A 57,671-nucleotide genomic window follows, 5' to 3' on the forward strand; every position below is an offset into this window, starting at 1 on the left:
CTAATCCCGTTTCTAATGTTTTAGAAACCACATTACACAATACTAAGCGGCTATCACGTACGCTTGGCTCTACACCGTCTTTAAGTACTGGGCACGCTTCGTAGAATGTCATGTATAAGCTAGCTAGTTCGTACAAGTAACTACACAATACGTGTGGTGTTGCCTCTGCTATCATTAAATCGAGAACTTCTTCTAGCTGAAGTAGTTTTAGCGCTAGCGCTTTTTCTTGTGGTTCATCTATTTTTACATTTACCCCAAGTAAAATAAGCGCCTCAGCACTTAAATCTGATTTACGAAAGATACTACGCACTCGCGTATAAGCATATTGTAAATAAGGAGCCGTTGCGCCTTCAAAGCTTAACATGCTGTCCCAGTTAAAGATGTAATCGCTGGTACGGTGCTTAGAAAGGTCGGCATACTTAACAGCTCCAATACCTACTTTACGGGCAATTTCGCTTCGTTCTTGCTCTGACAGCTCTGATTCACGCTCTGCTAATTTTGTTGCTGCACGGCTAATTGACTCTTCTAATAAATCTGCAAGCTTAACAGTGCCACCAGTACGTGTTTTAAATGGCTTACCATCCGCGCCCATCATGGTGCCAAATGGACAGAATTCGTAACTTGTTTCTTCACGTAATAAACCGGCTTTACGTGCGGTAAGTTCAACTTGGTTAAAGTGAAGGCTTTGACGTGCATCAACAAATATTAAAATACGTTCTGCGCCTAATTTGTTTGAGCGATAATCACATGCGGCTAAATCGGTCGTCGCATATAAAAATCCACCTCCCGACTTTTGCACGATAAAGGCCGATGGCTCACCCTCTTTATTGGCAAGTTCATCTAAAAAGACCACTTGTGCGCCTTGTGATTCTACCGCAATGTTTTTATCTTTTAATAAGCTAATAATATCGTTAAGTTCTGCGTTGTATGCACTTTCAGCCATAATGTCAGCTTGCGTTAGTGTTACATTTAAACGCTTGTATACTTCTTCTGAATGTTTAACCGAAGTGGCAATAAACAGCTTCCAAAGCTTTTCACAGTGCGCATCACCGCCTTGTAATTTTACAACGTAATCACGCGCTTTATCGGCAAAGCCTTCTTCATCATCGAAACGTTTTTTCGCATCACGGTAAAAGGTTTCTAAATCGGCAAGCGCTACTGATTCTAAATCAACGCCTTGACTAATTTGATCCTCTAAATGAGCAATCAGCATCCCAAACTGTGTGCCCCAATCGCCCATATGATTTTGGCGAATCACCTTGTCGCCTCTAAATTCTAGAGCGCGTACAATCGCATCACCAATAATAGTTGAACGTAAATGACCTACGTGCATTTCTTTTGCAAGGTTTGGCGATGAGTAATCGACAACAACGGTTTGTGCTTTAGCGTGCTCATTTACAGCAAGCTTCGCATCGCTATTTGCTGTTGCTACATTTTTGGCTAAAAATGCAGGCTTTAAATGAATATTAATAAAGCCAGGGCCTGCAATTTCAGTTTTTTCTGCAATGTCACTTACATCCAGGTTATCAATAATTTTTTGAGCGAGCTCTCGAGGGTTGCTTTTCATTTTTTTAGCCGCCCCCATTGCACCATTAATTTGATAATCACCAAATTGTGGACGCGTACTTTGCGTAACCGCTGGGTTAGTATCTTCAGGCAAGCCCGCTGCTGTCATCGCCGCAATGGCTTTTTCTATCAAAATAGTACGAATGTTCATTATTTTTACCTTTATAAGCCGGTTTAAACAGGCTTTGTATTAATTCAAGTCGGTTATTTTTAGTTTTCGCGTGTGTGGTTAAAAGTGACCTCAGGGTAACGCTCTATTGATAAGTTAAGATTTACACGGCTCGGTGCGATGTAAGTTAAGTTATCGCCACCATCAAGTGCTAGGTTGCTTTCGCACTTACGTTTAAACTCTTCAAACTTTTTAACATCATCGCTGCTTACCCAGCGCGCGGTATTAACATTAACACCTTCGTAAATAGCATCGACGTTGTACTCAGCCTTTAAACGCGCTACAACAACATCAAACTGTAGAACACCTACAGCACCTACAATGAGGTCGTTATTAATAAGCGGTCTGAATACTTGCACAGCCCCTTCTTCAGAAAGCTGTACTAACCCTTTTAGTAATTGCTTTTGCTTAAGTGGATCTTTTAAACGAATACGACGAAATAGCTCTGGCGCAAAGTTTGGAATACCACTAAATTTAAGCTTTTCACCTTGGGTAAATGTATCGCCTATTTGAATCGTACCGTGGTTATGTAAACCAATAATATCGCCTGCAAATGCATCCGCAGCACGTTCACGATCACCCGCCATAAAGGTTACTGCATCCGATATACTAATTTGTTTACCAAGACGTACATGATTCATCTTCATGCCTTGGCTGTATTTACCCGATACAATACGCATAAATGCAATACGGTCACGGTGTTTTGGATCCATATTTGCCTGAATTTTAAACACAAAACCACTAAAATTTTCTTCGTTGGCAAGGACTTGACGATCTTCAGTTTCGCGTGGAAGAGGAGTCGGTGCCCACTGTGTTAAACCATCTAATACATGGTCTACACCAAAGTTACCCAATGCAGTACCAAAATATACCGGAGAAAGCTCACCGGCTAAAAAAAGTTCTAAATCAAATTCGTTTGACGCACCAATAACCAGCTCTAACTCTTCGCGTAATTGCTCTGCGAGTTCTTCGCCAATTGCAATATCTAGCTCTGGATTATCTAATCCCTTTACCGTGCGTACTTCTTGAATAGTATGACCTTGACCCGTTTTGTATAAAACAGCTTCGTCATTATGAATATGATAAACACCTTTAAACTCTTTACCACAGCCAATTGGCCATGAAATAGGAGCACATGCAATGTTTAGCTCTGTTTCTACTTCATCAAGTAATTCCATTGGATCACGAATATCACGGTCACATTTATTCATAAATGTCACAATGGGCGTAGTGCGCAAACGTGTCACTTCCATTAGTTTACGTGTACGTTCTTCTACACCTTTAGCTGCATCAATCACCATTAAGCACGAATCGACAGCCGTTAAAGTACGATAAGTATCTTCTGAGAAGTCTTCGTGTCCTGGGGTATCAAGTAAGTTAACTAACGCATTGTTATAAGGAAACTGCATAACCGAGGTCGTGACTGAGATACCACGCTCTTTTTCCATTTCCATCCAGTCAGACTTAGCATGCTGGTTAGAGCCACGACCCTTTACAGTCCCCGCTTTTTGAATTGCTTGTCCGAACAACAATACTTTTTCGGTAATTGTTGTTTTACCAGCATCCGGGTGAGAGATGATAGCGAAGGTGCGTCGTTTATTAATTTCGCCCAGGAGATTTTGATCTGCCATTAAATAAATCTTTTTAATTGAATACGGAAAGCAAGGTATTTAAAGTATGCTGAAATTTTAGGGCTTAATTAAAAGCAAAAACCCTTAAAGCTCAACACACCCATACCAAAAACAAAAATGTTTTTAGTCAGCATCCCGAAAAGTTAATCGTAATTAAAGACTATTTTCGCTGATCTTGGCGTTATAAACAATCAATGCTTAGTGATTTAAGGCACTTTTTAGCTTAAATGTTTTTACTCTGCGGTTTTTTATTCATTAAAGGGCGCTATCCTCCTAAAAACAACACTTATATTACGATATTTATTTAAGTACTTGAGAAAAAATGACTTAAACAATAGTATTGAACTCTTATGTGGAGGTAAGCTGTTTGTCAGAAAAAACAAGTAAGTTAAGTGTTCGCCTACTTTGGTACATAACACCATTGGTGATATTGCCGTTAGTATTTTTAGGTGGGTTTACCCTCACTAACGTTACTCACTCAACTGAAAAACAAGCAAACCTTATAATGAGCCGCTTTGTAGAGCAGCAACAGCAAAAGGTATTTAACTACATCGACTCATTTCAGGCCGTGACTAAACTGCTTGCAAAATCCCCTGTACTAAATGATTTTTTAAAAACAACCCATTCAGATATTGATAATTCAACAACCAATCGGTTAATTGCATTAATGGATGTATTTGCCAGCTACAGTGAAGCTTACCCCGATATAATGAGTATTAATTTAATATCGGACAACGCAGTTAGCCACGCTTATTACTCTAATAAACTAAATTCAGCCCCCGGATATTATGCTTTTCTTGATAAGGCAATACACAGCCCACTCAACGAACAACAATTTATGTTACAAAAGGAAAGTGGCAGCACACAGTTGTATTTTGTAAAGCGTATATATAGCGATGATTTTTATGTTACAGGCGCAAAAGAAGTCGCCTTTTTAGTACTTACTATTAACCCATCAATCATTAATAGCAGCATATTAGAGTCTTCATACGATAATACGTTAAATTTACTGATGAACGAAGAAGGGAAAATACTATTTAGCTCTCAACCTAAGTTGCGAGGCCAATATTTAAGTGTGCATGAATTTAGCAAAATAGAAGCTCTAGCTAATTTTGATTCTTTATCAACAATTGAACTTTCAAGTATTGATAAGCTAGAACGTTTGGTCGTTACAGAAAAAGTGAGTGGCCACTATTATTATGTATCAACCATCCCAAAAGACATTTTATACCAATCAGGTAAAGCTATTAGCTTAATAACCAGCTTTATTGTAATTATCTCTGTGATCATATTACCTTTACTGATTTTTATTGTTGTACGTAATTTATTACTTAACCCAATAGAGCAACTTGGTGTCGCGAGTAAGCGTGCGGGTGATGGTGACTTATCTGTCCGCTTAACCATTGAAGCGCAAGATGAAATGGGCTCATTATTTAATGAATTTAACTATATGATTCAACAAATAAAGCACTATCAAGAAGAGCTTGAACAATATAAATATCACTTAGAAGAGAAAGTAGAAAGTAGAACTCAAGCACTCAAAAGTATGAACAAAAAACTAGAGCTTGCAATCACTCAAGCAGAGCAAGCAAATCAGTTAAAAAGTCGTTTTTTGGCTAACATGAGTCACGAAATACGCACCCCGCTAACCGCTATTATGGGGTTTACTGAACAACTCTTTAATCACAAAGAAAATAGCAGTAATAAACAACATTTAAGTACAATTTTAAGAAACTCAAAGCATTTGCTAGAGCTGATTAATAATATACTCGACTTATCTAAAATTGAGGCCGAAAAACTGGTTGTAGAATCAGCTAAAATAAATGTTGCCGATTTAATACATGATATAGAATCAATCATTACTCCATTAGCCAATGAAAAACAGTTAAACTTTAATATCGAATATGCATTTCCACTACCACATTTTATTTATAACGACGTCACACGTTTAAAACAAATTTTAATTAACATCGTTAGTAATGCCGTAAAATTTACTGAGCAAGGGACTATCACCTTATGTGTACATTATCGAATCGATAGCCAGCAAATTGAGTTTGTGGTTATTGATACCGGTATAGGCATGAGCCGTCAGCAAATAAACCAGGTGTTCAAACCTTTTACTCAAGCAGATGCTACAACGACACGGCAATTTGGTGGTACTGGATTAGGGTTAAGTATTTCTAAAAAGCTAACCTTGCTGCTCGGTGGCGATATAAATGTAAGAAGTGAATTAGGAGCAGGGTCTCGCTTTTCTATTACTATTGCGTGCCATCTATATGATGAGCACTTTACACCGGTTATGATCAATGAAATATCTCAATTAACACCGCAAATAGACCCTCTATTATCCTTTGCTAATCAAAGTTTTGATGCAAAGATTTTAGTTGCAGAAGATAATCCCGATAATCAACTACTCATAAAACTGTTATTACAAACATGGGGTCTTGAACCCGACATTGTGAGTAATGGCGCCCAAGCAGTAGAAATGGCACTGGTAAACGACTATCAATTAATAATTATGGATATGCAAATGCCTGTCATGGGTGGTTTAGAAGCGACAGAGCTATTACGTCACTCAGCTTACGAAGGGCCCATTATTGCTTTAACAGCTAATGTAATGAACCACGATATTGAAACCTACCTTAATGCCGGTTGTAATGCTTCATTAGCTAAACCAATAGATAAAATCGCACTAGAAAAAGCGTTGGTTAACTACCTAAAAATTGAAAAGCATAATCAAAGTAAATGGGATGAGTTACTACACAGTGATAATTATAAAACAATCAATGCAGGCTATGTAGCTAGTTTACCTGATTATATAGAGCAGATTAATGAATTAAAACACGATAAAGCAGCTTTAAAAAGCCTTGCTCATAATATTAAAGGTAGCGCTGGTTGTTTTAATTTTAACGAAATATATCAGTGTGCAAGCAAACTTGAACAGGCATTACAAAACAATATAAACACACCTGTTAACTCATTAATTAACGACTTAATTGACGCATTAAATAATGCAATTCCCATTAATGTTTAACAGTCTTTAAACCCTAAACTAAGTGCCATTCCCATTAAAATAGCATCTTCGTAGCCATTTTTTGTAAGCTCATTACTCGGGTAATAGTTTTTACGAACTGACATCGTTATAAAGCCCATATGTTCGTATAAGGCTATAGCGCGCTGATTAGACTCTCTTACTTCTAAAAATATATTTTCAGCTTGTTCTGAATGAGCATAATCAATAAACTGATTTAATAGTTTTGTTGCAATTCCCTGACCTTGCTCTTGCGGTCGAACGCAAATATCCATTAACGTCAAATCAGGTCCGGCTTTTTCGCCAATATAAAAACCAACCATTGTGCCTTTATTAAATGCGGCTAAATTAAAATAACGCCCACCAATACACGAACTCATTGTTTTGGTTGTCCAAGGATGCGTATGACATACGGTTTCAATGGCCATTAATTGCGTTATTTCGCTGGTGTCTACGGGTTTAAATATTATCAAGGTATTGGCTCATTACTGTCCACAATGCACGTTTATCATCACTGCTTAAATGCTCACTCGGGAGTGTTAATTGCTGCTCGCTAAGCGTAATTTCGCTAGCCTGTAACCATTTAGTTATAACCATGGGATGCAAAGCACGGTCAATATCATCACGTAGCTGCTTATTAACAGATAAAGACTTTACGTCATCTATTGGGAGATCATTCGTTGGGGAACGAAAATGTTGATTTAATACAAGGTTTTCAATACCAAATACAGCTGCGTAACGTGAATTCATAACAACTCAATGAAGTTAGTAGGTAAAGTAATATAAGAAGTATTAAAAATGATGTAAAGAAGAAATGGCAGGGGCGGAGAGATTCGAACTCCCAACCGTCGGTTTTGGAGACCGCTGTTCTACCAATTGGAACTACGCCCCTGCAATGTCGACGAATTATAGAGACCTTTGAGCAAAGGTAAAGTAAAAAATCACTTTTTTGGTTCAACTGCTTTTAAAATAAACAAAACGACGAATTAGCAGGCTAATTCGTCGTTTAAATAAGGTAAAAACATCAAAACCTATTAAAGGTTAATTGTTATTCCCATTCAATTGTTGCTGGTGGTTTACCCGAAATATCGTAAACAACACGAGAAATGCCGTCAATCTCGTTGATGATACGGTTTGAAACCACCCCTAAGAACTCATAAGGTAAATGCGACCAACGCGCCGTCATAAAGTCAATAGTTTCAACACAACGAAGTGATACAACCCAATCGTATTTACGCGCATCACCCATTACTCCTACCGATTTAACCGGTAAGAACACGGTAAACGCTTGGCTTACTTTATGATACAAGTCTGCTTTGTGCAGCTCTTCAATAAAGATAGCATCAGCTCGGCGTAGTAAATCACAATACTCTTTTTTGATTTCACCAAGTACACGTACACCTAAACCAGGACCAGGGAATGGGTGGCGGTATAGCATGTCGTAAGGTAAACCAAGCTCTAAGCCTATTTTACGTACTTCATCTTTAAATAACTCACGTAGCGGCTCAACTAAGCCCATCTTCATGTCATCAGGCAATCCACCCACATTATGATGCGATTTAATAACATGTGCTTTACCTGTCGCCGATGCAGCCGATTCGATAACATCTGGATAAATCGTACCTTGGCCTAACCATTTGGCATTTTTAAGCTTTTTAGATTGCTCATCAAATACGTTGATAAACGTATGGCCGATTGCTTTGCGCTTGTCTTCTGGATCAGATTTACCAGCAAGATCAGCTAAAAATTGATCTTCTGCATCGACTTTAACAATGTTTAAGCCAAACTTATTACCAAACATATCCATAACTTGTTGGCCTTCGTTTAAACGAAGTAATCCGTTATCAACAAACACACACGTTAATCTATCACCAATAGCGCGATGGATAAGCATAGCAACAACAGACGAATCAACACCGCCCGATAAACCTAAAATAACTTCGTCATCACCAACGGTGTCTTTAATGCGTTCAATAGCATCGTCGATGATTTTTGCTGGAGTCCATAATTTTTCACAACCACAAATATCAATTGCAAAACGCTCTAATAAACGTTGGCCTTGGTGGGTATGTGTCACTTCTGGATGAAATTGTACACCATAAAAACGCTTTTCTTCGTTAGACATTGCCGCATGAGGACATGTTGATGTTTTTGCTGTTGTATTAAAACCAGCAGGTACAGACATCACTTTATCGCCATGACTCATCCACACATCTAAAATACCGTTGCCAGCATCACTTAGGCTGTCTTCAATAGCGTCAAATAAAGCACAATTACCCACTTTCTCTACTTGTGCGTAACCAAACTCTTTATGCTCAGAGCTATGTACGTTACCACCTAGTTGCATTGCCATGGTTTGCATACCGTAACAAATGCCTAATACAGGAACTCCTGCATTAAATACATATTCAGGTGCACGTGGGCTGTTATCAAGGGTTGTTGACTCAGGGCCACCCGATAAAATAATACCTTGAGGGTTAAATTCGCGAATTTGTTCCTCAGTTACATCCCATGCCCACAGCTCACAGTAAACGCCTATTTCGCGTATACGTCGTGCTATAAGTTGAGTGTACTGCGAACCAAAATCTAAAATTAGAATTCGTGAATCGTGAATATCTTTGCTCATGGAGTGTCTCGTAATGTCTGATACAAAATTCCACTAATTTGCTTAGTGGCTATTAAAGAGGGCTGGTAATGCCAGCCCCGTAATATTAAATTGTTGTTTAACCTAAGCGGTAGTTAGGCGCTTCTTTGGTAATTTGCACGTCGTGCACATGCGACTCACCCATACCCGCTGAGGTAACACGTACAAACTGAGGTTTAGTGTTCAGCTCATCAATAGTGGCACAACCGGTTAAGCCCATTGCACTGCGCAGGCCACCTACTTGCTGATGAATAATAGTCGCAATTGGACCCTTATAAGCCACTCGGCCTTCAATTCCTTCTGGCACTAATTTGTCAGCTTGGTTTGATTTTTGGAAGTAGCGATCTGAAGAACCTTCTTTTTGGTTCATCGCACCTAAGCTACCCATACCACGATATGATTTGTAGTAACGCCCTTGATATAGCTCAACTTCACCTGGCGCTTCTTCTGTACCAGCTAGCATTGAACCAACCATCACACATGAAGCACCCGCAACAAGTGCTTTAACAATATCACCAGAAAAACGAATACCACCATCGGCAATCACTGGAATATCACGGCCTTTTAAGCCTTCAACAGCATCTGAAATAGCAGTAATTTGCGGAACACCACAACCTGTAACGATACGTGTTGTACAAATAGAGCCTGGGCCAATCCCCACTTTTACCGCATCAACACCGGCATCAGCTAAAGCAATTGCACCTTCTGCGGTCGCAACGTTACCTGCAACAATTTGTAAATCAGGAAATGCTTGGCGTGTTGCCGCTACACGGTCGATAACGCCTTGCGAGTGACCGTGTGAAGTATCAATTAATAATACATCAACACCCGCTTCAACTAATGCAGCAATACGCTCATCAGTTCCAGCGCCAACACCAACAGCAGCACCAACACGTAAACGACCTTGCTCATCTTTACATGCATCAGGTTTATCTTGGGCTTTTTGGTAATCTTTAACGGTGATCATGCCCTTTAATTTAAATGCATCATCAACCACTAAGATTTTTTCAATGCGATATTCATGCATTAAACCTAAGATTTCTTCACGTGGTGCACCTTCTTTTACTGTTACTAACTTATCTTTAGTTGTCATAACAGTTGAAACAGGTTGCTCTAGTTTCGTTTCAAAACGCATATCGCGTCCGGTAACGATACCTAACAGGTTGTTATCGTTATCGGTAACAGGGAAACCTGAAAAACCTTTTTCATCAGAAAGCACCATGGCATCAGCAATCGTTAAATCAGCTGGCACAGTGACGGGGTAAGAAACAATACCCGCTTCATAGGTTTTTACTTTACGCACATTATTTGCTTGTTCTTCAACAGTCATGTTTTTATGAATAAAACCCAGACCGCCCTCTTGAGCAAGCGCTATCGCTAAACGAGCTTCGGTAACAGTGTCCATAGACGCTGAAACTAATGGCAAGTTAAGTTTGATACCACGCGTTAAGCGAGTTGAAATATTTGCCGTGTGTGGCAAAACAGTAGAATGACCCGGTACTAAAAGTACGTCATCAAAGGTAAGAGCTTCTTTAGCAATTCTAAGCATTTTGGCAACTTCTCACTTGTGGATATAGATAAGGAATTGCGGCCAAATTTTAACAGCGTTATTGCAATGAGTAAATAATAATTTAGAGATATTTATGATAATATAGCCTCTATTGGCCTTTGCAGATTAAATTTGCAGTCGTTTGTTAGGTATTTAGCCAAGGTTAAACCTATTGTAGTGTCGTTATTTCTCATAAATAGGCGATAACGTAACAACAATGCCAAACAAACGCAGCCCAAAGGGTTCAGCCTAGGGGCGATTAACTCTTCATGACTCGGTTTTTACTTAGCCCAAAATAGAATTAGGTTGTTTTTATGTTTTCAACGCCCACACACACCGTGTACACCGTTTCACGTCTTAACAAAGAGATCCGCGGTGTTCTTGAGCAAGGTTTCTCTTCGTTAGTACTCACGGCTGAAGTATCAAATTTTATTACTCCAGCTTCTGGGCATTGGTATTTTTCACTAAAAGACGATAAAGCCCAAATTAAAGCAGCTATGTGGCGTGGGAACAATCGCCACCAACGTTATCGCCCAACAAATGGTGAGCAAGTAACTGTCAGAGCACGTGTATCACTTTATGAACCTCGTGGTGATTATCAGCTTATTGTTGAACACATGGAACCTGCTGGCGAGGGGCAACTTAAACAAGAATTTGATGCATTAAAAATGCGCCTCGCGGCACAAGGGCTATTCAGCTCGGCGTATAAAAAACCCATACCAAAGATAATTAACCGTATTGGTGTTGTTACTTCGGCCACCGGTGCTGCAATTAAAGATATTTTAACAGTTCTTAAACGCCGAGCACCTCAACTAGAAGTTGTTATTTACCCTGCTATGGTACAAGGCAAAGAAGCTCATCTACATCTAATTAATCAAATTCAACTGGCGAATGCTCGAAACGAAGTCGATGTCCTTATTTTAGGGCGTGGCGGTGGGTCTTTAGAAGATCTATGGTGTTTTAATCATGAGCAGTTAGCACACGCTATTTACCAAAGCACTCTGCCTATCGTCAGTGCTGTCGGTCACGAAATTGATACAACGATTAGTGACTATGTTGCAGATGTTCGTGCGGCCACACCTTCAGCAGCTGCAGAGTTAGTAAGCCCTAACTCGCAAGAATTACATAATCAAATAAGTCGTTTAATTGCCAATTTATATAACGCATTTAAACATCAGCTAAACACCCAAAATAGCATTGCAACCCAGTGGGGACATCGCTTAAATTTATGTCATCCACGTAACCAACTTAATCAGCAATCACAACGTTTAGATGAATTACAGCTTGCTTTACACCAAGCAATGCAAAACCGATTACATCAGCATGAGCGCATGATTAACCAATCAATCGCAAGCTTAATGCGTAAATCTCCTGATAAGGCACTGGCCAATAGTAGCCACCAGCTACAACTGTTACAAACTCGGCTCAGTCAGGCTATAAACCAGCAATTGCAAGCAGGGAAAAACGCCCTAGCAATACATGCTAGTCGTCTTGATTCAGTGAGTCCATTAAACGTATTATCGCGCGGATATAGCATTACTAAAAACGCACAAGGCGAAGTAATAAAATCCATTTCTCAAGTTAATGTAGGTGACATCATTACCACCGAGTTAGTAGATGGACAGTTAATATCTCAGCGCCAATAAATTATTTTGTACTGATAGTGTACGTTACTTGGTTATTGTTATTTATCACCAAAGTATAATTAAATTGCTGCCACCAAGGCTGTTTTAGCAGAAAGTCATTCACATTACGCCAATAATATAGATCGTGTCCGTCATTTAAATCATGAGTTAATGTAAACTGACAAACGGTTGCTTTACAGCCAAGCTCATCAAGTTGTAATTGTGGGTATAAATCGGCAGTTGCTACAAAGTCTTGTATCGCAGACTCAACTTGATAGGCCCAAGATTCATCGCGTTTTTGCAGGCTTAATAAATTTTCAAAATAAACAATTGATTGATTGTCGCGGGTGGCATTTGCTTGTTGTAACGCTAAAAGTTGTGCTTGTTGCGCTGTAATTGTTTCGCTCAGGGTGCTTATTTGTTGTTTTAATTGTTGATTTTCTTGTTGCAATAATAACGTACTTTCGCTTGCATCGACTAAGCTAGATACTAATTTACCTTTGCTTAATAACGCTTTTGCTGCGGGTTGTACGCTAGTCTCATTGCTTGTGGTGATAATAGCTGACTCGCTCACCTTAAAATAAAGTCGGCTTAACAACGCACCACTGATAACAGCGATAAAAATAGTGAGTAAATAGGTAACACGCATAATGCTTTAATTACTCACATAATTATTTATAACATAGCACTTGTATGTGATTCGTTTTCAGGTTCGGGTTTAGCTAAAAAATTTTGATTCATACTTTGCGCCGGACACTCACAATCCGGTCGTCCAATAATTTTAGCTGGCACTCCTACCGCTGTGGTATGTGGTGGAACTGGACTTAATACGACAGAGCCTGCACCAATACGCGCTCCTTCGCCAACTTCAATATTACCCAGTACTTTTGCACCAGCGCCAATTAATACACCCGCTCTTATTTTAGGGTGGCGATCACCTTGCTCATTACCTGTTCCCCCAAGCGTAACCGATTGGAGTATTGATACGTTGTCTTCAATGACTGCAGTTTCGCCAATAACAATACCGGTGGCATGGTCAAACATGATCCCCTGCCCTACTTTACAAGCAGGATGAATATCAACACCAAACACTTCAGAAGTACGGCTTTGTATAAAACGTGCTAGCTCTTTTCTATTTTGCTGCCATAAGCAATTTGCTAAACGATGTGCTTGAATAGCATGAAAACCTTTTAGGTTTAATATAACGGTAAGGTAAGTTTCGGCTGCAGGGTCACGATCTTTTACCGCTTTCATATCTTTTGCTACATGGGTGAGCATACGATCGCATTTAACAAATGCCTGATCAAATAGTTCTCTAATAGTAAATGCAGAGACCACAGCATCGGCTAATTTATTAGCAACAATAAAACTCAGTGCAGAACCTAAGCAATCATGATTTAAAATACACGAATAAACATGGCTCGCTAATAGGGGCTCACGTTTAACTAACTCGTTTGCTTCATCGCGAAGCTGTTGCCAAATTTCATGACGCATTATATGACCTTACATAAATACAAAAGATGCTTTACTTGAGTTTAACGGATTTAACCGCATAGGTGTTAACCTCTTAGATATTTGTTCTGGTTATTAGATATAACTAATAAATAAAAAATGGTTTAGTTTGCTCTATGCATCGTTAGCACAATACAAAAAACCCACTCTTTTAATGTAAAGATTTAAGCCACCAGCAATAAGATTAGTCGAATTAGGCGCTGTAGCAGTGAGTAAAAAGGGGTTAATTAAATGAAAAAGCCCCAATCATGGGGCTATTACTTTTACCACACAATGTGAGGGTTTACTTAAATACACTATCGACTTTAAGTACTTCAATATTTTCACTTGGAATTGCTAACGAGTACTGAGCAATCTCTTTATCTTCGGCCACCAACGCTGCGGGTTTATCCGTATTATAAACCATTGGTGATGTTTGCTCTGTTGCTAAACGGTTTTTCATATCTATTGCGTCTGCGCTAATAAATACGTACTGAACGTTATCGGTTTGCAAATTCTCTTTAATCACACGATTTACATCTGATAAAGTCAGCTTTTCAAGCTTACTGGTTACGTATTTTACAAACGACTCTGTGTTATAGAATTCGCTATCGAGTGCATAACCTAATTGACGATTTTGACTTGCAACCATTTGCGGGACAAAGTTAATTAAAAAGTTTCGAGTGGCTTCAAAATCATCCTCACTTAAGCCGTTTTTAATCAGTTTATCAAGTTCAAATAAAGCGGTACGAGTAGCAAAATGTGCATCATTATTTGTACGTAGTGGGCGTAGCCATACTTGGAATATTTGTTCAGAGCGCCCTAAATTTGCATCGGGTTTAGTTTGAAACATCCCACGTGGAAAATATTCAATGTAAGCATAATCACCGTAGTTCATACCACGGGTTTGTCGAATACGTTCATACAAATATGAATTTGAGCTACGGTGCTCGCCAAAATACGAGCGTACAAGCCAAAGTGCGGTCCAATCCTCGCTACTACGAATCGTATCTATAGGAAAGCCAAATGAAACCGCTGTAGATTGCGCCTGCTTTTCTACAATAGTTGCATGATGACCTTTCAGTTCAGGTGCATCTGGAATACTTAACCGGCTTTGCTCACCTTTGGGAAGCGTTGCTAAGTCACTCATCATATTTGCTTTAAGTTCAGCCGGTACAGCACCAATTAGCCCTAAAGTTAGTTTAGCCTGTGTAAGCTCGCGATTATAAAATGCTTTAACATCTTCAAGGGTAAGCGCTTGTAAATCCGAAATATCTCCGTAGTTATAGCTCTCATAAGGGTGACCTTTATAAAGCGTACTATAAAGTACTTCTTTTCCTAGCTCTTCGTCGTTAGATGCTTTTAAGCCCGATTTGATCCCATCGATCATTTCTTTTTTAAGGCGCTTAAAGTCATCTTCTCTAAATCCTGGGTTGAGTAACTGATCGCTCACAAGTGCATACCAAGTTTGGGCGTTATCTTTATGGATACGTCCTTGAAAAGATAGCATTTCTTTATCTATTTGATAACCAAAGCTACCCGCTAATGGGTATAAGGCTTTTTGTATTTCTTTATAACTGGTGCTTTGTGAACCACCTTGAGCAAGCATTGCAGCGGTGAGCGCTGCAACCCCTTTTTTCCCTTTCGGGTCGGCAGCTGCGCCTGTATTAAATAAAAAGTTAACATCAATTAATGGCGAGCTATTCGTTTTATCAAGCACTTTAAATAACGTCGCTTCGGGCGCCTTATCAAGCTGCGCAACTAATGCATTTAAGTTCGCTTCTTGTGCAAACCCAGGGATGTTATCGAGTGCAGACATCGTTACCGTGGTACGACTATTATCAACAAAGTATTTATTGGCAACGGCTTTAATGTCTTCTGCTGTAATATTATCAGCTGATTTATAAAGTTGATTAATAACCTGTGGGTCGCGCTCAAAATGCATGTATCGAGCGAGTGTCGAAGCTATGGCTTGTGAAGAGTCTAATCCATTAATAAAACTATATTTAAGATTCGATTTTAAATCGCTGAGTTTTTTGCTATCAATTAATTCTGTACGTGCTTTTGCATATGTACGATTAATTGCATCTCGCGCTGTGGCTAAATCGTCTGCGTTTTCTACTTTTACAAAAACGTGTAATAACCCTGGATCTTTAGTTTCTGGGTTATAAGTAAACATTTGACTCGCTATCTGTTTTTCTACTACCAATTCTTGATAAAGCGATGAGTTATCTGAAAAATAAAGTTGCGATAGTAAATCAAGGGCTGCGCGATCCTTTTTCTGTGGTTGCCAAGCCACCCCTTTATACGATACCAATAGCCAATGCCCTGGTAAGCCTTCATTTTTTTCGTGTATATACTTAGGCGCTTGTTGAACAGGCTCGGCTTTAATATCGGCAACATAATCGCCTTTTTTCCAGCCACCCCAGTGCTTTTTAACCATGGCCATGGTTTCTTGCGGGTCGACATCACCCACTATCACAAGCGACACATATTCGGGTTTATAAAATTTAGCAAAAAACTCTTTACCGTATGCCATTTGATCAGGCATTGCTTCTATGTCTTCAAAAAAGCCCATTGTAGTATGTTTATAGGTATGTTTATCAAATGCTTCATTACGAACAGCACTAAGCAGTTTACGAATTGGGCTGGCGTTGTTTTTTAAATATTCGCCTTTTACGGTTAATGCTTCGGTTCTAAATTGCTCTTCTGAATACGTTAAATCTTGAAAAATATCGGCTTCAATTTCAAGCACTTTATCAAGGTGCTGCTTTGAAAAATTTAAATGGTAGTTGGTATAATCATTTGTCGTATATGCCCGATTATCCACCCCTGAGTTTTTCAAAATATCGGTATAAATTTCTTCTGGGAACTTTTTAGAACCTTTAAACATCATGTGTTCAAAAAAATGAGCAAAGCCTGTTTTTCCTTCTTCCACTTCGTTGCGAGAGCCAACCGATACCGGAATTTGTAGTGACACCACATCTGGGTAATCGGTTTTAACGACCATGACACGTAAGCCATTATCTAACTCTTCGAGTAAGTAGGCTTGTGAAAATACACCACTGTGCGAATTAGTTTCTTTAGCATAGTCAATGTCACTGTTCGTTGTGCTTTGTTGCATTGCACAGCCACTTAACGCTAATGACACTGCGAAGCTGGTTGCTAATAACTTAAATTTCATAATTATTCCTTGCTGGGTAATTTCATATCCAAACCACTTTCATTAAGCAAGCTGTAAAAATGCATCGTGGGGGTGTATGAATATATTTATTATTTTATGACTTGATTATGCCGCAAAGGTCACAAAAATAAGAGTATTAAGGCTATTTATTGTGTAAACAACTGTGTCAATTATCTTGCAACTTGCACACACTATGAAAAAACCTCATAACGATTGAGAAAGTTTCACTAAAAAAAACTATCTAGCCGTCTAAATGGCTGTTATATTAATTCTATCGCAACTTACCAAGCTGGAATGAGGATTATGGCTTTATCATTAAAAGAAAAAATCGAAGACACTAACCAAGGAGTGTATTTGATAGGCACAACTCCACCAAAAGTGGGCACTGATAAAGCGCAGCTAAAAGCCATTGCCGAAAAACTGCTAGGGCGTTTACACGAAATTGAATACGATGGAGTGGTTATTTACGATATACAAGATGAAAGTAGTCGTACTGAACAAGCGCGCCCATTTCCATTTAAACAAACAGTAGACCCACGCGAGTACAGTCGCTTACTTCGCGATTTATCAAACCTTGATGTTATCACTTATAAAAGTGTGGCTCAGCGCAGCGCAACCGAATTTACCCACTGGTTAGATGAAACCAAGCAAGAGTATGGTTTAAATAACTTAGTACTGGTTGGCAGCCCTTCATCGTCAGGCGATATTAAGCTAAGTTTGCCTGATGCCTATAAAGCACTGGCGACAAAGCAAGACGATTTCTTTTTAGGCGGCGTGACTATTGCAGAGCGCCATGCCAGTAAACGTAATGAGCACGAGCGCCTTATAGAAAAAACAGCACAAGGGTGCCAATATTTTATTTCGCAAGCGGTTTATAACGCACAAGCAACAATTGATTTAATCACCAGTTATGCACGCAGTTGTAAAGCACAAGGAATTGCACCTAAACGAATTATTTTAACATTTACTCCATGTGGCGGACAAAAAACATTAGAGTTTATGCAGTGGCTAGGTATATCAGTGCCAGAGGCAACTAAATGGCGCATGCTCGATGCCGATAATACTTTAAGTGAATCAGTACGCATTTGCCGTGAAAACCTCGACTCAATACTCAAAAGCTGCGCGCACTTAAACGTACCACTAGGGTTAAATATCGAAAGCTTAACAAACCGTAAAGAAGAAATTGACGCATCAATTAATCTATACCGCTTACTTAAAGCAACGATGGAATTAAACCTTGCTGAAAAGCAAATAGCCTAATAACTCGCCCCTTACTTTCTGGTTAAAAGCAAGCGTCAGCGCTTGCTTTTAAAACCGATACACTCTTAGACACGTTTAAGAATATTAACACATTACTTTCTACGTCGATTTGACGAACGTTGCCCGGTGATGCGCTTTTTATCGCGATCTTTTCGTGCTTTATTGCTGTTTTTTCGATTATCTTTTGGTTTTTTATTAGGATCTGGCTCATACCCTGATAACCACTGCGGTGTTAAGCGTGTATCAAGTAATACTTCTATTTCTTCAAGTAACCATTGCTCATCAAGGCTGACTAACGACATCGCAAGCCCCTGCTCTCCAGCTCGCCCTGTACGCCCTATTCGATGAACGTAGTCTTCTGCTATGTAGGGGAGTTCAAAATTAATAACATAGCGTAAAGAAGAAATATCTAGACCACGGGCTGCCACATCGGTCGCCACTAACACTCTTGTGCTTCCTTGTTTAAAATTTTGTAATGCTCTATCACGGGCTCCTTGTGATTTATCTCCATGAATAGATTCGGTTTTTAAACCATCTTTACACATTTCTTTGGCCAGTTTGTCGGCCATTTGTTTCGTACGTGTAAAGATAAGCACTTGGCGCCAATTTTTCATACCAATCATGTGAGAAACAAGTTCGCGCTTACGATCTTCATCTACAGCGTAAATTATTTGCTCTACTTCAACCGCAGCAGAGTTACGTTTATCAACCTCTATAAGTTCAGGGTTTTTTAGTAGCTTTTTACTTAATTCAAATACGCTGTCGTCAAACGTTGCCGAAAATAATAACGTTTGGCGATCGCCTGGAATGTGGCGCAAAATACGTTTTATTTCGTCTATAAAGCCCATATCCAACATGCGATCAGCTTCATCAAACACTAATGAATCAACGCTTGATAAAATCACACTGCCTTTAATAATATGATCTAATAATCGCCCTGGGGTAGCAACAATCACTTGCGCATGCTTTAACGCTTTAATTTGTGGCCCAATGCTGGCCCCGCCATAGGCAAGGGCTCCTTTAATGTCTGTCCCTTGTGCGTATTTTTCAAAGCTGGCAAACACTTGTTGAGCAAGCTCTCGTGTTGGCGTTAATATTACGACGCGTGCACTGCCTGGTTCATTCTTTTTAGGGCTGTTTAATAGCTTGTGTAATAGTGGCAATACAAATGCAGCAGTTTTACCTGTGCCTGTTTGGGCACTGCCCATAACATCATTTCCCGCTAAAATAGGTGGAATAGTTTTAGCTTGAATTGCAGTGGGCTGAGTGTAATTATTTTGCTCAAGCGCAGTTAATAATAAAGGATCCAGAGCAAGTGATGTGAACGAAGTAACAGACATAAGTTTAGCTTTAACATGACAAAGAGCGACATTATACCTAACACAAACAAAAAAGGCGCTAAATAAGCATTGAATTTAGCACCTAATATCCCCCAATAACGTAAAAGTACGGTATTGGGCTCACTGAATTTATATAAAAATAAACTGAGTATTAAACCGGTTTTAATGTCTCTTTTCGTTGATTATAAAAAGTAATTAAATCATCAACGGTTGTTTGGCAATATTCACGGATCCCCGAAACTAGCATGTGTTTTTCTCCGCTGCCGACTTTTACTCCATTTTCGAGTAAATTAAATCGCAACGTAATTTTTCCACGCTTGCCTGTATGTTCAAAGCTCGGCTCAGCAAACTCAAGTGTTGGCGCTTTAATATCAAGATTATCTAAGTTAATCAGCATCGATTCGTAAATAACCATAGGGCGAGCTGGGTTTATCATCACGTTTTGCTTGCCCATTAATGGAATGATGATATGAGGAAAAGTAGTCCCTGAAAATTCGACATAATTTTTTATCAGACTATTTGTTAACGTCTCACACCGACGGGTGTTACCTTCACGTTTTACTTTTAATATGACTTTTTCGCCGTTAGTGATATTAAACTCTGAATCTGCGTCAGGAAAGTGAAGTTGTGTATTTTCATCAACCATTCCTGAAAAAACAAATTCCATATGCTCACTGATACCATAGCGCTCAAGCACTAATGAAAACAGCAAATCACCTGGCGCACAAAACTTTTTTGCATCTTTATCATGCAAAGGATTAAAGTCATCGGCAACACATTTAGCAAAGCGACAACCTTGCTCTCGAGAAATTGAAACATAGTCAGCATGTTGCTGAAAATAAGGACTTAACATAATGTTTTCACTACTTATACGAATTTTAACCCTGCCATACTATCAGAAAAATAATACAGAGAGGTCGAATCTGTTTACAAAGTAAAACAAATCCCCTTACAAGGTGACTAGAAAAAATCGTTTAAAGTATTTACTGTTAAAACATTATTTTTATTTAGTATGTCATTTTTATGTTTCGTATACTCTTTTTTAGCGTACTGTGTTTGCTTATATCGGCGTGTACTAGCATTCGGTTTGGTACAAATGTCACGTCTGATATTTTACAAACGCAAATTATCGAACACGTTGCTCGACGCGACCTGTATCAATTTATGGATGATCAATCGGCACATGAAAGTGGCGCAAGGCTGTTAGGGCGTGTTCAGGGTGAAAGCTGCTATGGCACAAACCAAAGCCCAGCTGATGCTAGAAGTTCTAAAAGTAATAGAAATATTGGTTACGAATTTGCTTATTCCCAAGCGACTGAGCGCCTTAAAGCCAATGTCATTAATATCGACGGTAATGCATACACGATAAACCAATGTCGTAAAGTAGCCCTCGGCCGTTGTGATATTGCCATACAATGTTATGGTCAGGCATATAGTTATTAGTCAGTCATACTCATTAGTAAATAAAAAGCCGAGCTTATTGTAAGCTCGGCTTTTTGCATTTAACGCATATTATGCACTTGGGTAAGTACGGTATGCACGCTCTATATTTTTAGCCTGTTTTTTAGAAATACCTATATGCGCAAGTGCAACACGTAAACGGGCACGCGATAAATCTGAGCCTAAAATTTCCATTGCATCAAGCACGGATGTTGACGAAGTTTTACCTGTAATTGCTACAAATATAGGCTCTAAAAAGTCTTTTATTTTAAGCTCATGGAACGTAGCCACTTCTTTTGCGATTGCAAAAATAGCAGGCTTGTCAAAACTACGTAAACCTTCAAGCTGCCAGACAAAGAATTGTAATGCTTGACGAATTACATTTTCATCTGCTTTACCAGCGGTTAATAGCGCAGGATCGTAAGAAGGAATACCACCTACAAAATGCCCTGCTAGATCCACCATATCCGAAAGAGTATTAATACGCGTTTTAGCTTCAGGTAATACTTTAGCTAACATGTCGCCGTTAAACTTCCAATCAACAAAGCGTTGAATTAACTGCTCGTCGGTTAGATTTTCGCGGATCCACATACCGTTTAACCAGCTTAATTTATCGACGTCGAACACTGGGCCACCAAGCGATACGCGCTTCATGTCAAAGTTTTCAATCATTTCATTAAGGGTGAACTTTTCACGCTCATCTGGCATTGACCAGCCCATACGGCCTAAGTAATTAAGCACGGCTTCTGGCAAGTAACCCATTTCTTTATAGTAATTAATCGATGTTGGATTTTTACGCTTAGAAAGTTTAGATTTATCAGGGTTACGTAATAATGGTAAATGCCCAAGAACTGGCGCTTCCCAACCAAAGTCTTCATACAACTTTAATAATTTAGGCGCTGAGTTAATCCACTCTTCACCACGGAAGATATGGCTAATTTGCATGTGGTGATCATCAACGACATTCGCTAAAAAGTAGGTAGGAAAGCCGTCTGCTTTTAAAAGCACTTGCATATCTACGTTTTCCCACGGGATTTCTATTTCATCACGTAAGTAATCGTTAAACTTAAAAGTGCCTTCGCTTGGAATTTTCATACGGATAACGTAAGGTTTTCCTGCTGCTAAATTTGCTTTAATTTCTTCATCGGTATGGTTTAAACCACGACCGTCGTATTTAGGGCGCAAACCTTCTGCCATTTGCTCTTCGCGCATCGCATCAAGCTCTTCGCTTGTTGCAAAACAGTAAAACGCTTTGCCATCATCAACTAACTGGTGTGCGTATTTTTTATATAAATCGCTACGCTCAGATTGGCGGTATGGACCAAAATCGCCACCAACATCAGGGCCATGATCCCACTCAAGTCCTAACCAACGAAGGCTATCCATAATAGCTTGCTCTGACTGTGCCGTGCTTCTTACTTGGTCGGTATCTTCAATTCGTAATACAAATTCACCACCTTGTTGTTTAGCAAAACAATAGTTAAATAAGGCGATATAAGCGGTGCCAAGGTGCGGGTCACCAGTTGGTGATGGAGCAACACGAGTGCGAATTGTCATGTTCTGTTCTCTTTAAAATAGGAAATAATATGAAAAATATTTAAGCTGCTACTTTATTTAAGTAAGCAATAATATCGTTTGATTCGTATAACCAGCTTACCTGACCATCTTGCTCTATACGTAAACAAGGCACTTTAATCTTGCCTCCTTGTGTTAAAAGCTCTTGGCGATACTGATCATTATTTTTAGCATCTCGTGTTTGTATATTTAAGCCTTCGCGTTTTATAGCTCGGCGCACTTTTACACAAAACGGGCATGCGTTGAATTGATATAATTTAAATTGACTGGTTTGTTGATCAAGACGTGCTTGCTCTTCACTAGCACGCTTTTTACTGCGCGGTGTAAATATAAAATTAAAAAACAATATTATACTGCCTAACACCCATCTAATTAATTTCATTTTTTATGCTCTGCTTGCATTAATTTATGGGCGCGATTTTAGCACAAAATTTAAATCAAAAAAGCTCTATGCTACTTTCTACAACAACCTCCTCTATTAAATTTAGATCACTGTAGGCGGTCACTTTATTCCTTCCTCTATTTTTTGAGTGATAAAGTGCGACATCGGCCTTATTTACTAAACTAGATACACTATCAATGGCCTGTAATTGTAAAAATCCGCTACTAACAGTAAGTTGCCCTACTTGTGGAAAAGAAAATTCACTTATTTTCAATCGTAATCTATTTAATAACCCTGCTGCACATTCTTTATTTTGTGTCTTAAATAAGATAGCAAACTCCTCTCCACCATACCGAAATACATAATCTTCTAATCTAAAATTATTTTTTAGTAAACGTGCCACTAATAAAATCACTTCATCGCCTATAACGTGGCCATAGGTATCATTAACGCTTTTAAAGTGATCGATATCAATAATGGCTAAAAACCAATACTGGTTTTCATAACTTTCAATGTCGTCATTAGAAAACCCATCATCTGTCACTATTTCTATTACTTTTTTATCAAACGTTTGTCGGTTTAATAACTCTGTTAAAGGGTCTAAACATGATTTATACAATAACCCTAATTGGTTGGCGTAAACTTTTAATATATTACTCATTAATGTATGTGTTTGCGCTAATAAATTTACATTCGTACTTATACATACAAAACCGATCACCTGGTTAATATGCTTAATAGGAATAATATTTTTAGCTTGAGTGCCGCCCGCATTTAACGTTCTTAGTAACGTAATTGCTTCTTGCGGTGACAGTGCTTCCATCGTTCGATGAGGATTTAATTGCTTAGGGGTTCCGGCATCTGAAAAATATTTATTCACGTAAAGAGCAAATCCATTGAACCCGACTAATTCATTAAAAACTTGAATTAATTCTGCATCTAAATCACTTTCTTGTTGTTGTTGTGTTAGTGAAATTATCCATTGATGCCCACAGGTATCCTGCTTCATGAAATGTACCTAAAATAGCTTACTTGCACTAAGCTTAGGCAATATTTATAAAATTACTAAATAATTTAATTCTTTTTTATCGTATTTTAAGCTTAAAGCAATACCATATCATCACGATGCAGTACTTCTGGCGCATTATCATAGCCAAGTAGACAAGCAATTTGAGTAGAGTGAGCCCCTTTAATTTTAACTACCTCTGAATAACTAAAGCGTGTTAAACCTCGAGCAACTACATGGTTATTATTATCAATTAAATCGATAAGATCACCGCGCTCAAATTGTCCAAACGCTTTAACGACCCCCTTGGCGAGTAAGCTAGCGCCCTTTTTTTGTAAAGCAGATATTGCCCCTTTATCTATCTCTATTTGGCCACTACTTTTAGGACCTGCTAATAACCATTTTTTGCGACCTTCTTTCGGTGCAGTAAGTTTTAAAAAACGCGTACCAGGTAATTGTTCGCTCATGCAATTTAAAATCACATTTTTACCATTACCTTTAGCAATAATAACCTCAACCCCAGCACGACGAGCAATATCTGCAGCTTGCAGCTTGGTCGCCATACCACCGGTTCCTAAGTTTGTACCACTGCCACCAGCCAGCTGTCTTAATTCATCGTCAATATGTTCAACTTCATCAATTAATTTAGCATGTCTATTAGTTCGAGGATCACTGGTAAATAACCCTTCTTGATCCGTTAATAGTAATAGTTTGTCGGCGTTAGCTAAAATAGCAACAAGTGCTGATAAATTGTCGTTATCGCCCACTTTTATTTCGCTGGTTGCAACGGCATCATTTTCATTAATAATAGGGACTACGTTGTGACTCAATAATGCATTTAGCGTATCGCGTGCATTTAAATACCGCTCACGGTCTTCTACATCGGCACGTGTTAATAACATTTGCCCTACATTAATTTGATAAAGCGAAAACAAGTTATGCCATAAATGAATTAACTGCCCTTGACCAATCGCTGCTAACATTTGTTTATCAATAACACTGCGACCACAAGGGGTTATTAATTGCTCTCGCCCTGCGGCAACCGCGCCACTTGAGACTAAAATAACTTGATGCCCCTGTTTTTTAAGCTCACTACATTGCCTAGCCAGCTCAACCATATGTGCTTTATCTAATTTATCGCTGCCGCCGGTTAAAACGCTAGTACCTAACTTTACAACAATTGTTTGTGCTTTTTGCATGGTGTTAATTATTAAATATGATTAATAATTTATTTATACCAGTTATCGCTTATTGAACAAGTTAAAATTATTCATGATAAAATAGCTTTTTTCTCTTATTTAAAATTACTCGTTATGCCAGCCAGTTTATGCTTAATTATTGCCACCTTTTTGTGGGGTAGCTCATTTATAGCCCTTAAATATGCCATTGCTATTTATGACCCTGCCTTGGTCATATTTTTACGCATGCTCACCACTTTAGTACTTGCTATTTGCTTGTGGCGTTATGTCATTCGCTTTGAGTATCGTGTCGGTGATTGGAAGTATTTATTTGCTATGTCGCTTGCTGAGCCTTGTTTATATTTTTTATTTGAAGGCCACGCAATGCAGTACACCTCGGCAAGCCAAGCCGGAGTTATTGTGTCGTGTTTACCTATTATTGTGGCTTTGTTGGCGTTTTTTCTTCTTAAAGAACATATTAGTAAGGCCATTGTGGTTGGTTTTACTTTATGCATTGGCGGTAGCATATTACTCACATTACTTTCGCCTAATTCACAACAGGCCCCCAATCCATTACTAGGCAACTTTTTAGAGTTATTAGCTATGGTATGTGCTGCATTTTATACGGTAAGTATTAAGCACTTAGCTAACCGCTATTCGCCTTTAACATTAATCGCTTTACAAGGAATAAGTGGTAGCTTATTTTTTGCACCTTTTTTGTTTTTTATAGATTTGCCAAGTGAAAATCAGCACGATCTAGCTGCTTTGTTAAGTATCTTATATTTAGGTTCGTGTGTGACTTTAGGTGGCTATGGTATGTATAACTATGCAATAAGCAAAGTATCGGTACTCACCGCCGCGGCCTATTCAAATTTAATTCCTATTTTTACGCTAATCATGTCGGCCATTTTATTAGGTGAAGTGCTTAACCTGTGGCAATGGGTCAGCATATTTGTGGTCTTTGTCGGGGTTATGATAAGCCAACGCCATCAAGAAGTAATAATAGACCCCCCTCTTGAAGATGACACTAACGTTGCCGATACCAATAACCTTAAATCGGTACCTGAGGTTAAAGAGTCAAACGGGTAGCATGTCATTAAGTATAAACCGGGTACATTTAAAAACGCGCTATCTGATTGGTGAATAATATCGATTTTAGTTACTTGGTAATGCTGTAATTCACCATTTTGCAATTGCAAAGTAAAATGCTCACCTTGTGTTACATCTGCTAAAAATGCAAAGTGAGTATCATTATGTCCTGCAATTAACACGGCTTTGTTGTGCTCTCCCAATTTTGCAGAAGGTAAAAAGTGGCTTGGCGCAAACGCCAAATTACGTCCTGTAGCGCCTGCTAATAAGGTTAATTTTTTTTCTCGTGTAGGCCAGTTAACCTGGCCTGTTACATAGCTATCGGCATAAAACCACGGTTTTACTTTGGTGCGAGGTTTAACTAATGCTTGCTCCCACGCTTGCTCAATAAGTCTTTGAGCTAACCATGCTTTTCCTTGCATATAAAAACCATGAGCAAACAAACTTATCCCCAGTAACGCGAAAGCCAATACCGCATATTTTTTCATTTTAGCGCTTACCAACAAACGTAAACTTAATTAAAGCTAAGCTTAATAAAATAATGACCCCAAAAAGCATTTGTATACGACTTTGTCCATCGGTTTGCGGTAATTGTATTGTCATACCCTGTGGTAATTGGTTTTTTGCCTGGATTGTGCGATCAGCTATTGTGTTAGTTATTGATTGCTCTATGGCAACAAACGAAGTAAACGGACTAAGCAATTGATGTGTAAGTGCTAATGTTTGCACTTGTTGTTTCACTTTGTCTTTATCGTTGTAAAGCAATAATGATTTTATTTTTTGTCTCGCCCATAGCTTATCTATACCTTTTGCTAATCCGCTATTTTTACTATTTAACTTTATTTGTAATGGCCCTTGTGCGGTCTGCCCCGACAGCACTATATTTTTAGTTTTTCCTAGTTTTATAGCCACCATCATAGGTTCACCAAAGTATAAATCGGGTAAAGGTGAAGGCCAAAAATCTAATGGAGTTCCCGTTTCGTCGGTTAAATTTAAATCGGTAATTGCAGGATGTGCAAGCTTATCAAATAACGCCTGCATTTTAGGTTGAACCTCAGCCGTGTTACCAATAAAAGTAAATGAGCCCTTACCTACATCGGCGGCACGGCGCATAAAATAACTATTTGGCGCACTACCAATACCAACAGTAAATAAACGGCTATCGCCTAAATGAGTACTTATACTTTTAAATAACGCATCTTCATTACTCACGCTGCCATCGGTTATAAATACAACTTGGCGAACAAATCCACCTAATTGAGAGCCATCTAGTACGGCATTTAATGCGCCTTGAATTTCAGTCCCTCCATCGGCCTTTAATCCATAAACAAAACGCTCGGCACGACGTAAGTTAAAGTCATTAGCAACCAAAGGCATTTCGCTCATTGGGTTTACAAGGTTATCAAAGGCAATAATATTAAAACTGTCGTCGCTATCAAGTAACGATAATGCGTAATATAGCGCGCTTTTTGCTTGCTCTATTGATTGACCATGCATTGAACCTGACGTATCAACGACAAATACCATTTCACGTGGTAAACGCTGTGAGCTACTAAAGTAATCGCTTGGCGGTAATAACATTGCAAGTCCATATTGCTCTAAATCATGCTCTTGTGTAAAAAAGGCTGCTTGAGCATGGGCTGTTTGTAAGGGTTTAAATTCTAAAACAAAATCGCGATTTAATTCAGCCGTTTGATTTAACAGTACTTCGTACTGACCAAATGCATTATTACTCACAACAACACGGTGGTGTTTAGCATTTATATCAACCAGCTCTAAGCCCATGTTAATTGCTATAGAAAGGTTAAATAAGGCTGTATTGGGGGTGTGATCATTGTTTAAACTGGGTTTTGACGATGCAAAAATAGGGGCTAACCAGCCAGAAGGCAGCGTTTGCTCACTTGCATGGCTATTTTCTAGCGTCCCATTTATTGGATGGTATCGTGGTGTTATCGTCGTGGGAAAGCGAATTGAAAATACACCTTCTCGATAATTAATAATCTCTTGGTATTCGAGGGTAATTTCAACCTCTTCGCTCGGCCCAATGTTTGCCACATCGGTTGTAAACATATTTGCGCGTTGCTGAGAAACTAAAGCGGCGTGTTTTCCAGCTTGCTTGGCTTGTTGATATTTTTGCTCTGCAATGACCTTTTTATCAATTTGACCTTTAATAACACGCTCTCCAATACGCATCGTCATTGCATGTACTGCACTTTCCGCAGATAAAGGAAATACATAACGCGCATTAACCGCAAACGGGTTTATATTTTTATAACGCTGAGTGACAACCACATGGTTTATTAACCCTGTTACAGTCATCGTTGCGTTACTTGAAAGGCTAATTGCCGGTTTTGCAAGCACTCCTTTTGTATCAAACAACCTTAATTGGGCTGATTGCGCCGCGCTATAAAAGCTAACAAATAATGATAAAAACACTAAAATAAAAGAACTTACCCGTTTAAGGGTAAGTACTTTGCTTGGTTTACTCATAAGAATCACTCCATTGCTACCTAGCTTTAATTGCTAGCCATTTGATTACTATTGTTGTGGGCTTTTGTAGTGAGGGTGACACGGCGATCGAACACGTTATCTTCAATTGTATTGTTATTGGTAACTGAATGCTGCTCACCTAATGCCTGCATCGTTAATCTATGATGGCTTATTCCCTGCTTAATTAAGTAACTATAAACCGCGCTTGCTCTGGCTTTAGAGAGTAATAAATTAGCTTGTTCGTCGCCTCGCTGATCGGCAAACCCCGTTAAATCTAATGCCATTTGAGGCTGGTTATTTAATATTTGTACTAGGCTTTCAAGTTGCTTTATAAAATGAGGCTCTATAACGCTTGAACCGGTTTTAAATTGAACGCTCATTGCTAATACATTATTTAATTGAGATTGCGATAACTCTTCATTTTTGTTTGCAAGTATTTCAACTTGTTCTTGTAGTATGTTGTTTTGTGCTATCACTTGCTGATAGTCGTTCGTTTTACTTTGCATAACCGCAATCGCTTTTTGTTGCTGAGCAATTTGATCGTTGGCAACCTTTGAGTCTCCCAATAATCCTCCTACAAATGCGCCTATAAATGCCCCAAATGGCCCCGCTACGACACCGCCGACTAGCGCACCGGTTCCTAAGCCTATCGCCGTTTCGGTATGCGCTTCTTGAACCTGCGATTGAGCAGCCATTGTAGGTGCACACAAAAAGCTGCTTAGTACTAATGCGATTAATGTCTTCTTCATAATTAAACCCTTAATATTAAATATGGTATTTGTTTTGATGGTGCTATTAAAACAAGGTCGAATGGCATTAAAAGGGAGTAAAAGTGGCAAACTGATGAGCAATTGTGGCAAAAAAATGGCAATTGTATTTTTGGCCGTACTTACAACAAAAACTTAGATATAGTGCTAATTAAAAGCGCAAAGGATAAAAGCATAATGAAAAAAATAGCCATCATTGAAGATGAGACAGCCATTAGAGATAACTACATAGAAATGCTAAGCGCTCAAGGTTATAAAGTAAGTGGTTACAGTGATAGAGCAAGTGCTGAAGCCGAATTTAAAAATGCATTACCCGACTTAGCGATAGTCGATATAGGCTTAGGACACGAAATAGATGGCGGTTTTTTACTGTGCCAAACATTACGGTCGCTGTCTAAAACCTTACCTATTATTTTTTTAACTGCCCGCGATAGTGAAATAGATACCGTATGTGGTCTGAGGATGGGGGCTGACGACTACCTAACAAAAGATATTAGCCTTGCACATTTAGCTGCGCGAATTGGTGCTTTATTTAGACGCATGGAAGCACTAGAGCAGCCTGCCGATGTCAATGCGCTCATTACTCGAGGCCCATTAACGCTCGACACTCAACGCATGCAGGTATTTTGGCAGCAACAGTTAATTGATTTAACCATAACCGAATTTTGGATGTTGCACTCGCTGGCTCAACGCCCTGGTCATGTAAAAAGCCGTAACGACTTAATGAGTGACGCAAAAATTTTTGTCGACGATAGTACGATAACTTCTCACGTAAAACGCATACGTAAAAAATTTATAGCGCAAGATAGTCTGTTTAACTGCATAGATACCGTTTATGGAATGGGTTATAGGTGGGAGCATCACTAATGCTTAGATTTGGCCTACGCAGTAAGTTTATCGTGCTGTCGTGTTTTTTATTTTTACTTCCTTGGTTAGGTTATGAGTATGTATGGGAAATGGAAAAGTTTTTGCGCCAAGGCCAAGAAAAAACATTAGTAGGGACAACCAGAGCATTAGCAACTGCATTACATGAACGACCAGCCTTGTTCGATCAACAAACTAACTTTTTAGAACAAGTGATAAAGGGACGAGATTTATATGCATACGACTTAAAAAAACCAATACAACTGGATGCTAAACTAAACGACTGGCAAAACTATCAACCATTGTTTTGGCATTACGATAAGCGCTATTTAAAAGCGGCTAATACACAGCACGATGAAACCGACTTGTCGTTTGAGCATATGGTTGGAAAATATGGTAGCTACCTTTACGCCGCATTTAAAGTAACTGATAACAAAGTAATTTATAGACCAGCAAACAGCCTGAGCATTCGTAATAACGACTATATAAAAATGGGTTTTAAAACCCCACAAAATGAGTTTAAAAGTTATATTATTGCCCCGAGAGAAAATGGCTGGGTAAATGCTTTTGACGCCACAACCAAAGCGCCCATGACAAAAATTCAAGGTTTTTTTAATAACACCGACTCTGGCTACAACCTAGAGTTACGCTTTCCCTTAGCGATGCTTGGAAATAAGCTAGGATTTGCAATAATCGACACCGATAGTAATGCCCTCCCTATAAAAACCAAAGAAATGTCGACCTCAAATTTAAATAATCCAAATGATTTAGGATCGGTATTAGTGCCCTCACCAGAAATAAACCGAATTTTAAAAGGAATGGGGCACAGCGGTAGTCGTATTTGGGTCGTCGATAATCATCATCGAGTACTGGCTCAATCGGGTAACATACAAAGTGCCGATGGCGTATGGGCCGATGGCCTTAAAACTCAACCACCTAAAAATTTATGGCAACACTTTGAGCAAACATATTTACATCCACTTTATTATAAAATTTTAACCCGCCCAGAAAATGAGTTTTTAGATACTTTACACGATGTAGCTGCAATGCAAGGGAGTCATCTAGCTCAAGCATTACAAGGGAATGCAGCCTCATCATGGCGGATCACACCCGATAATAAAGCCGTTATTTTGTCTGCCGCCTACCCTATTTGGATTGAAAATAAAGTAATAGGCGCCGTGATAGCAGAGGAAACAACAAATGGCGTACGGACACTACGAAATAAATCACTAGAAAAACTATTTAACGTTATATTAGCCGCTATGTTAATTGGCACGATCACGTTGTTTTTCTTCGCAAGCCGTATATCAAGCCGAATTAGACGTTTAAGAGATTCAGCAGAGCAAGCTATTGATGCACAAGGGCGGGTAACGGGTAATATAAATTACACCGATGCAAACGATGAAATTGGGGATTTATCGCGCAGTTTTTCTAATATAGTAAGCCGGTTGGGTGGCTACACCGATTATTTAGAAAATATGTCATCAAGGTTATCTCACGAACTACGCACCCCCGTGGCAGTTGTAAGATCCTCGTTAGAAAACTTACAAAGTTTGCCACAAAATGAACCGAGCCAAAAGTACTTAGACCGCGCCAGTGAAGGTGTTGAGCGTTTAGCTAAAATAATTAGTACCATGAGCGAAGCAACACGATTAGAACAAAGTATTCAAAACTGCGAAGCAGAACCTTTCGATATACAAAAGGTAATAACGGGCTGCATGCAAGGGTATCAACTCACCTACCCCAACCAAAAATTTAATTTAGATATATGCAAACACCCTTTAAATATGCAAGGCGCACCTGAATTTATAGCGCAGCTACTCGATAAACTCATTAACAACGCGCTGGAGTTTTGTGAAGCTCAGACCCCTATAACACTCAGTCTTAAAAAAAATAGCCATCAAGCCATTTTAAAAGTAAGTAACACAGGGCCACTACTGCCCAAAGAGTTAACTAAACATATTTTTGACTCAATGGTGTCTGTCCGTAGTCAAAAAATGCAAAAACAACCGCACTTAGGTTTAGGGCTTTATATAGTAAGACTAATAAGCGAATACCATAATGGCAACGTAACAGCATGTAACAATACAGATAAAAACGGAGTCACATTTACAGTAACACTTCCGTTAACGCTCGATAAGGGTTAAAAAACCCAAATGCTCCCTCCTTTAATCAGGCTGGGTTGGGCTTTTTATATAAGGGGGGTGTTTGTTTTAAATTTAAGTTATATCGAACACTAATTTACAATTTAATACATTTGATTGGGAAACTATTCACCCGTAATTCAGTCCTAACTTGATAGTGTGTTATCAATGTTTGCAAACGCTGGAGTAATTATGAATAACCCCCTAGATCGTGAAGAGTTAGATTTTATTTTCGATTTATATGGAACAGCTGAAAGTAGCACAGAACAAGAAGTCTGCCGCCCTCCTAAAGAAAGGGACTTTCGTGAGCTCGAGGAATCGCCTTTAACCGAGTTAGCTCGCTATTTAAATTAGTGATTTAATGTATCACTTGCAAGCAGCTTTTTAATGCAGTTTATTTCTTCAAGCTTCATATATTCGCTAATCTCAGGTCCTTTTTTACCTTTTTCTAATGCCGTTTTCACAATCGTTTTTTTATCCATTTTTTGTAACTCAGTAAAAATAGCCATTAACTTTGCAGCTTGAGGGTATGGTTTATCTTTATGAAGATCTCCACGGCCTTGTGCATCACATTGGCATGCATGTAAAAATGCAATAAAACGCTCAGGGTGCACCAAAGCATTCATATTTGTAACAATAAGCTTATGGATCGTCTGTGCTCTTAGCTGATCTACCGTGTGACAAAGCGTATGGTTGTCACTGGTTAATATAGCAATATCACGAAGTCGATTAGGTACTTTTAATCGTTTGCAAAACTGTTTAACTACCGTTACACCTTCACGCTCATGTCCTCGTAAATTGCCCTGTTTTTTAAAACTAATTGGCTTACCAAAGTCATGTGTTAATGCGGCAAAGCGGGTTTCTATATTAAAGTTTAATTCTGCGGCCCGCTTGAGAACTAACATAGTGTGAACAAATACATCACCTTCAGGGTGATGTTTAACAGGTTGCGGTATATTTTCCATTTGCTCTATTTCAGGAAAAATCCCTAAGCCATGCAATGCTTTAAAAAATAATTCGGGGTGTTTTTCGTTAAGTGCTTTTTCTGTTTCAAGCCACACTCTCTCGGGAACTAAATGATCTAACTCACCTTGATCTTTAAGGTCATACATTAATTTATATGTTGTTGGGTGAATTTGCCATTCATCACCATAGCGAGCTAAAAAGCGCGCTATACGTAACACCCTCACAGGATCTTCTACAAAGGCATTGGTCGTATGACGTAATATTTTATTTTTTAAGTCAACTTGGCCATTAAAGGGATCAATAATATTATTTTCATCATCAAGGGCCATCGAGTTAATTGTTAAGTCTCGCCTTGCTAAGTCTTCTTCTAACGTTACTTTTGGGCTGGCGTCTACTACAAATCCGGTATAGCCTTTGCCGCTTTTACGTTCTGTGCGACCAAGTGCGTATTCTTCTTTAGTTTTTGGATGTAAAAAAACAGGAAAATCACTACCAATAGGCAAAAAGCCCAACGACTGCATCGTCTCAGGTGTTTCACCTATCACTACATAGTCATTATCTTTCGACTCTATATTTAGTAGTAAATCACGTACGGCTCCACCGACAAGATACACCTGCTTTAAACTATGCTTCACTTTGTTTCCATATACTTTTATTTGAACGACTCATAATACCTAAAAACAGATTAAAAATCTGATGTGTTTGACCCTTCCTAATTCGCTTATTACAATGGCGCACAATTTCATTATTTCATTATTAAATATGACCAACCATTCATCAAAAAAAGAGCTTAGGCTATTACCTATATTATTCATTGTTATTTTAATGTGTGTTGTTGGGCACTTTTTTATGCAAGCACATTTTCAAAATAATAATTATGTTGAATACCTGCTTGCGGCATTACCATTTGCTATGTTTTTACTGGTTGTTGTTGCTTTTAAAATGGCTGCTAAAAGTGAAAAGAACGAAAAACCCGAATAAACCAAATTTTCGAATTTAGGTTATAAAACGTGATAACCATACCAGTCGGGCTTTATTTTTTGTGCTTTGCCACTTGGGGTTAGCTTTATATTTAACTGGCTATCAAATAAATCAATGGCAAAGCAGTCATCTACACCATATAAATCATCTTTATGGATTTGATCCAAACCAGATAACATCTCATTTATGGCACGTTGTTTAGCATGCTCTTTATTATCTGCTACATATAAACCAAAATCATGTTGTTCAGCCATAGAGTCTGATTTATAACCCCCTATATTTACAAAATATAAATACTGAGCTTGTATAACAGGTGTATCAACTATCTCAACTTTATAACCATCAATATGCTTTATTGCCATATAACTATCTATATGTACTGCGTTTTTATCACCTACCCATTGAGATTTTAATTTTGCATATGTATCTTCAATACAGTTAGCTACTACAAAACGTATGTCATGCATTTCAATATGACAGCCTTGCATGCGACCACCTAAGTACACCATATATAATTGCATTAATCCCCCCATTTTTTTAAAATTTTAACTGCTACTTTACTCACATTAAACTTAATAAGTTACCCTTCAATGAGTTGATAAATAATAATGCGCCAGCGCTTATTTTAAACCACGGGTTTATAGCCAAAAGATTATCCATCCTTTAACATTATACTAATTATGTTACTTTAATTCTTTCACTTTAAAATGCTAAAAACCTTTTTATTAAAATACTGTACATTTTTAAGTGGTGCTATTACCTGCTTTATAATGCACACCACATTTGCCGTTCCTTTAGTTTTATCTTCGTGCTTAACAGGATTAATCGGTGCTTTTATTCCTTTTCCTGCTCGCTATAAAAACAATCCTAACGCGGCTATTTATACCGGTAGTTTTGCTGGCATGTGTTCTATTGATTTAATTGGGAGTTATTGGGAGCTAGCTATTATTTCGTTTATTGGGGCGGGTTTATTTATTTTTACTATAAACCACCTGCATGGGTTTGGTGGTAAGTTAGGGAGCGTTGCTTTTGTAAGTGTGGGGATTTATATGTTGGCTAAAGGTATAGTGCTATGAATTATTCCTTAGCTTTAATCGCATTTGTAGGCGCCTACTCTACGGCATATATTGCTAAGGGGCGATATTTCAACCCGGTAAAAGCATCGGCTATCACGTCGCTTGTTGCCTATTGTATGTTTTATTTATTAAGCAATCAGGTTGATTTATATAGCTTATTATTTTTTGGTGGTACCTTTATTGGTATGAGCGCCCCCTCGCGCTTTGGTATATACACCATTGGCGCATCTGCCATTATATTTTCTATATTATTTAATTATTTAGTCCCTATCCTAGATGGATATGGAGGCGCATTAGGAGTCAGCGCGTTTTTATCTGTATGTGTTTGCCATCTTTTTATATTAATGGGCGCACCAAGAAGTAAAAAATAACGCTCTAACGAGCGTTATTTTTAAAGTACATTAAACAGCTAAAATCTAGTCTTTATCTGCCGCTATAAGATGTACATCGCGTTGTGGGAACGGAATTGCAATATTCGCCTCATCAAGTGCCGGTTTAATTGCTTTATTCATATCAAAGAAAACATCCCAGTAATCGCTTGTTTTACACCAAACGCGGAAAGTTAAATCAATTGAACTATCGCCATATCCAACAACACCAACAAATGGAGGTGTATCGCCTAATACGCGTTCGTCTTTATTTGCCATTGAAATTAAAGCAGCTTGCGCTTCATCAACACTTGCGTTGTAACTAATACCAACACTTAAATCAACACGACGAATTGGCTCGTGTGTAACATTGTTAATTTTTTCACTAGCAAGTGGGCCGTTAGGTAAAATAATACGGCGATTATCAAGCGTTATTAAAAATGTACAAAATACATCTATTGCTTCTACAACACCTTCTTCACCTTGAGCAGCAATATAGTCACCCACTTTAAATGGCTTAAACATTAAAATAAGCACGCCACCGGCAAAGTTAGATAAACTACCTTGTAAGGCTAAGCCTACAGCTAAACCTGCTGCACCTAAAATAGCGATAAATGACGTTGTTTGAACACCAATCATCGATATTACAGAAATAAATAAACATGCTTTTAGAAGTACAACAGCCATACTTCCTAACCACTTACGTAAAGATGGATTAAAATCACGTTTTTCTAATACATACTCTAAAGCACGTGCAACTAGCGAAATAACCCATAAACCAATCAGTAAAGTAATTATCGCCAACAATATTTTGGGGGCATAACTGACGACCATTTCAGTTGCTTTGGTATACAACTGCTCTACATCAATTTGTGAAAAATCCATATCTTTCCTTATCATATAATTATAAACAACGAATTATTGTAACTTAAATGTTAAGTAACATAAACTATTTTAACCATATGTATTTACAGTTTAATTACACAATCTATTTTAAATTCCGTATTAATTATCCGGTTGTAAAGCTAAAAACAATCATCATAAATTAAAAATTAAACGCCATTACATTAGCAAATTAATTAAACACTGCGCGCATAAGACCTTAAAATGCCTAATTTTTGTATAAGCATTCCCACAAGGGTTTTTCTATTTCGATTTTTAAGAAACCACTCTCATGTTGCAACACAATAAAAGTTAATATGCCCAAAATAATTTGGTTAACCAATTTCAGAGGTACACGCTTTTTCGGCAACAACCTTTGGTATGGTTGATTTTAATAATTGGTCTGATATATTTTAGCTATTCACTGTCGTAACACAGACATTTTTCACACATTTTAAAATATGTAAAAGTAATGCGGATTATCATTCTCGCTACTTAAACTACACTTATAAAGAGATAATAATGAAAAAATATCGAGTTAAACAAACAGCCTTATTAGGTGCATTACTTCCTTTATCACTGTCGCTGTTAACCGCGTGTGGTAGTACCGAAACGCCTCAATCTCAAGGCCCAGTTCCGGCAGATAAATTTGATTTATCACATTGGAAAATCACCATTCCGGTTGATTTAGATAATAACGGTAAAATTGATGAAGTAAGCGTAAAAGATATTCAAAGTTACGCTCACCCTGATTTCTTTTATTTAGATGATAATGGCGGTATGGTTTTCGCGGCCCCTAATAAAGCAATTACAACGGCTAACTCTACCAATACACGTAGCGAATTACGTCAAATGATTCGTGGTAGTAATACAAAAATTAAAACCAAATATGCTGGAAACAACTTTGCTATCGATGCCCACCCACTATCAGAGCGCTTTGGTGCGGTTGGTGGAAAAATGGAAGCGACATTAAAAGTTGACCATGTAGCAACAAGAGCCACTGACCCAACTAAATCTGCAGCATACTCTGTTGTTGTAGGGCAAATTCATGCAGGTAAAGACAAAGCATTAGTTGAAAAAAATCTAGGATTTGGTTGGGGTAATGAACCATTAAAAATTTACTTTAAAAAATGGCCAGACCATGAAAAAGGCTCTGTATTTTGGAATTATGAACGAAACTTACCTAAAACCGATCCTGCTCGTAAAGATATTACCTACCCTGTTTGGGGTAATACATGGGAAAATCCTAACGAACCAGGCGATGCTGGTATCGCATTAGGCGAAGAATTTAGTTATACCGTAAACGTGCATGGCAATATTATGCATTTAACCTTTAGTGCTCAGGGCAAGCCTGATGTTAACTACTCAATCAACTTAGCTAACAACGTTGATGCTTATGGCAAGGTAGATGAAAAAGACCACCCACTAGGCTACACCGCTGATTGGAATTACTTTAAAGCAGGTGCTTATAATCAATGTAGTACTAAACTTGCTAAAGCAGGTTGGTACCCAGGTTGTTTAGGCACGGGCGATTGGAAGACAGACAAAGCAAATGGCGATTACGTTCAAGTTACTTTTAGTAAGTTAAAACTGAGTCCTTCTACTGCCCAATAATAATGAGCATAAGCACTTAATAAATTACCTTTATTAAGTGCTTTTAATTTTTTAGTCATAATAATTCCTACAATTACACCCTATTAGTGCTTTTGTCCTCAATACAGCCTATACACCTATACCCAGCTGCATCACAAACAACGCAGTGAATTAACAATCGATTGAGAATACAAAAACTACACGGATCTGTTTTTAGTGATTATTAATATTCAGTAATCGCTCTTTGATTGAAACTCCATTAAAAACACTAGATACTGTTTTTATATACAGTTATTTTATGTAATAAAACCATGAAAAAAGAGCTTCCGGCAAAATATTATTTAGCCCATTTTAATGAGCTAATGACGTTTATCACCTCTGAGTGTGGCCATTTATTGGCACAAAATCACCTTGTATTTATTAATAAAATCAGTGCATTGGGTGAGCAAGCCCAATGTATGTTAGCGCGTATATATTCACGTAAACCGACTATTGTGGCCATTAACACTCTTAATTACGATGAAATAAAACACCCTACAGAAGCACTTAAAGAGCTAATACAGACAAAGCTAATTGTTCATCCAAATCGTGATCATTACCAAGTCGTACTGGCACACTTAACAAAGCCTATTTTACTTGAAATATTAGCGTCGTTTGCACCGACCCTTAGCATTAAAAAAAGTGCGACAAAGGCTGTACTCGTAACACAAGCTTGTGAGTTTTTTGCCACCGAGCCAGAGCATTTAAATACTCTTTATGAGCAATATATAATTAATAACCGAGCGGATGTTTATGAGTATTTTGAATTTTTATACATGGGCCGATTAAGCACCTCAGATATTAACCACCAAAATAGCTTTGTATTACGTGATTTAGGTGTGACAGCAACACGACACGGTCACAATAAAAGCGTGGCTCGTTTTGAAACGCTAAACGAAGCGCAGTCTCACTATGCTTTAAATTGCTTTAAACGGGTATTTAAAAATGCAAAAACACACAACGATTACCATCACTTAGCACACAACGTCATTAGCCAAGAAGCTCAGGACGCTTTAGCGGTAAACCTTAAAAACAAATTATTACTTAGGCTTTATCAACAAATAAAAAAAGAAGATATTGATTTAAGTTTGAGTCTTTTAAATGCCTGCGAAAACAGCCCCGAAGCCATTGAAATACAAATACGTGAGCAATACAGACAAGGCAATAAACAATGGGTAAAAGCCCAGTTAGAGCAAATTATTGTCAACCCACTGAATGACGATATTTTATACTTTGCCGATGACTTTTTAATGCGTAAATTTAATAAGCAAACGCGCTCGCGGTTAAGTACCCTGCTTGCTGATACACAATGTATTATTAATATAGATGAAATTTACCGTGGTAATGTAGAGCAAGGAGTCAACGAACACTACACTCAGCGAGGATTTAAAGTATTTAATACCGAAAATACACTATGGCAAAGCCTGTTTGGATTAGTGTTTTGGCATCCACTTTACATTGATACTCCTACCCCGGCTTGTAATGAATTTGATTTATTACCTCATGTATTAAAAGCAGACTGTTTTTATAAAACACAACATGCGCAAATAGACGCCCTTTTAGACGCTTGGCAAACCGCGCATGATTTACTCACCCATATTAATAAAAATGCAGCGCATTATTACAATCAACCTAACGCATTGTTTCGCTGGCATAGTGAGATTTTAGTCCCTTTAGAAGCATTAATTTTAAATAGCCCTTTAACTGTATTAAAAAACCATTTAAAAAATATGACCGTCTCGTTTAAACAACTTAAAGACGGCTACCCCGATTTAATGATTTTAAAAGGAACTAAGCTGCACTTTGAAGAAGTAAAAGCGCCGGGCGATAAACTTAGGCGCAATCAACTTACCACTATTGATAACCTTAAAAAGGTAGGATTTGATGTAACAATAGGCGCGGTAAAGTGGGTGAATGACCCAAACCGTATTTACTCTGTGATAGACATAGAAACCACGGGTAGCTTAAAAGGAGGCCATCGCATTACTGAAATTGGCCTAGTTAAAATACAGCATGCAAAGGTGATAGATTCTTGGTCTACCCTTATCAACCCACAAATGCGTATTCCTAAATTTATAGTGTCGTTAACCGGAATTACCGATGCAATGGTGGCTAATGCACCTTGCTTTTCTGACATAGCATACCAACTCATTGATAAGTTAAAAGGGACGATATTTGTAGCTCATAATGTTAATTTTGATTATGGGTTTATTCGTAAAGAATGCGAACGTGCTGGTATTTATTTTAAAATGCCGAAGTTATGCACCGTTGTCGAGTCGCGCAAAGCCTTCCCTGGGCTTAAATCGTATTCGTTAGGTAATTTATCTACGCATTTTGAGCTATCACTTACCCATCACCACCGGGCTTTAGCTGATGCAACAGCCACCGCTGAATTACTATTACTGATTCAACAAAGTAGTGCATTGGCGCAATAAACTCCCTTGACGTAAATAAATGTAAAGAGTGTAAAGAAAAAACACATGTCAGTTAACATTCAGTTTGAGCCTCTAAAATACAATGTATAAATTAAAAGAGGATTAGATTATGAACGCTATTATTAAGTTACCTACTCTATTGTTGTTAGCTGTTTTTGCAAACGCATCTGTGGCGTCTTCTTTAAATTCTGAGGCAAGAAATAACCCAGAAAAAAAACTTAACAACCATAAGTCTAAAAAGCATCAAGTAAACAAAGTAAAAACAAAACAAATTAAAGCTAAAAAGATTAAAGCTAAAAAGATCAAAGCCGAGAAAAAGAAGTTAGTACGTAAAAAAGTAAAGCAGTTAAAAAAGCAACCGCGTTCATTTAAACCGCTTTATAATCGTCACGCCATACGACACAACAGCTTTAATTTAGGCACTTTAATCCACTTTGGTAATGCACGTTTTAGATTTAACGATGGCTTATTTTATAAAAAGATGGCCCATGGATATGTACCTATGCACCCGCCTGTAGGCTTGCGTATTAAACATTTACCTAGAAACCATAAACGCATATTTTTTCGTAATACCGCTTATTTTTTAGCACATGGGATTTATTACATTGCCGTGGGTAACGATTATAAAGTCGTCAACGAGCCATATTTAGATAAACCAACTGACGCAACTGCCTATCAATTAGGTGAGTATTACCCAGCTTTACCCATTGATGTAGAACCCGTTGTAATTAATGCGCAGCAGTATTTTAAATACCACAGTATTTACTTTTTACCGCAAATTAAAGAAGAACAAGTTCAGTACCTTGCACTAAAACTAGATTAATAAAGCGCCAAGTATTTTACTTGGCGCTGTTATGATCGCTTCCCTCCCTTTGCTATACTTAAAATTTAAGGGTTAGCAGTCGCTGATCATTTATTAATGTAGGTTGACTATGAAAATAATAAAAATATCATTCCTAAGCGTTATCATATTAATTAGCAGTGTGTTTGCCCCTCAAGCACACACATCAACCCTTAGCGAAACCCCGTTTGATTTTGCCACCACTTTACGTTTTGATTCTAAAATACTTAACGAGAACCGTAAGGTTAATGTTTACTTACCCAGTGGGTATGACAAAAGCAAACCACAGCGCTACCCGGTTATTTATTTACTGGATGGCTCACACGATGAAGACTTTGTTCATATTGCAGGGATAGTACAATTTGGCACATTTTCGTGGATAAATATGCTACCCCCTTCGATTGTCGTAGGCATTGCTAATGTTGATAGAAAACGCGACTTTACAACCCCAAGCGAACACCCATTAGATAAAAAAGATTTACCAACTCACGGTGGCGCTAAACAGTTTATTTCGTTTTTAACTAATGAATTAAAACCACTTATTAACCAACGCTTTAAAACATCTACGCAAAGCACTTTAATTGGTCAATCGTTAGGTGGGCTATTAGCCACCGAAATTTTGTTTAACCACAGCAATATGTTTAATCGTTATATTATTGTCAGTCCAAGCTTATGGTGGGATTATGAGCAATTATTGGCGACAGAATTTAAACCCAGTACCGAGCCTGCATCGGTTTATATTGCGGTAGGTAAAGAAGGTCCATTAATGGAGCGTGTTGCTAAGCAGCTTCATGGCAAAGTGGCCAGCTCGTTAAGTAATAGCTCACATGTATATTTTAATTATTTTGAACAATTAGATCATGGCGATACACTTCATTTGGCGGTTTATGATGCATTTAAAAAAATGTATGCAAAAGACTCGCCGCAAGCCAAGTAATAATAAAAATACATTAGCTGAAATTTTTTATGGTTTCACACACTCATCTTTACTATCACTGTAAGTAAAAGAGAATATGAATGTATAAAATTTTTCAGCGCACCCTATTAACCCTCCTATTTGTTACTGGTATGGCTGCAAATGCCTACCAAATTGAAGATTTAGGAGATGGTTTACACCGCTTTATTGATGATCGCCACCGCTCAATATTTTTAATAACACCGCAAGGGGCCATTGTTACCGACCCATTAAATAAAGCAGCGGCGACATGGTTAAAAAAACAAATTAAAACCCGCTTTAATGTACCTGTTAAATATGTCATTTATAGCCATAATCACAGTGATCATATTTACGGCAGTGAAGTATTTAAAAGCCCGCACACCACCTTTGTGGCTCATAAACTTGCCGCACAAGATATTAAAAACACACATATGCAAACCGTAATGCCTAGCCTTACTTTTGAAGACGAACTAACACTTAGCTTAGGCGATTCAACAGTAAAACTTAACTACCATGGCCCTAACGATGGCCGTGGCTCAATCAGTATCTTATTTGAAAAACAAAAAACACTCTTTGTTGTTGATTGGATAGTGATTGGCCGAATGCCTTGGCAAAAGCTTTGGAGTTACGATATTCAAGGTATGATTAACTCAACTCACGCGGTGCTTAAATATGACTTTAACACCTTTGTCGGTGGCCACGCTGATATAGGAAATAAAGCCGATGTGGCGCGTTACCTTAGTTATATCGAACAGCTTTACAGCCAAGTAACAGCAGGAGCATTAGCTGGGCAAAGCTTAGATGAAATCAAACAACATGTTCAACTTGAAGAGTTTTCAGACTTAAAACAATATAAAGCTTGGCTACCACTTAATATCGAAGGTGTATACGAGCGCTTAATGGAGGAATCAGGCATGGGTTGGCGCAGTGATTTATAAGTTAGTCAGTATTTACTCACTGGCTTAAAATTTAAAGGCATGGGTACCCTTACTCATGCCTTTTATGTAAAACAATGCCAATAATCAGTTAGCTAAAATCAACCAACACTTGATAACGTCCAGGTTGGTCGTTTATTTCATATACCCATTTATGACGTTTGATTATTTTTTCGCTTAATTGTAATCCAAGCCCATAGCCATTTTCTGTATTTTGTTTTATCGATGCATTTAAATCAGTATTGGTACTGGTATTTATAATTGTGACTCGACTACCTTGCTGGATTATCTCAACTTGTCCATGTTGCGTGTGCTGAAACGCATTACGTATTAAGTTTGTTAGCACAATATGGCAGGCTGTTGCATCAGTTATGATCTCGACTTGTTCATCGACACAGATCTGTACATCCACCAGTTTTGCATTGAGTAAATAGGTTAATTCGTTACTTAAAATCGTGATTTTTTCATGTAACTTAATTGACTCAGGTTGATTATGACGCTCTTCATTGCGACTAAGCCACAACAAAGTATCAGTCAAATCGCTCATTGTTAAACCTGCCCGCTCAATACGTTGTAATGTTAAAGTTTGTTTTTCATGTAGCGGATATTTTTCACTTAATCGATTGAGAAGCTCAACATTACTGCGGATCACAGAAATAGGAGTACGTAACTCATGACTAGCATAGCTTAAAAAGCGCTGCTCGCGCTCTAGCGTGTCATGCGCCGAAAGTAAACTACTACGTATTATTCTCGCTAATATATTTAACTCACTATATTTAAAGTCAGGTATTTTCTGCTGTAAATTGTTTTTATTTAATAACTTAGCCCAGTTTTTTAATGACTCAACCGGCTTAGCTATTTTTTTCATGATGATTAATAAAACAAATGTAAACAATGTAATTGCAACAATAGCTGTAATTGCGATTAATAAAATACGTTCTTTGGATTGCGCATTGGCATGTAATTTAGGCCTATCATTTTCTAGCATAACCCGCGAAACATAACGTGTTTCACCTTCTGAGTTTAGATAACGAACAACAAAAAATAAATTGGTGGGCAGTGAAAAAATAAATGGTTGATCTTTTGTTTTATGCAGCACCCCCACTTGTACGGGGGGGGAAAAACGCTGTTGAATAATCGGTGGCATATCTTGCCAACGACTTGCAATAGTAAAGCCTAAAGCATGCTTAGGTTCTGTTTCAGTAATTTCAGTGGTACGCGCAAGCTGACGCATTACGCCACTGATCCCTTTATCAAGCCCATCAATATAGTAATTCACGCTTAATAATGAATAACCAAGAGCCATTAAAGAGCCTAACACCAGCATACTTGCCAAAAAATAAAGCCTAAGGCTTAGCCTAATCTTCACGGCTTAATTCCTGTTTGTGGAACAATAGCAAAACCAAGGTTAGGTACTGTTTCGAGTTTCACCTCAGCCATTGCTCCTTCTAGTTGTTTTCGTAAATGGTAAATATGCACTTTAAGACTATTACTATCTGGCTGCTCTTCACCCCATATAGCTTGCATTATTTCATGGCGAGATACCGCTTTAGGCGTACTGCGAACTAAAGTTTCGAGCAACTTATAACCAATAGGCGATAATTTTAAATTTTGCTCAGCCACACTAGCAATGTGCTGAGTTAAATCTAGCTTTAAGTTAGCCAAATTTAGGCGCTTAACTTCACCACTTTTACGCTTAGAAAGCACTTGAACGCGTGCAATCAATTCTTTCATAGCAAAAGGTTTAACTAAGTAATCATCACTGCCTGCAGCAAAGCCTTCGAGTTTACTGTCTAAACTATCTCGTGCAGTTAGCATAAGAATTGGAATATCTTTACCTTGTTCGCGCAGTGTTTTGCACAAAGTAAATCCATCCATTTTAGGCATATTTACATCGAGTATAATCATGTTGTAGGTGTTAATTTGCGTTAAATTTAACCCCATCACACCATTACTAGCATGATCGCAAACAATATCTTCAATATCAAAATAATCAACAATTGTAGTGGCTAAATCAATATCGTCTTCAACTAATAAAACATTAATCATGCGCAAGGACATCCTTTTCGCTAGAAATAACACCCAGTAACTGGAAAATACGACGTATAAATTGTTTCACTTCTATTTGTATCATGAGCAATGCAGGGATCAGAATTAATGTAATTACGGTGGCAAACAAAATACCATAGCCCAATGATGCCGCTGCCGGAATTAAAAACTGCGCTTGCAAAGAAGTTTCACCTAAAAGCGGAACTAACCCAGCATAGGTGGTAATAGAAGTCAGTAACACGGCACGTAAACGGCTAGTGCACGACTCAACTATGGCATCATGATTATTCATATTTTCTTCTTTTATCAGCTCATTATAACGTGATACTAAAAGTAAGCTATCATTAACCACCACCCCACTAAGAGCCAAAATACCATTAAGCGATAATATACTGATAGTAAGATCATTCCACCAGTGCCCCAAAATAGCCCCCACAATACCAAACGGTATGGCCACCATAATAAGCACCGGCTGAATATATGAACGCAGTGGAATAGCCAGTAGTACATAAATCACCAACATTGCCGCAATAAACATGGTGCTCATCGAGCCTGTGGTTTCGCTTTGTTGCTCGGCTTCACCGGCAAAATGAATGGTTAAATTAGGAAATTGCGCAGTGAGTTCAGGCACCAGATCGCGATTTAAATTTTCGACTAATACATTTGATGCAATAACATTTTTATCGACTTGCGCACTAATATAAATAGCGCGTAAACCATCGATACGCGTGATTTCATCTTGTTGATATTCACTGTTTATAGTTGCAACGTTAACTAATGGTACAACCGTGCCATCGGGCAAACGAATACGAGACTGCATAATATCGGCTGGCGTTTTACGAGCATTTTCAGGATAACGTACACGCACTTTCACTTCGTCTTTATCACGCTGATAACGCTGTACAATTGCACCACCAAAAGCTTGTAAAACTTGTTGCGATAAACTGGCCGTATCCATACCTAAAGCACGCCCTTGTGCATTTAAAGTGAATTTAAGCTGCGGTTGACCCGGATTTAAATTATCGTCAATGCCATTCACCCCCGCAGTATTTTGTAACCGTGTTTTAAATAGCTTACCTGCTGCCATTACGGTTTCGTCATCCCACGCTTTAAGCTCTACTTTAAAGTTGTCGACCATCTTACGGGTGGCTAATATTTGTAACTTTTTACTACCCTCTGGCATACCCGCAATACGCTGCCATTCTTTGGCAAATTCGGCTGCGGTAAATTCCCCTTCGTTTAATAGCTCTACAGTAACAGTCCCGCTAGTATCACTACTACTTATTACTTGTAAGCTGGTAATTTCGCTATCATGAGAAGAAAATTTATCCATTAAGTTTTGCTGTGCTTTCATTGCGCTTTGTTCCAGGGCCAAAAGGTTGGCATTGGTTTGTCCATAAGCGGCATCATTTTGCATCACTAGCTCAGCACTTACCGTATCACCGACAATACTTGGGAAAAAGCCCACTTTTACCGACCCCGTTAATGGCATACCAATGACAAAAATAAAAAAAGCAATAAACGCGGCAATTACACCATACCTAAAGCGTAGTGAGTACTCAATAATACGTCGATACACTTTAGTACTGAACCAATTTAACCCACTATCGGCAGCATGTTGTACCTTTGACCATAACCCACTGATACCCGATTTAAGCTCACGTTTTGTACTGATATGAGCTAAATGTGAAGGTAAAATAAGTTTTGATTCCACCACTGAAAGTAACAAACAAATAGTCACGACAGTGGCAAATTGTGCATAAATTTGGCCCAAGTTGCCTGATACATTGGACAGTGCAACAAAAGCGGCCACTGTCGTTAACACGCCAAATATAGTGGGTACAGCCACTTTCATAGTACCTAAAATGGTATTATTTAGTGTATCGCCCTGCTTTTTACGCGTGGTATAAATACTCTCTCCAACAACTACGGCATCATCAACAACAATCCCTAGCGCCATAATAAAGCCAAACGTGGTCATTTCATTTATGGTCAATCCAGCGTAACTGTCGGTCATAAAATAAAGGGTACCAAAAAATACAAATGGCAAGCCACCAGCTACCCACAATGCAACTCGAACATTTAAAAATATGGCCAAAATAACGAACACCATGATTATTCCAGTTACTGCATTTACAGTAAGCAGCGATAAACGTTCAGTGATCAAGGTACTTTTGTCGTACCAACTTTCTAACTGTACATTTTGGGGTAATAAGCCCTTTTCGTGCCACGAATCAATTACATTATGTGCTTGCTCAACAATGGCTGTAATGTCACTATTTTCATCCATTAAAATTTCAATGCCCACCGCATTGTGTTGATTGTAACGACTTAGCGAGTTGGTATCTTCGGCAAAAGTGTCGGTTACAGTAGCCACATCGCCTAACTTTATCTGTGTACCCGCGTCACTGGTCAATAATACAATATTGGCAAAATCACGCTGCCAATATGCTTGGTCTGCCGCTTTAAGACGAATAATTTTATTGTTGTCGCGTAAGCTTGTTGATAATGGGCTCAATGATTCATTGTTGATCACTTCACTGATATCACTAAACGTTAAACCATAGGCTTGTAATTTCCCTTCGTCGATTTCTATCGACATCATAGGGTCTAAAACACCGGTTTGCTCTACATCGCTGATCCCTGACTGAGCTAATAAGTTTGCTTTTAGTTTTTCGCCTAAATTTTGTAATGTATGACGATCAGCATCACCAAAAAGCTGCAGCGATATTGCATGATCTTGTCTGCGTGCTTTGTCGATAACAGGCTGTTCAGCGTCGCTTGGAAAGTTATTAATAGCATCGACTTGATTTTTTACATCAATGAGCAGTTCATCAAGAGAGTAATCGGTTTTTTTCTCAATACTCACATGACTGCCACTGGCATCAGATGTTGAAGTGATCCGCTTTATCCCTGGTACTGTTTCTAATGCTTCTTCTATTTTTAATGCAATCCCTTCTTCAGCTTGCAATGCATCGCCGCTGTCGTATACCACAGAAACAGAGATAGTATCTGGCTCTAGGCTAGGAAACGCTTCTTTTCGTAGAGTAGAAAGCGAAATTATGCCCATGATAATGACACTGATCAGCAATAAATTTGCCGCAACGGAGTTATTAGCAAACCAACTAATAACACCGTTTAATGGCCCACTATGAGAGGAGTTAGAAGTCTGTTGCGTATTCATTATGGCATCTCCTCAACCACAGGGTTAACTTGCATTTCGTTGAGGTAACTAACTAAAGGTCGAGCCACTACTTGCAGTGAATTTTGTCCAGCGAGGGGGGAAATATAAATGTAATCACCACGCTCAAATACTTTATTTACCACACTACTGGCTAAGCGGTTTTTCTCGTTCACATACCATATAAGCCCATCTTGCGACACCGCTGATGCCGGAAGTTTGATAACTTGCTCTAATGTTTTACCGGGTATTTCTACTGCTAAATAGGTACCAGGGAGTAATGGCGTAGGCTGGCTAAAAGGTTGATCAACTGCCACAACAACACTACGCTGGCGAGAGCTGTCATCAAGGTGCTGCTCAAAACGATCGATATAACCTCGCCACTGAGTGCCTGTGGTTACATCACGTAACAGTACGTCAGACGTGCTTTTATCGACTAAATTTTGCCATTGGTTTAATGATAACGGCACACTTATTTCAACTTTATCTGTACTATTTAATGTTGCAATCGCATCACCAACACTAACATAAGCGCCTAAATCAATATCACGCGTTAAAATAACTGCATCAAACGGAGCGCTAATATGGCTATTTTTTTCGTCACGCTGAGCCGTTTGTAAGGCATATTTAGCATTATCAGCACTGGCTTGTGCAGCCTCTAGCTGCAATGTTCTAAAAACTAATGGCGAGCTTGGTTGTTGCGTGATACCCGAGCGTTGCCACTCACGCTTGGCCTGATCGGCTAAGTCTTGCTCTTCTTGCAAGGTATATTGTGCCTCAGCCAAGGTGGCTTTCGCGCTAGCAACAGCTTGTAAGTATTCGGTATTATCTATTTGGGCAATAACGTGACCTTTTTTAATTAACTGACCCGTTGCAAATTGTTCGCTCATGCTGAGCACTTCACCTTGCACTTGTGCTGTTAAATTTAAAGCCCAATGCGCCTTAGCTGCGCCGTGACCACTTACATACGCTTGATATGTATTAGGTACGGCATTAATCACCGACACATTAGGCGCAATTGCGATTATAGGCTCAGGCTTAGGGGCATTCGCTCTTTGCTCTAGTTTGTGGCCGTTATAAGCAATCGCAAGCCCTATACAAACAATACCGGCTAAGGTTACAACAACAGGGATTGGCGCAATTTTCATGACGATACTCCAAGGCCTAAAGCAAGGCCTAAATCTATACGGTTAGTTAAAAGGGTGTAATTAAGTTGGCTGAGTTGTGCTTGTAAGTCGTACATTTGCTGCTGTACGCTAAGCAGTTCTAAAATATCGACTAAACCTTGTTGATACTTACTTTGATAGTTGCTGTAGCTGCGCTTAGCATTTTCAAGTGCACGTGTTATATGTTGTTGTTGCTCGGTTAATGATTGCTCTTGACCTAAAGCATTTTCAACTTCGTTTACTGCACTTAATAACGTATCTTGATACTGCCAAAATGCGTCTTCTGCATCTAATTTAGCTATCTCGACTTGTGCTTTTAATGCCCCACCTTGAAATAAAGGCGCTGTTATACCGCCTAATAAACTCCATACCGGACTGGTTAATAACGCTTGTCGTGGTGTTTTGGCTAAGTCACTTAATGACGCCGATAATGAAATACTTGGCAATAAATCTTTATACGCCACATCAACCAAATAACGCTTAGCTTGAATAGTATAATATGCACTTTGTAAGTCTGGGCGACGCGCTAAATCTTGTTTAGGTAAAGCACTTAATGGCTGCATAACTTTAGGAAATGAGCTGATAGTCGGTAATTTTTCTATTTCATCTACACCCAGTAAGAGTACCAATGCGCGCTTTGCCTGAGCTAGATCTTCTTGATACTGTGCAATGGTAGCGCGAGTAGAGGCGGTATCGGTTCGCGCTGTATCGAGATCTTCTAAATCTTCTAATCCGTATTGGTAGCGTTCAATAATACTTTGCTCATTGTTCTCTAGTACCACTAATCGCTGTTGCTCTATAGCAAGTAAATCGTGCTGCAAAATAATATTTAAATATGTACGGATCACTGTTGCAACTAACGTATCTTTTGCCGCTTGTAGCGTGGCTTGCTCACTTGCCACTGTCATATCTTGGGCGGCAACATTATCTGCAATTTTTTGCCAGATATCGGCTTCCCAACTAACATCAATCGAACTGCTATACTCAGTACCACTGGTTTCGCTACGCTGAGCATCAAAGCCCGCATCTATGCTAAACCATTGACTTGCAGCGGTTACATCTCGCTGTGCATAAGCCAATTTAAGTGCTACATGCACCTGATTGAGTGAGGGGTTATTTTTTAGCGCTTGGTTGATTAACTCGCTTAGCCCTTGTACTTCAACTAAATCAGTAATGTAATTTGCTTGTTCAGCGTTATCTTGTTGATATTGCCACTGACTATGCTGCTGTAATGACGCCTCAGTAGTTGGCCCTTGATAACTAGGTTGGCTACTGCACGCTGTTAGCGTGAACGCTGCTGTAAGCATCATTATTATTGAATGCTGTTTAAAATAAACCATTTAGCTATGCCTAAAATATATCATTATTGCAGTGTATTAAGAGCATGGTTAAGGTGGGGTTAAATCTCAAATTAAAATTTAAATCATAAATAAACCTTCGATCTATTCATTTTTGTTATCAATTAAATACCATATTATTATTTTTGTTATAAAAAGACTTTATCTATAATGGGCCCATGATGATTCACTTGAGTATGTTATGCCCACACCACCTTCAATAAGTAAAGCGCTGTTATTACTAATGAGCACTGCAATTGCAGCAACTGCTGCTAACTTATATTATGCGCAGCCTATATTACCGTTAATTGCACTGGAGTTTAATTTATCAACTTCAAGCACTGGTAGCATTGTTGCGTTAACCCAATTTGGCTATGCTGCAGCTTTATTATTTATTTCACCACTGGGCGACTCGATACCCAGACGTCAATTAATTGCTTGGTTATCGTTATTACTAATCACAGCTTGTGTCATTGCTTTTAGCGCGCCCAATATTACCTTATTACTAATAGCGGTATTTTTAATTGGTTTAAGTGCCAACATTACTCAGCAGCTCATTCCTTTTGCAGCCTCTATGGTTAAACCTGAGGAAAAAGGGGCGACGCTGGGCACACTTATGATGGGCTTAACTTTAGGTATTTTATTATCAAGAACCCTCAGCGGAAGCGTGGCTGAATACTTTGGTTGGCGCGCCGTTTTTATAATGGCGGCATTATTAGCCAGTGTATTTGGTCTACTACTATATAAAGCTTTACCGCACAATACTGCAACGGCTAAGTTACCATATAGGCAACTATTAAAAAGTACTTTTAGCCTGTTTAAACAACACCGTCAATTACGACTATTTACTTTTTCGGGCGCCAGCTGGTTTGCTGCGTTTAATGCACTTTGGGCCACTTTAGCAATCCATGTTAGCCAAGACCCTTTTAATTATAATGCACAACAGGCGGGTCTCTTTGGCGTGATAGCATTAGCAGGTGTCATAGGAGCAAAAGCATCAGGCCGATGGGTCAATATGTTAGGATCAAAAAAGCTAGTGATGTTAGCTTTATTGATACTGGCTATTGGCTTTGTCATTACCGGCTTTTATAGCCACAGTTTAATTGCGTTAATCATTGGGGTTATTTTAATCGACTTTGGTGTGTTTAGTGCACAAGTTGCCAACCAAGTACGTGTATTTTCGATTAACCCTCAAGCGCAAAGCCGTATAAATGGAGTTTATATGCTGGGTTACTATTTAGGTGGCGCAGTGGGATCTATCGCAGGTGTTCGCGCCTACGACTACTTTGCTTGGCCGGGCGTGGCTTTGGTCAGCATTATTTTTATCGTTATTGCTATGACTTTTAACAGTGCAGTATCAACCGACAAGGAAATAAAATGAAACGCCTCTCCCCTTTTGGCAGCTACACCTTATTATGCATTGCCAGTTTAACTATTATGGTGGGCTCGGTTATTGCTCCGGGCTTATTAAGTATTGCAACAGCACTTGGGGTAACACACAGCCCTGTATGGCTTATTACTTTACCTGCTCTTGGTGCTGTGATATTTGCGCCTATTGCCGGAAAAATTATTGATAAATATGGTGCATATTCAGCGTTAACTTTTGGCCTTATTTTATATGGCGCATTCGGTATTGCTTTATTTTGGTTACAAAGCACCGTGTTAATATTTTTAGACCGACTATTACTCGGTGCCGCCACCGCGTTGGTAATGGCCAGTGGTACCGTACTTATTTCACAGTGGTATGTCGGCCAGCAACGCCTTGCAATGATGGCAAAACAAGGAATGGCAATTGAATTAGGTGGGGTTATCTTTTTATTTTTAGGTGGACAACTTGCCGCTGCGCATTGGGGATTACCTTTAAGCTTATACTTATTGGCTTGGTTATTTTTAGCAATGCTGTACTTGTTTGTGCCTAAAAATCCTCCATCACTACAGCAGCCCACAAAGGACGTTCAGCAACACAGCACTACATCAATCACGGGTTTGAGCTTATCGGGGGTGTTAATCTGTGCCACTTTGGCCATGGTGATCTTTTTTACTTCAACCGTTTTATTGCCAATCAGTATGGCAGAGCAAGGGTATAACGAACAACAAACCGGCTATTTACTGGCATTTATTTCGTTAGTCGCTGTACTTTCGGCTCATTTTTTACCGAAGTTAGAACCTAAATTCGGCGAAACACCTCTGCTTGCCAGCGCATTTATTTTTTATGCTTTTGCTTATTTTTGTTTTAGTTTTGAAGCGGCAACGTGGCTTTTAGTACTGGGCGCAATATGTGCAGGTATTGGTTTTGGGTTTACCATTCCATTGCTTAATCATATGACCGTACTACGAAGCAAAGAAAACGTAAGGGGTCGTAACCTGTCGTATTTCACTATGGCGGTTTTCTCTGGGCAATTCTTAACCTCATTTATAGAGTTTATTGAAGGTGGTAGCCATGTCGTCTTTTTACTTTGCAGTGTTTCTGCGGCCATTATCGCCATCGTTTTATTTGTATTTAACAACGTTAATAAAGCCAAATCTAACGTAGCAAATTCGCTTTAAAAAACAAAAAGCCCATAATGCATTGCACTATGGGCTTTATATTCATTGTGTTGGTTTTTGTTTTATAACCCAAATACCACTTTTTCGCTTTTAAGCATTTTACTGCTTAGCCAACTAAATACAGCAAACAGTACGACAGTGATAAGCGTAGATAACACTAATTGCGGTACCGGTACTGGGTTGCCTTTAATAAACTCAATAAGTGCATATTGCTGCGCTGCAATTGGCACCCATTGAATGATATCGGTTGCAATGTCGTAGGTTGTTACCATGCTCAGTGCCATGGGAATAAATAATACCATTGTGACGTACGACTGCGCTTCTTTAAACGACTTTGCCATAAACGACACAAACACTTGTAGGCTTGCCGACATTAATGCAATAGGTAAACACACGGCAAAACAAAACAGCATAAAAGTAGGCGTAATTGTAATACTAAAACCAAGTTGCTCCCATGGCACCAAACCATAAGTAATTTTAGAGACAATTAGTATCAGTACGAGCCCTATCATCGAAAATGTGGCGATTGCAGCCGATTTTGCTAACACAATTTGTAAGCTGCTTAATGGGTGGCTTAACAATAAAGATAACGAATTACGCTCACGTTCACCGGCACTGGTATCAATTGCCAGATTCATTGCGGCGTAAAAAACCGTTAAAATAATAGATAAAGTAGCAATGCCTAAAAACATTCCCCCTTTTGAGTCTGGTGTCGCTTCATCATGAGTTTGCACTGCAATAGTACGCATAATTGAAGGGTCTATCCCTCGTGAAATTAACCGTAGACTAGCCACTTCACTGTTATAACTTGCCAATGCTCGCTCAATACGGCTTATATGCTTGCCTAACTTATCGTTAGATTTATCTGCAATTAACGTCACTGTTGCAGGATGCCCTTCGCGCATATTTTTTTGATAATCATCGCTTATCTTTAAAGTGATAGGCTTTAATTGAGCATCATTTTTATCATCAGTACTGTCAATTTCATTCGTTTTTAAATGCGCAACTAAACTCGGTGCTTGCTCTGCATTTATTAGGGTTATTTTTAAACCTTCTGGCGAGGTAAGCTGCTGCAGTAATACACTTAATAATAAGCACATGGCTATTGGTGTACCAATCGCATAATAAAGCCCAGCCATTACCGAACGCTTATCGCGACTGGCATCAAGTACTTCTTTTTTATATAACACTTTAAGTAAGTTAATCATGCTGCTATTCCTTCATCACTACCAATAAGCGCAATAAATGCTTCTTCAAGGGTGGTTTTACCTGCTTTTTCGCACAACTGTTCTACCGAACCTTCGGCGATGACCTTGCCTTTAACCATAATGACAACATGATCACACAATGCCGCAACTTCTTGCATTACATGCGAAGAAAACAAAACACAATGACCCTGCGCTTTTAACAGCTTTAATAACTCTCTTAAAATACGCGTACTCATCACATCAAGACCACGCGTTGGTTCATCTAAAATAACATTAGAAGGATTGTGAACGACGGCTTGTGCCAGTGCGGTTTTCATACGTTGGCCTTGGGAAAAGCCTTGGCAGCGCCTATCGGCAATGTCTTCCATGCTTAATTTTGCAATAACATCTTGTGTCGCTGCTTTTGCCTTAGTAGATGACAAGCCACTGAGTTGTGCAAAAAAAGTAATGTACTCTCTTGGTGTTAAACGCTCGTATAAACCACAAGGATCGGGAAATAAGCCTAAATTTTGTTTTGCTGCCATTGGATTTTTTGCAACATCAATTCCATCTATTTCAGTGTGACCAGAGTCTGCACTTAGCAAACCAAAAACAGTGCGTAAACACGTTGTTTTACCTGCGCCATTAGGCCCTAATAAACCCGTTATTTGACCATTTTGAGCACTAAAACTTAAGCCGTTAAGGGCGTTAACGTCGCCAATTTTTTTAGTTAAGTCGGTTACTTTAATCATCTTTTACTCCTTGTTTTGTGCTGTGGCTGCAGCTGCGCCATTTATATTAATAAAAAATGCTTTATCGTTTTTATCTTCGATACATTGAGTATCAATATCTTGCATACTTTTATTAGCAATAAACTGGGCAATTATTTTAGGTGCACATGTTTGTGAGCCAACATCATGAGTAGCCGTTGGCGCTATTAAGTGAGTTGCGTTAGTCATATTAACCATCGCAAGCTCTGCCCAGCTTGGCGGAGTTGCAGGGTCTCGACCACCAGAAAGTAACAGCGTTGGGGTATCACTTTGCAGTGGTTTATAAAACGCTTCATCGACGAGCGCGACATCTAACAACGGACACATAACGTCAAAACCTGACACCATTAATGCCCCCATATAAGATTGCGTATAAAGTTCACGATTTTTTTGCATTAATGGCCAATCCTCACTACATACAATGGCATTATGCATACCCATAGCCAATTGATTTGAAAGACCTTCACCCGACATTAATCCAACAACAGGCGCATAATTACCATGCTTTGCTTCGCTAATTGCTAATGGCACAAGAGCACGCATTGATTGGCTATAAAGCGCGATACGAATCGCACCATATAGCTTATATTTAGTCAGCACCAGTTCAATATTTTCAGATGTTCGAGGATGTTTTACTTGGGTAGTAACTGGATTGGCGTCTAATTGAGCCAATAAAGTATTAAACTGATTTTTTAATTCGGGGTATTGCGCATTACAACGTGGCGTATTTTCACAACGGGTAAATAAGGCCGTTAACGAGTCATCAACCGCATCACCAATAAGCGCTAAGCTTTGTTGCATTGCCACGACCCCATCTAAAGTACTACTTAAAACTGACTCAGGAAACTGGCGAGTGTACTCTTGTGCTATACGCGTACCATACGATACACCATATAAATGTAAGCCTTTATAGCCTAGGGCATTTTTTACAGCTTCAAAATCTTTTGCCGCAACGCTTGTAGTAAAGTGGCTTAAATCAATGTTGAGTTTGTTTTTACACTTTAGCGTTTCTTCAGCCCCTAGCACTTTTAAATCGGTGATCACGTCATTAAAAGCAAACTGGCTAGTTAAATCATCGCTTTCGCATTGCAGTTTATGGGAGAAACCAGTACCACGTTGATCAACCAATAAAATATCTCGCGACTCTCTAGCAAAGCGTAAATTACGGTTAAAAACTGCAGCCAGTTCAATTGCTCCTTGCCCTGGGCCACCAGCAAATCCAAGTACTGCTTCATCTGGGTAGCTTGGCTTAATCGCTGGAATAATAGCAAAATGAATATCAATCTCACCATCATCGGGGTTATCCGATAAAGGGCGTTTTATACTGCCACACATTAACCTATCATCCAGGCCATCCATATAGCAGGGCTCTAATTCGTTATGTGCGATTTTATTAGCAAAAGCAGTGCTTGTACTTAGCATTAAAGCAGATACTAACGTTAGCTTAGATAACGTTTTACGTAAATTAAACATGGTTTTCATTACCTTTTCCCTTGTTGCTTTTTACACTCAATATGATAACTTTAACTTAGTGTATCGGTGTATTAATGTATTAATACAGTAGAGAAAGAGTAATGCTAGAATTTATTAATGTCAACCCTAATAATGGCGACCCCATTTATAAACAACTTCAAGAGCAAACCGTGCGATTAATTGTCGGCGGCCAACTTGCTGTGGGTGAAGAGTTGCCTTCGGTACGAAAAATTGCCGAACATTTTGCAGTTAATCCAATGACAGTATCACGTGCTATTAGCCAACTGGTTGATCAAGGATGGCTAGAACGACGCCGAGGACAACCTACCCGCGTTGCACCACAAACAACAATGCAAACAAATGAGCAACAAGACAGCTTACTTTTTAATGCAGCAGATCAACTCATTCAACAAGCAACACAATTGGGCGTATCGCAAACAGCCTTATTACAATTAATAAAAAAACGCTGGAAATAGTCATCAT

At 38.7% G+C, this 57,671-nt stretch carries 49 protein-coding genes and 1 tRNA gene (2 of these 50 cut by a window edge); 20 read left to right on the forward strand and 30 right to left on the reverse strand.

Going from position 1 to position 57,671, the window contains the following annotated elements:
* Together argS and prfC are read right to left on the reverse strand one after the other, a co-directional pair.
* Positions 1–1,717: the 5' portion of an arginine--tRNA ligase gene (gene argS, locus J8L70_RS01920; RefSeq protein ID WP_211053780.1), read on the reverse strand. Its footprint begins 35 nt before the window's first position; only the first 1,717 of its 1,752 coding nucleotides appear in the window; the start codon lies at positions 1,715–1,717; its stop codon lies off the left edge, out of view.
* A 59-nt stretch (positions 1,718–1,776) separates the two neighbouring features.
* Positions 1,777–3,366, reverse strand: coding sequence for a peptide chain release factor 3 (prfC, locus tag J8L70_RS01925; RefSeq protein WP_211053781.1), 1,590 nt, complete (start codon positions 3,364–3,366; stop codon positions 1,777–1,779).
* 367 nt (positions 3,367–3,733) lie between these two features.
* Between prfC and J8L70_RS01930 the strand changes: the two genes are divergently transcribed.
* Complete coding sequence (locus J8L70_RS01930; protein WP_211053782.1) at positions 3,734–6,400, forward strand: hybrid sensor histidine kinase/response regulator; 2,667 nt, start codon at positions 3,734–3,736, stop codon at positions 6,398–6,400.
* Here the strand turns inward: J8L70_RS01930 and rimI are convergent.
* From rimI to guaB, 5 genes are all read right to left on the reverse strand, one after another.
* Entirely contained in the window at positions 6,397–6,870 is a 474-nt protein-coding gene (gene rimI, locus J8L70_RS01935) for a ribosomal protein S18-alanine N-acetyltransferase (RefSeq protein WP_211053783.1), read from the reverse strand. The two genes, J8L70_RS01930 and rimI, sit on opposite strands and share 4 nt — an antisense overlap.
* Positions 6,857–7,147, reverse strand: a complete 291-nt coding sequence (locus J8L70_RS01940; protein ID WP_211053784.1) for a hypothetical protein — start codon at positions 7,145–7,147, stop codon at positions 6,857–6,859. Before J8L70_RS01940 ends, rimI begins: the two co-directional genes overlap by 14 nt.
* A gap of 65 nt (positions 7,148–7,212) precedes the next feature.
* Positions 7,213–7,289: transfer RNA gene (locus J8L70_RS01945), tRNA-Trp, on the reverse strand.
* A 156-nt stretch (positions 7,290–7,445) separates the two neighbouring features.
* Positions 7,446–9,023, reverse strand: a complete 1,578-nt coding sequence (gene guaA / locus J8L70_RS01950; RefSeq protein ID WP_211053785.1) for a glutamine-hydrolyzing GMP synthase — start codon at positions 9,021–9,023, stop codon at positions 7,446–7,448.
* A gap of 97 nt (positions 9,024–9,120) precedes the next feature.
* Positions 9,121–10,590, reverse strand: a complete 1,470-nt coding sequence (gene guaB / locus J8L70_RS01955; protein WP_211053786.1) for an IMP dehydrogenase — start codon at positions 10,588–10,590, stop codon at positions 9,121–9,123.
* 314 nt (positions 10,591–10,904) lie between these two features.
* Between guaB and xseA the strand changes: the two genes are divergently transcribed.
* Entirely contained in the window at positions 10,905–12,236 is a 1,332-nt protein-coding gene (xseA, locus tag J8L70_RS01960) for an exodeoxyribonuclease VII large subunit (protein ID WP_211053787.1), read from the forward strand.
* Between the two features lies 1 nt (position 12,237).
* Here the strand turns inward: xseA and J8L70_RS01965 are convergent, their stop codons facing one another.
* The 3 genes from J8L70_RS01965 to J8L70_RS01975 form a co-directional block, all read right to left on the reverse strand.
* A complete protein-coding gene (locus J8L70_RS01965; RefSeq protein ID WP_211053788.1) occupies positions 12,238–12,864 on the reverse strand; it encodes a hypothetical protein in 627 nt (208 codons plus the stop codon).
* A 26-nt stretch (positions 12,865–12,890) separates the two neighbouring features.
* Complete coding sequence (cysE, locus tag J8L70_RS01970; RefSeq protein ID WP_211053789.1) at positions 12,891–13,709, reverse strand: serine O-acetyltransferase; 819 nt, start codon at positions 13,707–13,709, stop codon at positions 12,891–12,893.
* A gap of 301 nt (positions 13,710–14,010) precedes the next feature.
* Positions 14,011–16,890, reverse strand: coding sequence for a M16 family metallopeptidase (locus J8L70_RS01975; RefSeq protein WP_211053790.1), 2,880 nt, complete (start codon positions 16,888–16,890; stop codon positions 14,011–14,013).
* Positions 16,891–17,193: 303 nt separating this feature from the next.
* Between J8L70_RS01975 and J8L70_RS01980 the strand changes: the two genes are divergently transcribed.
* Positions 17,194–18,150, forward strand: a complete 957-nt coding sequence (locus tag J8L70_RS01980) for a methylenetetrahydrofolate reductase (RefSeq protein WP_211053791.1) — start codon at positions 17,194–17,196, stop codon at positions 18,148–18,150.
* Between the two features lie 92 nt (positions 18,151–18,242).
* Here J8L70_RS01980 and J8L70_RS01985 read toward each other — a convergent pair whose 3' ends face one another.
* Positions 18,243–19,490, reverse strand: a complete 1,248-nt coding sequence (locus J8L70_RS01985; protein ID WP_211053792.1) for a DEAD/DEAH box helicase — start codon at positions 19,488–19,490, stop codon at positions 18,243–18,245.
* 151 nt (positions 19,491–19,641) lie between these two features.
* A complete protein-coding gene (locus J8L70_RS01990) occupies positions 19,642–20,343 on the reverse strand; it encodes a DUF3581 family protein (protein ID WP_211053793.1) in 702 nt (233 codons plus the stop codon).
* A 170-nt stretch (positions 20,344–20,513) separates the two neighbouring features.
* Here J8L70_RS01990 and J8L70_RS01995 point away from each other — a divergent pair, with 170 nt between their 5' ends.
* On the forward strand, positions 20,514–20,933 hold the full coding sequence (locus tag J8L70_RS01995; RefSeq protein WP_211053794.1) for a hypothetical protein: 420 nt from the start codon (positions 20,514–20,516) through the stop codon (positions 20,931–20,933).
* A 69-nt stretch (positions 20,934–21,002) separates the two neighbouring features.
* Here the strand turns inward: J8L70_RS01995 and gltX are convergent, their stop codons facing one another.
* The 4 genes from gltX to proB all read right to left on the reverse strand — a co-directional run bounded on the left by gltX (position 21,003) and on the right by proB (position 25,092).
* Entirely contained in the window at positions 21,003–22,487 is a 1,485-nt protein-coding gene (gene gltX, locus J8L70_RS02000; protein ID WP_211053795.1) for a glutamate--tRNA ligase, read from the reverse strand.
* A gap of 40 nt (positions 22,488–22,527) precedes the next feature.
* Entirely contained in the window at positions 22,528–22,887 is a 360-nt protein-coding gene (locus tag J8L70_RS02005; protein ID WP_211053796.1) for a glutathione S-transferase N-terminal domain-containing protein, read from the reverse strand.
* Between the two features lie 55 nt (positions 22,888–22,942).
* Positions 22,943–23,896 (reverse strand): GGDEF domain-containing protein, encoded by a 954-nt coding sequence (locus J8L70_RS02010; protein ID WP_211053797.1) that lies wholly within the window; start codon positions 23,894–23,896, stop codon positions 22,943–22,945.
* A gap of 92 nt (positions 23,897–23,988) precedes the next feature.
* Positions 23,989–25,092: a glutamate 5-kinase gene (proB, locus tag J8L70_RS02015; protein WP_211053798.1), complete on the reverse strand. Its 1,104-nt coding sequence runs from the start codon at positions 25,090–25,092 to the stop codon at positions 23,989–23,991.
* A 114-nt stretch (positions 25,093–25,206) separates the two neighbouring features.
* Here proB and J8L70_RS02020 point away from each other — a divergent pair, with 114 nt between their 5' ends.
* Positions 25,207–26,160, forward strand: coding sequence for a DMT family transporter (locus J8L70_RS02020; RefSeq protein ID WP_211053799.1), 954 nt, complete (start codon positions 25,207–25,209; stop codon positions 26,158–26,160).
* On the opposite strand, the gene J8L70_RS02025 is transcribed toward J8L70_RS02020, so the two are convergent.
* Genes J8L70_RS02025 through pdsO form a run of 3 tightly spaced genes read right to left on the reverse strand, consistent with a single transcriptional unit; the run spans position 26,061 to position 29,399 of the window.
* Positions 26,061–26,648 (reverse strand): class GN sortase, encoded by a 588-nt coding sequence (locus J8L70_RS02025; protein WP_211053800.1) that lies wholly within the window; start codon positions 26,646–26,648, stop codon positions 26,061–26,063. The genes J8L70_RS02020 and J8L70_RS02025 overlap by 100 nt on opposite strands.
* Before the next feature lies 1 nt (position 26,649).
* Positions 26,650–28,650, reverse strand: coding sequence for a marine proteobacterial sortase target protein (locus J8L70_RS02030; protein WP_211053801.1), 2,001 nt, complete (start codon positions 28,648–28,650; stop codon positions 26,650–26,652).
* 26 nt (positions 28,651–28,676) lie between these two features.
* Positions 28,677–29,399 (reverse strand): sortase-associated OmpA-like protein PdsO, encoded by a 723-nt coding sequence (gene pdsO / locus J8L70_RS02035; protein WP_211053802.1) that lies wholly within the window; start codon positions 29,397–29,399, stop codon positions 28,677–28,679.
* A gap of 195 nt (positions 29,400–29,594) precedes the next feature.
* Between pdsO and pdsR the strand changes: the two genes are divergently transcribed.
* The 3 genes from pdsR (at position 29,595) to J8L70_RS02050 (ending at position 32,779) form a co-directional block, all read left to right on the forward strand.
* Positions 29,595–30,284 (forward strand): proteobacterial dedicated sortase system response regulator, encoded by a 690-nt coding sequence (gene pdsR / locus J8L70_RS02040; protein WP_211053803.1) that lies wholly within the window; start codon positions 29,595–29,597, stop codon positions 30,282–30,284.
* Positions 30,284–32,428, forward strand: coding sequence for a proteobacterial dedicated sortase system histidine kinase (gene pdsS / locus J8L70_RS02045; protein ID WP_211053804.1), 2,145 nt, complete (start codon positions 30,284–30,286; stop codon positions 32,426–32,428). Before pdsR ends, pdsS begins: the two co-directional genes overlap by 1 nt.
* A 189-nt stretch (positions 32,429–32,617) precedes the next feature.
* Positions 32,618–32,779, forward strand: a complete 162-nt coding sequence (locus tag J8L70_RS02050) for a hypothetical protein (RefSeq protein ID WP_211053805.1) — start codon at positions 32,618–32,620, stop codon at positions 32,777–32,779.
* Here J8L70_RS02050 and J8L70_RS02055 read toward each other — a convergent pair.
* Positions 32,776–34,026: a multifunctional CCA addition/repair protein gene (locus J8L70_RS02055; RefSeq protein WP_211053806.1), complete on the reverse strand. Its 1,251-nt coding sequence runs from the start codon at positions 34,024–34,026 to the stop codon at positions 32,776–32,778. The two genes, J8L70_RS02050 and J8L70_RS02055, sit on opposite strands and share 4 nt — an antisense overlap.
* A gap of 127 nt (positions 34,027–34,153) precedes the next feature.
* Here J8L70_RS02055 and J8L70_RS02060 point away from each other — a divergent pair, with 127 nt between their 5' ends.
* Positions 34,154–34,372, forward strand: coding sequence for a hypothetical protein (locus J8L70_RS02060; protein WP_211053995.1), 219 nt, complete (start codon positions 34,154–34,156; stop codon positions 34,370–34,372).
* Positions 34,373–34,392: 20 nt separating this feature from the next.
* Here J8L70_RS02060 and J8L70_RS02065 read toward each other — a convergent pair whose 3' ends face one another.
* The gene (locus tag J8L70_RS02065) at positions 34,393–34,893 is read right to left on the reverse strand and encodes a DUF1543 domain-containing protein (RefSeq protein ID WP_211053807.1); all 501 of its coding nucleotides are present in this window, start codon (positions 34,891–34,893) and stop codon (positions 34,393–34,395) included.
* Between the two features lie 249 nt (positions 34,894–35,142).
* Between J8L70_RS02065 and J8L70_RS02070 the strand changes: the two genes are divergently transcribed.
* Entirely contained in the window at positions 35,143–35,448 is a 306-nt protein-coding gene (locus J8L70_RS02070; RefSeq protein WP_247664651.1) for a hypothetical protein, read from the forward strand.
* A complete protein-coding gene (locus J8L70_RS02075) occupies positions 35,445–35,819 on the forward strand; it encodes a hypothetical protein (RefSeq protein WP_211053809.1) in 375 nt (124 codons plus the stop codon). The genes J8L70_RS02070 and J8L70_RS02075 overlap by 4 nt, the downstream gene beginning before the upstream one ends.
* Positions 35,820–35,864: 45 nt before the next feature.
* Here the strand turns inward: J8L70_RS02075 and J8L70_RS02080 are convergent, their stop codons facing one another.
* Complete coding sequence (locus tag J8L70_RS02080; RefSeq protein WP_211053810.1) at positions 35,865–36,701, reverse strand: mechanosensitive ion channel domain-containing protein; 837 nt, start codon at positions 36,699–36,701, stop codon at positions 35,865–35,867.
* Positions 36,702–37,220: 519 nt separating this feature from the next.
* Here J8L70_RS02080 and J8L70_RS02085 point away from each other — a divergent pair.
* The 5 genes from J8L70_RS02085 (at position 37,221) to J8L70_RS02105 (ending at position 43,481) form a co-directional block, all read left to right on the forward strand.
* Positions 37,221–38,312 (forward strand): polysaccharide lyase family 7 protein, encoded by a 1,092-nt coding sequence (locus tag J8L70_RS02085; RefSeq protein WP_211053811.1) that lies wholly within the window; start codon positions 37,221–37,223, stop codon positions 38,310–38,312.
* Between the two features lie 290 nt (positions 38,313–38,602).
* Positions 38,603–40,765, forward strand: coding sequence for an exonuclease domain-containing protein (locus J8L70_RS02090; RefSeq protein ID WP_211053812.1), 2,163 nt, complete (start codon positions 38,603–38,605; stop codon positions 40,763–40,765).
* Positions 40,766–40,874: 109 nt separating this feature from the next.
* Complete coding sequence (locus J8L70_RS02095) at positions 40,875–41,588, forward strand: DUF6515 family protein (protein ID WP_211053813.1); 714 nt, start codon at positions 40,875–40,877, stop codon at positions 41,586–41,588.
* Positions 41,589–41,697: 109 nt separating this feature from the next.
* Positions 41,698–42,543 carry an alpha/beta hydrolase-fold protein gene (locus J8L70_RS02100; protein ID WP_211053814.1) on the forward strand — a complete coding sequence of 282 codons (846 nt, stop codon included), beginning with the start codon at positions 41,698–41,700 and terminating at the stop codon, positions 42,541–42,543.
* Between the two features lie 80 nt (positions 42,544–42,623).
* Positions 42,624–43,481 carry an MBL fold metallo-hydrolase gene (locus J8L70_RS02105; protein ID WP_211053815.1) on the forward strand — a complete coding sequence of 286 codons (858 nt, stop codon included), beginning with the start codon at positions 42,624–42,626 and terminating at the stop codon, positions 43,479–43,481.
* 88 nt (positions 43,482–43,569) lie between these two features.
* On the opposite strand, the gene J8L70_RS02110 is transcribed toward J8L70_RS02105, so the two are convergent.
* From J8L70_RS02110 to J8L70_RS02130, 5 genes are read right to left on the reverse strand one after another with little or no spacing between them, the layout of a single operon-like run.
* Entirely contained in the window at positions 43,570–44,805 is a 1,236-nt protein-coding gene (locus J8L70_RS02110) for a HAMP domain-containing sensor histidine kinase (RefSeq protein WP_211053996.1), read from the reverse strand.
* Positions 44,806–44,843: 38 nt separating this feature from the next.
* A complete protein-coding gene (locus J8L70_RS02115; RefSeq protein WP_211053816.1) occupies positions 44,844–45,527 on the reverse strand; it encodes a response regulator transcription factor in 684 nt (227 codons plus the stop codon).
* Positions 45,520–48,711 carry an efflux RND transporter permease subunit gene (locus J8L70_RS02120; RefSeq protein WP_211053817.1) on the reverse strand — a complete coding sequence of 1,064 codons (3,192 nt, stop codon included), beginning with the start codon at positions 48,709–48,711 and terminating at the stop codon, positions 45,520–45,522. The genes J8L70_RS02115 and J8L70_RS02120 overlap by 8 nt, the downstream gene beginning before the upstream one ends.
* On the reverse strand, positions 48,711–49,856 hold the full coding sequence (locus tag J8L70_RS02125; RefSeq protein ID WP_211053818.1) for an efflux RND transporter periplasmic adaptor subunit: 1,146 nt from the start codon (positions 49,854–49,856) through the stop codon (positions 48,711–48,713). Before J8L70_RS02125 ends, J8L70_RS02120 begins: the two co-directional genes overlap by 1 nt.
* Positions 49,853–51,214, reverse strand: a complete 1,362-nt coding sequence (locus tag J8L70_RS02130; RefSeq protein WP_211053819.1) for a TolC family protein — start codon at positions 51,212–51,214, stop codon at positions 49,853–49,855. Before J8L70_RS02130 ends, J8L70_RS02125 begins: the two co-directional genes overlap by 4 nt.
* Positions 51,215–51,455: 241 nt before the next feature.
* Here J8L70_RS02130 and J8L70_RS02135 point away from each other — a divergent pair, with 241 nt between their 5' ends.
* A complete protein-coding gene (locus J8L70_RS02135) occupies positions 51,456–52,592 on the forward strand; it encodes an MFS transporter (RefSeq protein ID WP_211053820.1) in 1,137 nt (378 codons plus the stop codon).
* Positions 52,589–53,758: an MFS transporter gene (locus tag J8L70_RS02140; protein ID WP_211053821.1), complete on the forward strand. Its 1,170-nt coding sequence runs from the start codon at positions 52,589–52,591 to the stop codon at positions 53,756–53,758. The genes J8L70_RS02135 and J8L70_RS02140 overlap by 4 nt, the downstream gene beginning before the upstream one ends.
* Before the next feature lie 62 nt (positions 53,759–53,820).
* On the opposite strand, the gene J8L70_RS02145 is transcribed toward J8L70_RS02140, so the two are convergent.
* From J8L70_RS02145 to J8L70_RS02155, 3 genes are read right to left on the reverse strand one after another with little or no spacing between them, the layout of a single operon-like run.
* Positions 53,821–54,966 (reverse strand): ABC transporter permease, encoded by a 1,146-nt coding sequence (locus J8L70_RS02145; RefSeq protein ID WP_211053822.1) that lies wholly within the window; start codon positions 54,964–54,966, stop codon positions 53,821–53,823.
* On the reverse strand, positions 54,963–55,697 hold the full coding sequence (locus J8L70_RS02150; protein WP_211053823.1) for an ATP-binding cassette domain-containing protein: 735 nt from the start codon (positions 55,695–55,697) through the stop codon (positions 54,963–54,965). The genes J8L70_RS02145 and J8L70_RS02150 overlap by 4 nt, the downstream gene beginning before the upstream one ends.
* A 3-nt stretch (positions 55,698–55,700) precedes the next feature.
* Positions 55,701–57,197 (reverse strand): alpha/beta fold hydrolase, encoded by a 1,497-nt coding sequence (locus J8L70_RS02155; protein ID WP_211053824.1) that lies wholly within the window; start codon positions 57,195–57,197, stop codon positions 55,701–55,703.
* A 92-nt stretch (positions 57,198–57,289) separates the two neighbouring features.
* Here J8L70_RS02155 and J8L70_RS02160 point away from each other — a divergent pair, with 92 nt between their 5' ends.
* Positions 57,290–57,664 (forward strand): GntR family transcriptional regulator, encoded by a 375-nt coding sequence (locus J8L70_RS02160; protein ID WP_211053825.1) that lies wholly within the window; start codon positions 57,290–57,292, stop codon positions 57,662–57,664.
* A gap of 5 nt (positions 57,665–57,669) precedes the next feature.
* Positions 57,670–57,671 carry a 2-nt sliver of an ABC transporter ATP-binding protein gene (locus J8L70_RS02165; RefSeq protein ID WP_211053826.1) on the forward strand. Its footprint extends 835 nt past the window's final position, so a 2-nt sliver of its 837-nt coding sequence is all that appears in the window; only part of the start codon is in view: it crosses the right edge, with 2 bases visible at positions 57,670–57,671; its stop codon lies beyond the right edge, outside the window.

Source organism: Pseudoalteromonas sp. MMG010 (assembly GCF_018100905.1).
Classification (GTDB): Bacteria; Pseudomonadota; Gammaproteobacteria; order Enterobacterales; family Alteromonadaceae; genus Pseudoalteromonas.

What these genes read in the sequence shown, in the direction of transcription:
- J8L70_RS02120 (WP_211053817.1), bottom strand. Translation starts at nt 48,711, where the DNA reads ATGAATACGCAACAGACTTCTAACTCCTCTCATAGTGGGCCATTAAAC.
- J8L70_RS02110 (WP_211053996.1), bottom strand. Translation starts at nt 44,805, where the DNA reads ATGCTGGTGTTAGGCTCTTTAATGGCTCTTGGTTATTCATTATTAAGC.
- pdsR (WP_211053803.1), top strand. Translation starts at nt 29,595, where the DNA reads ATGAAAAAAATAGCCATCATTGAAGATGAGACAGCCATTAGAGATAAC.
- J8L70_RS01990 (WP_211053793.1), bottom strand. Translation starts at nt 20,343, where the DNA reads ATGTTAAGTCCTTATTTTCAGCAACATGCTGACTATGTTTCAATTTCT.
- J8L70_RS01985 (WP_211053792.1), bottom strand. Translation starts at nt 19,490, where the DNA reads ATGTCTGTTACTTCGTTCACATCACTTGCTCTGGATCCTTTATTATTA.
- cysE (WP_211053789.1), bottom strand. Translation starts at nt 13,709, where the DNA reads ATGCGTCATGAAATTTGGCAACAGCTTCGCGATGAAGCAAACGAGTTA.
- J8L70_RS02085 (WP_211053811.1), top strand. Translation starts at nt 37,221, where the DNA reads ATGAAAAAATATCGAGTTAAACAAACAGCCTTATTAGGTGCATTACTT.
- J8L70_RS02065 (WP_211053807.1), bottom strand. Translation starts at nt 34,893, where the DNA reads ATGCAATTATATATGGTGTACTTAGGTGGTCGCATGCAAGGCTGTCAT.
- J8L70_RS01940 (WP_211053784.1), bottom strand. Translation starts at nt 7,147, where the DNA reads ATGAATTCACGTTACGCAGCTGTATTTGGTATTGAAAACCTTGTATTA.
- J8L70_RS01965 (WP_211053788.1), bottom strand. Translation starts at nt 12,864, where the DNA reads ATGCGTGTTACCTATTTACTCACTATTTTTATCGCTGTTATCAGTGGT.
- J8L70_RS02090 (WP_211053812.1), top strand. Translation starts at nt 38,603, where the DNA reads ATGAAAAAAGAGCTTCCGGCAAAATATTATTTAGCCCATTTTAATGAG.
- J8L70_RS02060 (WP_211053995.1), top strand. Translation starts at nt 34,154, where the DNA reads ATGACCAACCATTCATCAAAAAAAGAGCTTAGGCTATTACCTATATTA.
- J8L70_RS02050 (WP_211053805.1), top strand. Translation starts at nt 32,618, where the DNA reads ATGAATAACCCCCTAGATCGTGAAGAGTTAGATTTTATTTTCGATTTA.
- J8L70_RS01995 (WP_211053794.1), top strand. Translation starts at nt 20,514, where the DNA reads ATGTTTCGTATACTCTTTTTTAGCGTACTGTGTTTGCTTATATCGGCG.
- J8L70_RS01975 (WP_211053790.1), bottom strand. Translation starts at nt 16,890, where the DNA reads ATGAAATTTAAGTTATTAGCAACCAGCTTCGCAGTGTCATTAGCGTTA.
- prfC (WP_211053781.1), bottom strand. Translation starts at nt 3,366, where the DNA reads ATGGCAGATCAAAATCTCCTGGGCGAAATTAATAAACGACGCACCTTC.
- J8L70_RS01980 (WP_211053791.1), top strand. Translation starts at nt 17,194, where the DNA reads ATGGCTTTATCATTAAAAGAAAAAATCGAAGACACTAACCAAGGAGTG.
- J8L70_RS02105 (WP_211053815.1), top strand. Translation starts at nt 42,624, where the DNA reads ATGTATAAAATTTTTCAGCGCACCCTATTAACCCTCCTATTTGTTACT.
- J8L70_RS02010 (WP_211053797.1), bottom strand. Translation starts at nt 23,896, where the DNA reads ATGAAGCAGGATACCTGTGGGCATCAATGGATAATTTCACTAACACAA.
- J8L70_RS02070 (WP_247664651.1), top strand. Translation starts at nt 35,143, where the DNA reads ATGCACACCACATTTGCCGTTCCTTTAGTTTTATCTTCGTGCTTAACA.
- J8L70_RS02005 (WP_211053796.1), bottom strand. Translation starts at nt 22,887, where the DNA reads ATGAAATTAATTAGATGGGTGTTAGGCAGTATAATATTGTTTTTTAAT.
- J8L70_RS02155 (WP_211053824.1), bottom strand. Translation starts at nt 57,197, where the DNA reads ATGAAAACCATGTTTAATTTACGTAAAACGTTATCTAAGCTAACGTTA.
- J8L70_RS02140 (WP_211053821.1), top strand. Translation starts at nt 52,589, where the DNA reads ATGAAACGCCTCTCCCCTTTTGGCAGCTACACCTTATTATGCATTGCC.
- J8L70_RS02020 (WP_211053799.1), top strand. Translation starts at nt 25,207, where the DNA reads ATGCCAGCCAGTTTATGCTTAATTATTGCCACCTTTTTGTGGGGTAGC.
- J8L70_RS02135 (WP_211053820.1), top strand. Translation starts at nt 51,456, where the DNA reads ATGAGCACTGCAATTGCAGCAACTGCTGCTAACTTATATTATGCGCAG.
- pdsS (WP_211053804.1), top strand. Translation starts at nt 30,284, where the DNA reads ATGCTTAGATTTGGCCTACGCAGTAAGTTTATCGTGCTGTCGTGTTTT.
- J8L70_RS02150 (WP_211053823.1), bottom strand. Translation starts at nt 55,697, where the DNA reads ATGATTAAAGTAACCGACTTAACTAAAAAAATTGGCGACGTTAACGCC.
- gltX (WP_211053795.1), bottom strand. Translation starts at nt 22,487, where the DNA reads ATGACAATTCGCACTCGTGTTGCTCCATCACCAACTGGTGACCCGCAC.
- J8L70_RS02125 (WP_211053818.1), bottom strand. Translation starts at nt 49,856, where the DNA reads ATGAAAATTGCGCCAATCCCTGTTGTTGTAACCTTAGCCGGTATTGTT.
- J8L70_RS02100 (WP_211053814.1), top strand. Translation starts at nt 41,698, where the DNA reads ATGAAAATAATAAAAATATCATTCCTAAGCGTTATCATATTAATTAGC.
- guaB (WP_211053786.1), bottom strand. Translation starts at nt 10,590, where the DNA reads ATGCTTAGAATTGCTAAAGAAGCTCTTACCTTTGATGACGTACTTTTA.
- J8L70_RS02130 (WP_211053819.1), bottom strand. Translation starts at nt 51,214, where the DNA reads ATGGTTTATTTTAAACAGCATTCAATAATAATGATGCTTACAGCAGCG.
- J8L70_RS02095 (WP_211053813.1), top strand. Translation starts at nt 40,875, where the DNA reads ATGAACGCTATTATTAAGTTACCTACTCTATTGTTGTTAGCTGTTTTT.
- J8L70_RS02025 (WP_211053800.1), bottom strand. Translation starts at nt 26,648, where the DNA reads ATGAAAAAATATGCGGTATTGGCTTTCGCGTTACTGGGGATAAGTTTG.
- J8L70_RS02030 (WP_211053801.1), bottom strand. Translation starts at nt 28,650, where the DNA reads ATGAGTAAACCAAGCAAAGTACTTACCCTTAAACGGGTAAGTTCTTTT.
- pdsO (WP_211053802.1), bottom strand. Translation starts at nt 29,399, where the DNA reads ATGAAGAAGACATTAATCGCATTAGTACTAAGCAGCTTTTTGTGTGCA.
- xseA (WP_211053787.1), top strand. Translation starts at nt 10,905, where the DNA reads ATGTTTTCAACGCCCACACACACCGTGTACACCGTTTCACGTCTTAAC.
- J8L70_RS02160 (WP_211053825.1), top strand. Translation starts at nt 57,290, where the DNA reads ATGCTAGAATTTATTAATGTCAACCCTAATAATGGCGACCCCATTTAT.
- guaA (WP_211053785.1), bottom strand. Translation starts at nt 9,023, where the DNA reads ATGAGCAAAGATATTCACGATTCACGAATTCTAATTTTAGATTTTGGT.
- J8L70_RS02115 (WP_211053816.1), bottom strand. Translation starts at nt 45,527, where the DNA reads ATGATTAATGTTTTATTAGTTGAAGACGATATTGATTTAGCCACTACA.
- J8L70_RS02145 (WP_211053822.1), bottom strand. Translation starts at nt 54,966, where the DNA reads ATGATTAACTTACTTAAAGTGTTATATAAAAAAGAAGTACTTGATGCC.
- proB (WP_211053798.1), bottom strand. Translation starts at nt 25,092, where the DNA reads ATGCAAAAAGCACAAACAATTGTTGTAAAGTTAGGTACTAGCGTTTTA.
- J8L70_RS02075 (WP_211053809.1), top strand. Translation starts at nt 35,445, where the DNA reads ATGAATTATTCCTTAGCTTTAATCGCATTTGTAGGCGCCTACTCTACG.
- J8L70_RS02080 (WP_211053810.1), bottom strand. Translation starts at nt 36,701, where the DNA reads ATGGATTTTTCACAAATTGATGTAGAGCAGTTGTATACCAAAGCAACT.